Below are 57,671 nucleotides of genomic sequence, written 5' to 3' on the forward strand. Positions count from 1 at the left end.
TCTTTAGCTTTTTTTACTATGTCCCTATTCATTAAAAGGTCATAGGCTGAACAAGCTAAAACCTTTGATGCAACTAACATTGCACTGAAGCCTAAATTAGAACCTGAAGCTGAACATGATTGCCAAGTATGTGCTGCCGTACCAATTGGCCATGCTCCAACTGAAAGCTGAGCCGTTGGTATCATATGGCTAACATCTCCAACATCTGAAGAACAGGACAAGCAATGATGCTTTCCATTCTTTAAATCACTTACTTCCTCATGAACATATTCCTCTATAATATTGTCATTCTCGGAAAGTCCTTCTGCAACACTTAAACGTTCATCCTCTGTAAAAGTCTCGCCTAATTTCTTTGCAAATTTCTCATCTTCCTCAGAATGTTTCGGTGCTCCTACTAAGCTTAAATTTTCAAAAATAACATCTGTAAGTACATCATTAGGATAGAAATCATATATTGCACTTAAAATTTTATACTCCATATGAGTTCCTGTCATAAGTGCTGCACCTTTTGCCACGTTAACAACTCTATGAAAAACCTCTCTTACATCCTCGGCTCTTTTTCCTCTTACATAATACCAAACCTCTGAAAAATCAGGTACTATATTAGGACGGTCTCCGCCATTAGTTATAATGTAGTGAATTCTTATGGAATCTATTAAATGCTCTCTTAAATAATTAGTTCCTGTGTTCATTAACTCAACACCATCTAAGGCACTTCTTCCATTATAAGGAGCTTGTGCAGCATGGGATGCTTTTCCCTTAAATCTAAACCTAACTGAAAAATTAGATAACATACCACATCTTATTGGCGTATTTATATCAAAGGGATGCCAAGTTAAGGCACAATCAAGATCATTAAAGACTCCCCTTTTTCCCATGTTAACCTTTCCTGCTCCACCCTCTTCAGCAGGACATCCATAGTACCTTATAGTTCCCTTAATATTTTCCTTTTCCATAAGAGCTTTCAAAGCCGTAACAGCACCTAGCCCAGCTGTTCCTAGTAAGTTATGACCACACCCATGACCTAAGCCATCTTCAATTACAGCTTCTCTATGAGTACATACCCTTTGAGATAAGCCTGGTAAAGCATCATATTCCCCTAGTATACCTATAACAGGTTTTCCCGATCCATACTGTGCTATAAAAGTAGTTTCCATTCCCTCCACAGAGTTAACTTCAAAACCCTGCTCCTTTAAATAATCACTTTGTAGTTTTGATGCAAAATGCTCATCATAACCTACCTCAGGATTTTCCCATATACTTTTAGCTATCTTTATAAGGCTTTCCCTATTTTCTTCAACTTCATTAATTATTGATTCTTTACCAATACCCATCTTATCCCCTTTCAAAAACTCTATTGTTTTACTAAATTACTCTACATATAGCTTAAATATTACTTTAACTTATATTTTCTTTAGTATTCTCAGGATAATAGTAAATTATTAAGGCTTTTGCTTTATCCACCTTGGTATAACATCCTTATATACGTTTTAACTTTATATAAGTTTCATAATTACTTAAAGTTAGAAAGTTAAATTTTATGACTTAAGGATGAGTATTTTTAACATCATAATGAAACTCTAAATTATATATCAACTAGTGTTGGTGAATTCATTGTTAAAACTATGCTAAATTAAAAATATATATGGCTAATCTTAAGTTGATTTGTATAATTTAAGATTAGCCATTTTATTTTTAAAGCCATATAACTATAATATAATTCTAGATTTTCTCTATAGCTCTCTTGTTTTAATTTAGTTTGAAATGTTTACATTCAAGAAAATTTTCTAAGAATTTACAAAATCATATTTAAGAATTAACAGTTTAGATATATAATAGATAAATGTGTGAGTTTTTTTAATAATTATCTTGGAGGTAATCACATGGAATTTATAGAGATTTTAAAAACCATACTACTTGGTATTGTTCAAGGGATAACTGAATGGCTTCCTATAAGTAGTACTGGTCATATGATTTTAGTTGATGAATTTGTTAAACTTAACTTCTCAGAATTGTTTGTAAGTACTTTTCTAGTTGTTATTCAATTTGGTTCGATTTTAGCGGTATTAGTATTGTTCTTTAAGAAACTTAATCCTTTTGATTCTTCAAAGAACCCTGCTGAAAAAGCAGATACTATGTCTTTATGGTTTAAAGTTATCGTAGCTGTTGCACCATCTGCTGTAATAGGTTTATTATATGATGACCTTATTGAGGAGATGTTCTTCAATCCTACAACAGTTGCTATAACACTTATTGTTTATGGTATTTTATTCATTATACTTGAAAGTAGAAATAAAAAACCTCGTGTTAATAGTTTTGCACAACTATCTTACACAACAGCAATCGGTATTGGATTATTCCAAGTGCTAGCTTTAATCCCTGGTACATCAAGATCTGGTGCTACAATTTTAGGTGCTGTTTTCTTAGGATGTTCTAGATACATAGCAGCAGAGTTTTCATTCTTCTTAGCTATACCAACTATGCTTGGTGCTAGTGGACTTAAACTACTTAAAGCTGGATTTGCTTTCACTGGTTTTGAATGGATGATTTTATTAATAGGTTCTTTAGTAGCATTCTTAGTTTCAATCTTTGCTATTAAATTCCTTATGGATTACATTAAGAAACATGACTTTAAAGTCTTTGGTTACTATAGAATTGTTCTAGGTATCTTAGTCTTAGCATATTTCTTCTTACTTAAGTAAATTAATAAAAAAAAATCCTAGTAAAGCCTTGTAATGGCTTTACTAGGATTAATTTTTATTCTATTTTAAAACATAGCCTTTACTTTGAGCTTCATACATTTCCTTATATTTCCCCTCTTTATTTATAAGTTCGCTATGGGTTCCTATCTGAACAACTTGCCCCTTATCTAAAACAATTATATTATCAGCTATCTTTGTTGAGCCAAGTCTGTGTGTTACAATTACAGAGGTTTTTCCTTTACACATTTCCTTAAATTTATTATAAAGTTTAGTTTCTTCAATTGGATCTATTGCAGCTGTAGGTTCATCAAGAACTATCATATTATGCTTCTTATAAAATCCTCTTGCTATTGCTACTCTCTGCCACTGTCCACCTGACAAATCTATTCCGTCAAACTCACATGAAAGCATAGTCTTATATCCTGATTTAAATGCATCCTTAGATAGGACTATATCCGCTTTATTTACAGCCTCATCTAAACGCAAATTATCAATATCAGAGCAAGTATCGCTTATTGATATGTTTTCATCAAGTTTCATTTTATACCTTTGAAATTTTTGAAATACACCTGAAACATTCTTAACTATACTTTCTCTAGAAGTAGTCTTTGTATCATGTCCATTAAATTCAATTTTTCCTTCTGTAGGAAGATATATACCCGTAAGAAGCCTTATAAGAGTACTTTTACCAGAGCCATTCTCCCCAACTATTGCAACTGTTTCACCTTCTTTTAAATGAAATGAAACATCTGATAATGACTTCTTAGTACTTCCTGGATAACTAAATGAAACACCCTTCACATCTATATAAGGTATCTCATTTATTTCTACCTCTTCACCTTTACATTCCTCCATATCAAGAAACTTAATAAGATTTTTTACAGTACCAAGCTTAGGTATTGATTTACCTATATTCCAACATATCATTTCCTCCATCATACCTACAAGCCTGTCCAAAGATCCAAATACAGCTCCAAATGCACCTATTGATATTGATTTATCTAAAGTACAATTTACAAGCATTAAGAGAATCGAAATATATCCTATTAAGGTTAAACAGTTTAAGCTTAGTTCTATTATTATAGACCTTTTATTAGTCTTAAAAATTTCATGATTAACCTTTGATAAGGTTTCATTATATAGATTTTTAAAATATCCAAAGCACCCCAAGATTCTTGTTTCCTTAAAGTATTCTCTATCCATAATACATTTCTCATAATATTGATGCTCTCTTCGTAATGGTGCAACCTTATCTTCAAGATTTGAAAAAAGTTTAACTTTTACAATGTGTGATAATGTTATAGGAATAAATATTATGGCTATAGACAATACAAGTATTGGTTTTAAATTATAAAGATATATGCCCATAATAAGAAAGTATGGAATATAGGATAGAATTACACTATGCAAAACATCCATTGCCGACATTCCCTTTGTAACTCCTTCCACTGCCTTATTCATATTATTATGAAAATCACTATCTTCAAAATTAATAGCCTCTATTTTTGAACTCTTCATATTTAATTCTTTTGTTATTTTTCCGGATACCTTCTTTATTAAATCCTTATACAATACATTTGTAGTTCCATTTAAAACTTGAATTAATATAATACATCCCAAAAATAATAATAGCTGAACTAATAAACTCATAAAACCTATTTTATCTAAAACATAATTTGATACAGCGTCCAAGAGATTATTCATTACTACAGTATTTAGTGCCAAAAATATACCTAGTAAAACCTTCATTAAAGAATATATCTGTATATATATTGGACATGTTTTATATGTGAAATACATTAATCTTTTAGATACACTAAAAAGAGAAATATCGCAACTTTTTTTCATAATTATCAATCCTTCTTGTATTAACTATAATTAGAGTTTCTGTATGTTTTTCTAAATATATACTTTGTAATATTAAATCCACATCATCGTAATTTTTTACATATTAATTTTTTATCCTATAAAATTAATAATGAAGTTTATTTAATGCAATATATATAATTATAAATTTTTTATAATCATAATTTAGTTATTAATATACCAACTCTTTTGACTTTCGAACATCTCAGCATATATACCATTAATATTCATTAGTTCAGTATAAGAACCTCTTTCAACTATTCTTCCATTTGATATTACAAATATTTCATCAGCAAGCTTAGTTGAAGCAAGTCTATGGCTTATAAATATTGTAGTTTCACCCCTACTTATTTCCTCAAATCTTCTATAAACATCACTCTCACTTATAGGATCAAGTGCCGCTGTAGGTTCATCAAGAATTATACAGGATGCAGAACTCACTATAGCTCTAGACATAGCTATACGTTGCCATTGTCCTCCAGATAAATCCACTCCACCTTGTCTTACTTTCCCTAGATTACTCTCTATACCCTTAGGAAGAACTTCTACTTCATTTTTCAAATCCACTATATTAAGAGCCTTCTCTATATCTTCCATGCTACAGTTATTAATATTTCCAAAGGCAACATTGTCTTTAAATGATATATAATATCTAGCAAAATCTTGATATACCACTGAAAACATTGATTTAAGCTTACTTTGACTATATTCTTTTATGGATAATCCATTTATAATAATCTCCCCTTCAAAATCTTCATATAATCCTGTTATAAGCTTTGTAATTGTAGTTTTACCTGCACCATTAGCTCCAACAAAGGCATAATTCTTGCCTTGTTCAATCTTAAAGCTCATATTTTCTAATATGTACCTGTCCATTCCAGGATATTTAAATGAAACATTTTTAAACTCAAGAGTGCTAATTTTTATTGGTAATTCAGAAGGTTTGTCCAAAAATTCTTCCTTATGCTCAAGCTTAAGAAAATTTTCAAGGTCTATAAGGTAACCTTTATTTCTAGCAAGTTGATCTGCACATTCAGGAAGTTGCCATGATAAATTTGATATTAAAGATATTAGATTATTTATTATTGAAATAAATAATCCTATGGATAAAGCTCCTGATTTTACTGGAAATATAAGAATTAAAATAATAATTGAAGATAATAAAGCTATAATAATTCCACCTGATTTAACTTTTATAAACCACTTAATTCTTACTTTTAATTGTAATTTTCTAGCCTTTTCATACTTCTCATGCCACTTTTCATTTACTTTCCTACTAAAACTAAAAAGAGTTCTCTCCTCTACAGCATCACGACCTATTAATACATCAGACAAGTATTCAACCTTTCTATTATATTTCTCAACTTCCCTATCTGCTTGATAAGTTGCATTGCCACCCTTTATTGCAAGCATAAATAACGGAACTGATATAAGTAATATTATTACCGCTGACCACCATACTTGAGTAAATAGTACAGTAAAAACTCCTAATATACTTATTATAAGCGAAACCATATTGAAAAATTGTCCATAAGCTTCTGTGCATTGTATTTCTGGTTGTTTGCAAACCCTTGAAATCAAATCCCAACTCTCTTGATTCTCAATATAGTTATATTTTAGAGAAGCAACCTTCTCCACTAATGAAACTCTTAAACTCTCTCTTAATTTATTTTCAAGTTTTGTTTCTGCAAGTGCTACTATATGAGGTGAAAACCATAAGTACGCCGTACATACTGCCACAAGAAAAACAGAAAATATTATACTGCTATAACTTCCCTGACCATTGAATACAAGCACTGTCGCATTTATAAATTTAGCAATTGCTAACATACATAAAGTTGATGATAACCCCGAAAGAATCTTTAAACCTGCAATTACTATAGCATTCCTCTTGCTATAATAGAGCGGTATTTTTACAATATCCTTTACCCCATATTTTTTTACGTCCAATGACATTTTACCCCTGCCCCCTATTTGCCTCTAACATTTACTTAATTTATATAAATATTAAATCTTCCTAAACCCTTTTAACTTTCCCCCTCAGTAAATCTTTTTATAATTTTTTGAACCATGAATATCCTTACTAATATTGTTTCTTACTTTATATCACTTGAAATAAAACTTCTTTTGTAAAGTTATTACTCTTATTCCATCTTTATACTTACTATATCCAAATATAAAACTAAATGGAATTATAATTAATAAATATTACATTTCATACTAACTAATTGCCTAATAAAATGCTGGTAATTTATCAAGAACTTCCTCAACTGCATTTATAAATTTTTCATCTAATTTAAACTTTTTAGATCTAAAAATTAAACCTCTTAAGAATATCTTACGATTCTCTCGTAAATGCTCTTCATTAGGATATTTACCAACACTTTCAAAGTCTGCAAAGGTATATATCCAATTTATAAACTCTTCATTTTTAATAATCTTTCTGCTATATATACAGATAAATAAATTTATTAATCTCTACTCTTCCTCATTTATATATGTGTAAGTATCCACACATATTTTATCCTTTATAATATCCAACATTTCCATAAGTTCTTCATATTTAATAAACTTCGATTCTGCCAAACTACATAAAGCATCTGCAGTATGCGCACTAGAATGTGCCCACCCCTTATCTACTACATATCCCCTTTTACACCTCTTACAAAATAATAATTGTATGCTTACATGAATTAGAAATAATGACTTACTTAAAAACAATACTCTATAATGAAAATTAACTTACTCAAATCTACCTAAATGATATGTGCTCTATGAAATAAGGTTGTATTAATTGTATTAATTTACTTTTTTAAATTATAATAACATATTTTACTCCTTATATAAACATTGTAGAGCTCATAAAGAAAAATTAGTTACCCCTTAAAATCCCCATGTCTTTCATAAAACATTTTAGTCTAGAAAGCTTAACTTTAATTCCTCCATACAAATACTACCTACGAATAAAACATCTACGTTTATTTTTATAAATTTAAAATATTTACCTCTAAATCATGATTAAACTTTTCTTAAGACTCTAAACTCATATCATTCTCACACCCTTTGCAATCCTTAAGTAATGCCCCTTAGATTTGCAATAAAGCTAATAATCCTGTTTTTTAATTGAAAAATAATCCACTTATGATTAAAATAGGTTGTAGGGATTATTAATTATTATGTTAAGGGGGAAGCTGTATATGAGAACTTTGTATAATGAAATTGCTTTAATTTTAGATAAAATAGATTTTGATTGCCTATGGAAGGGTTTTAAGAGACTGGACTTCGCTTTGTATAATGATGAGGAGGTTTATCTTAAGGATTCCGTTATTCCTAAGGATAATAGATTCATGGGGAATACTAGCATAAAGTTTGATGATGAATATATTGCTATTTGGAATGTTGGCGATCCTACTGATGTGAATCCGCAAATACTTGCTAGTAAAATAGTTCATGAGATGTTTCATGGATTTCAATACATCAACGAGGAGTGTCGTTTCCCAAACCTATTTCAACTTTTAGATTACCCTAATAACTTAAGAAACTATCAATTAAGACATTATGAAAATCAGCTTTTAGTTAACGCCTTTAAGGAAACTGATTTCACTGAGAAAACTAATCTTTTAAAGGAGTTCTTCTCTATAAGAAAATCCAGAGAAAACTTAATAGGTAATATAATCAACTGCGAATACTTAACTGAAACTCAAGAAGGTTTAGCAGAATACATTGGTACAAAGGCATTAAAACAAATATCCTTGAGTCTTTATGAAGAAAGAACTAATGAATATTTAGACATGCTTTCAAATTTCAATGAGCATAGTTTTGATATAAGAAGAATGGGATACTTTATAGGTACTATCTTATTCTTAACCTTAGAAGATGCTAAGATTAACTTTTATCATGACATAAAGGGATGTACTGAAACAGCCTATGAATTGGTCACTAAAAACCTTGTGATAAATGAATTAGAAAATCCTATAAAAGCTGATAACATTGTGTTTCAAGCCTTTAATGATTACATGGTTAAGAAGGAAAAGTTATTTGATGACTTTCTTAAAAATTCTAGTGAGCCTGTAAAAGGAAACTTTTTATACTATGGCTCCGATCCTATGAATACCTATAAACTTAATAACTTTATTATAAGTAAGTATTTCGCTATCCTTAGAAACAGCGAAACCAATGAAGATACTTATTTCTATGAATCCGTTATGTTTGAATTAGAAAGTGACTCCTCCATGAAGGTTGTCTCTTATCGTAAGGAATTAAATAAATAATATTAAAATATTCAAAAGTTAAAGGATGTCCTATTGGGCATCCTTTAATTTCGTATTATGAACACTATGTTGTTATAGTTTTCGTTAATTTCAATTTTCAATATAGCCTATTTAGCCTTTTCTAAAAACTCTTCCAAAATAGAATTAAATTCATTTGGAGTATCCATATTAACAACATGTCCAGCATTATCAAATATAACAAACTGACTATTGGATTCTGATTCAAACCACATTTTAGCGGCTTTTATAGCCATGTCATTATCATGCTTTCCTACACCAATCATTAATGGATAATCTCTTGTGTGAGTCTTATATTTGTTTACCAATTGGTTTAAAGATGCAAAATGCCTAAATGAACTTTTCTTGAAATGTATATTCATATTGTAAAACTTATCTTGTGCAACTTTTGTGTACACAGATATCTTCATAGTAGCCTTTGCAAAAGCCTTAATTGAAAAAATCGCTTTAAGTACCATCTTCATTTGCTCTTTACTATTTTCTTTTTGGATAGAGGAATCAAAATTGTTAATATCGTAACCACCAATACAACATAGAGATACAACTCTATTAGGATACTTATTAGCAAAATCCTGTATCAAAATAGCACCGATTGATATACCAACTAAATTAATCTTTTTAATATTTTCTATATCTAATATTTTTTCTATTTGTTGCGCAGTATCTGCTAAAGAAGTTTTACCCTGTGACTTCCCATGTCCAATTAAATCTATAGCTATAACTTTATGTTTATCTTTAAAGTACTCAAGTTGTGATTCGAAACATGTGTGATTTGCAAAGGCAGGATGAATAAAAAGAATCGAACTACTTCCTTGATTTTCATTAGTCCAGTAATGGATATCTGTATTTTCAATTATCTTTTCAATCATTGTTTCTCCTTTTTTTATAACTGCACATTATTTAACTAATACGCAGTATTTTCTTAAACTATTCCCATAAACCACAGTCTACTAAGCCTATGTAATACTACTTCCATTTACACTTCATATTAAACAAATCTTATTTATCCTTTTTAGATAATAAATCTTTCACATTAAAAACAGAACTTATAAAAAACATTATTGAACAGAATAAACCTAAAATATTCCCTCTAATTATCCACTGGATAAAGAAAACTATACATGCAAAAAGAGCTCCCAATTTTAATATATTCTACCCTTCTTTTATTCATAACTGCTCCTTATATAGTTCTTTAAATCCATGATCTTATAGAGCAATATTTTAACTTCAAATTTGTATACCTAAAGTTCATTACTTTATCTTTAATTTCTTTCTAACAATTAAAGTAAGAGCAAAAAAGATTATAATAATAATCATCATATATAAAACACTTTCTAATATGGTTACATTATGACCGTTTAATATAAAATCAACTCCGTATTGCAATTTATACGAGATAACTACACTTGCTGGTGCATTAAGAAATACATCATTTAGTGGCTTCTCCATAAGAATTTTTTTCAGAACTAAGCCTGAATGACTTGGTGGAAATATCATAATTACATCTTGAACTAAGGATGGTAGTGACCCTATTGGAACATATACCCCTGTTAAAAATCCTATTAAAGTACCAACCACATTGCTTACAGAAGTGAAAGCACCCATATTTAATGGAGCTTACAATAAACATATTGATTGCTGTTGCCATTAACACAGATATAAAAACAACTGCCAATACCTTAAACATTGAAGTTATATCTAATAAACTTCCACCATTAAAATAAATAAATAGTTGTGAAAAAATAGTAGCTAAAGTACTCATTATTAAACCAATAATAGCAGCACTTATAACATATCCCAATACAATACTAAGGTTGCTTATTGGTGAAACCATAAAATCATAAGCATTTTCTCTTTCTCTATCATTGACCATAGTACCAAAAGCACCTAATGTACTAGTAAATTCTACTATGGAAACAAGAGCAGCCATTATCCAGCTATCAATTAAAAATTTAATTCCAGTAACCTTTCCTACTGCCATTTCTACATTCTGTATAACTTTTTAATGTACATAAAATATCTATGGTCGTAGATTTACCAGCACCATTAGTCCCTAAGAATGCGAATAACTCCCCCTTGTTCACATAAAAGTCTATGCCCTTTACCGCCGTCAAATTGTTGTATTTTTTTACGAGACCTTTTACTTCAATTATTTTATCCATGTATCCTCCTAACTGTGCTAAGCAACTGATACCCTCATTTGCTTATATGATAATACTGATTTTTAACCTTAAATTTATATGCTTAAATTTATTCATTAAACATATTTTTAATAAAACCTTTAGTTAATTAATTTTGACTATGATAAATTACTATCTGCATATAATTAACTATTAATTTCCTTTAAAAGATAATTAATTTTGATTATGATAATCTAATAGCTAAATAATATCTAAGCTTAAATTCATTCACTCCTAAAGCTACTACTTTAATTAAATTGTTATTCTATCTCATAAACTATTAGTGGAAATTCTAAATATGCTATTTCATTTTTGATTATGCTATAATTAGTAAGAACTGTGATGAATAAGACACATGATGCTAATATAAAAATACTCATAATATCAAAAAACAACTAAGAGTAGTTATAAAAATTAATGCAAAGTAACTCCCCTCCTATACTATTTCTTAATACTCTTTTTAATTCTAGTAACTAACACTGTAAGATAAAAAATAAGAAATGTGCTTAATGGTATAACATAATATTGTTTAATATATATACTGAAAATTAAGAAAATTATAGGATGTAGTTTATAATAAAAACTTATATCGGGACCTCTTATGCTAATAAGTTAAGCTCTTATAAATGAGGTCCCACATTAATAATATTATGCTTTAGCTTCCTTTATCACAAAAACACCAACCTGAGTAAACATATCTTATATTATTCTGCCTATCAATTAACTTACAAAATGTCTAACCAAACATTTATATTAGTTATATCTTTATTCAAACTTTTTATAATATATCGTTCGCGACCGTTTGCGACCGTTCGCTATTAATGCTCTATGGTTTATTTTCTTCATATATTATTTTAATATATATCTAATTTTAGATCCCGAGCCAACCCTTTGAATTCTTCCTAAATTAATCAATTCATTAAATATTTCCACACTTTTTGTCTTTTTAAATTCAAATGTTTCAACACATAATTTTGTAGTTATATATTCATTTTTAATTATATAATATAATACTCGTTTTTCATCAAATGTTAATTCTTTCTCACTAACTCCAAAAGTTGTAGTAGTTACATCATCATTATTCTTAATCATATCAGTTAAAAAATACTTTGTTCCTCTACCAGTCCCATCTGATTCTAAATAACCTCTATCAACCAAAGTTGATAATATCTTATTACTCTTTAGCGCATGTGTATCTAATAATTGTTGAAGTCTATTGTTAGTAATATATTCTTCTTGATGTGCTGCTACTAAAGCCATTACCTCTTCCCTATTTAACTCATTATACTTGACTTTTAATACACTCTTCAAAAGACTTATACTCTCCTCTGGTAACATAGATACTGTTCTTAATATTAAACATATTCTATCTGGATTATATAACTCTTCTAAATCTGGTGCTAACCATTCTTGTTCTTTCCATGCTAATTGAACATTTTCGAGACCTGAACCCGCTCGTTTTCCAACACCTAAAATATTAAACATTTTAAATATGTTTTCATTTCTTGGATCACTTACGCCACCTTTTAATGCCTCTTCTCTAGTGATTCTTAAACTCCTAGGATTACTTATTTTAAAGAAAGTTTTTCCCTTCTCTATAACAATACCTCTTGGTAGTCTATAATCTGCGTGTATCAAAGCGTTAGCAACAGCCTCCCTAACTGCCTCATGAACTCTAGTATCCTCCTGTCTTAATCCATTGACAATTCTAAAAGGTATATTTAAATTATCTGTTATTCTATTTATAATTTTAAAATAAAAATCAAATATATTTCCACTCCAAGTTCCATCAGAGGATATTACTCTATAATCCCATCTAACCTCTTGTGACATCTTCTCTCTATAATCTAAAAAATACTTTGGAAACTCATCTGTTATACTTCTATCTTCTCCAAACATTAAAAGACCCGCTGCTGTTATTCCTTCTCTACCTGTTTTTCTTTCTTTATCATAAGCACCTAACTTATATAAGAATGATTTGGTTTTACTGCTCTTAATCTATTTCTAAAACTATCAATAGTATCTTTATTTAAATCCTCCATTGAAAATCCATCTAAAATTATACTATCCTGAGACTCCTCTAATTGATCTGCAATCATTCTCTTTATTTCTTCATTTGAACATTTATAATCTCCAGAGTGATTTCTTCTATATGTTCCTGAATGTTTACTTTCATTAAATGGATTCTCACCAATGTAAACTGGCCTTTCTTTTCTTGATGCTTTAGGAACATTGATTACTATTATCTCTTTATCATCAATTTCTTCTATTTTTATTAGTGAATTATTTAATATGTTAGAACTTACTTTCTTAGGATTATTTAAGTTATCCCATAAATCCTTAAGTATATTATCTACATTTTCTATTCCAGTCACGCTAAATATACCCTTCTTCTCTTTTATGCCTAATAAAATAGTTCCTCCATTTGTATTACAAAATGCGGAATAAGTTTCCCACAAATCCTTTGGTAATCCTCCTGCTGCTTCTTTGCATTCTACTTCCTCATTCTCAACTATTGAATATATATCTATCTCCAATATAATTCACCTCTCTTCCTTAACCTTTATCTCATAGTTTTTATTATATCCTCTAATTTCTAAACTTCAAATAAAGATTTATATATTTTATTGCAACTCCGTCCATGGAAGTTTGAGTATATTTCCCATTAACTTGTATTTGCTATAACTCTTCTTGAGCTCAATAAGATGTGTCATATTATCAACCTTCACAATATATCAACTATATTTATTTCCACTAAAGCCTTTCCTAATAATATACCCTCTTAATTGAGTAGTTTAAGTTCAATTTTATATACTTCACTTTATAAAAATATAACTATAATTTCAAATAAAATTAATTTAGGTGAGTATTCTAATTACAAAATAATCATTAAAATACTCACCTAAATCATTTATAATACTACCAAAATTCTAATAGCCATTAAAGATATAGTATCAATTAAAACATCTGAGCTACTTTTATCAACATTATTTATTAATAAACTGCGGACATAAGAATATAAAATATAGAAAATGAAACATATACAATACAATATTTACAGGTGAAAAAGCACTTGAATAGCTTAAAGTCGATTTTACTTAGGCTTAATTTACTTCTATGATTCTTCAAAAATACTAAGCCATAAATTATACTCATAATTACAGTAATACAACTAAAAATGTGTAATATATTTAGCCCCATATTGTATTCCTTGTAAATTAATAAATTCTCAATAAATGAAAGTGTATTAATACACATATGAATTATACTTGAGGGTAAAATAGACTCATACTTTATTGTAATTATTGAAAATATACTTCCTAATGCAAAAGCAAATATAACTTGGCTTACTGATGAATGTATAAGGGCAAATAATAATGATGTTATTACTATTTTAGTCATAGGAGACATATTAACTAGTGCACCTTGTATATATCCTCTAAAAAGTACTTCTTCACAAAATGGTATTATTATACACAAAGTTAAAAATGAAAAAATCATTGGTAATTTAGTACTAAAAGACAATTGTAAAGTTGAACTTATAGAATTATTTTGCACATTTTTTATACCATGAAAAACAACTCCAACTAAATACACTATAGATATACATATAAATAAAATTTTAATAAAATCCTTTAATGGTACTTTAGGTTTTTTAAGAGCATCACTTAACTTTATACTCTTTGACAATTTTGAACTGTAGATAGCTATATATGTAATTGATATAGTTATTATAGCTTGAGAAATCCAAAATACTGTATAGTTAGATTTAGGTATCTTAAATAACCCTGAAATAAACCCTATACAAGAATTAAGTGCAAGAGCAGCCAAAATTCTCACCATCAAAGAATAAGACACAGTATTAAATATATCCTTGTACTCATTGCACCTTTTACTCTCTTTCAACATTTTAATTCTCCTTACAAGTTTGCAGTTATATGCTGATAAAAGTAATTATCAGCACATAACCTTAAAGTATTGCTAATTTAAAAACTCAAAGAACTATTTACCAAAATGAGCATCAGAATAACCATTAAAAACATTAGCTGCAGCACTTATAGCTAATATTATACATGTTACTCCTAAAAATCCTATTCCACCATTTATATCATTTAATTCAGATTGAGTAATTTCAGTAAACATAATCAACTTACCTCCTTATATTCAAATTAACATGATGGACAGAACCAACTGTGTATATTCTCTCCAACTTTATGCCACATATTATTCCATGAATCATACATATCACCTATAAATCCAAAGAAACCGTCACTACCAGCATTTATTAATTCTAAGTCTTCCTTTTCTATAGCTGAAAAGTTAGCATTTAAATTCATTTCCATACCTCTCCCCTCCCTTTATAATGTATTTTATAATAACCCCCTTAAATCTTGGCGCCTTCTATTAAGAAGAGTATTAACAAAAATTAAGTAATATTAGGACTTATAGATAAATAAAGTTCTGCTACGTAATTCTCTAATTCATCTGGAGTTTTTGCTTCATTAAGACTTACTGTATACAAACTGCTTATAGGCATTAATCCTTTGTCTTTTATATATTGTTGAATTAATATTATATTTTGTTGCATGCTTTGAGGATTACCCCTATGTTCGAGTTTCAAACAGTTTGTTAGTTTTAATTCTTTTTTTAGATTGTACATATGGTTTTCACTAAAGATTTTATCCACTGGTATTAGTATTTCAATATCCATAGTTGGCATCATAGATTGTGTTACTGAATATGTCGTTGAGATTTTAGGTCCGATTACTGTTAATCCATTTTCCTTGATAAATGAATCAATGTCGATGAGTTCTTTTTGTAATTCAGCTTGTGTTAAGTTTTTTCTAAATGATAATAGATTTTTTAAGTGCAATTCTTGATTAATTTCTATCATTTTATTCATTCCTTACCATTTAATTCTATAATATATAAAATATTGACATTTTTATGATATCAAATTTATAATATGAAGTAAATACTTTTATTTTATTTTTTTCAAATATTTTTAATATAAGGAGGTTTAAGTATTAAATGGTTTTATTTGATAAATATTATTGTATAAAACAACATGATATTAAAGATTGTGGTGCTGCTTGTCTTGCTACTATCAGCAAACAATATGGTTTAAATATACCTATATCAAAAATAAGAGAGGTTGCAGGAACAGATATGAACGGAACCTCCGCTTATGGAGTAGTTAAAGCTGCTGAATCTTTAGGTTTTACGGCAAAGGGGGTTAAAGCCTCTAAACCTGAAGATATATTTTCTGAATTTCCAAAGCCAGCTATAGCTCATGTCATTATGGATGGAAAACTTCTACATTACGTTGTTATACATAAGGTAACTAAAGAGGAAATTTTAATTGCAGACCCTGGAAAAGGAATCATTAAATATACTCCAGAAGATTTTCTTAAAATATGGTCAGGTGTGCTTATTATTATGGTACCTGCCCCTACCTTTGAAAAAGGCAATGAAACTAAAGGACTTTTCGAAAGGTTTTGGGGACTTATAAAAGTTCAAAAGGGATTGTTAGGAAACATATTTATATCCTCTATATTAATTACCCTCTTAGGTATAATAGGTTCCTTTTATTTTAAATTTTTAATGGATGATATACTACCCAACAACTTAGGTAAAAGTTTATGGATAATATCTATAGCTATGATTGGTTTATGTGTCTTTAGGGTAATATCAGAGTTTTTTAGAAGCTTATTACTTATCCATATGTCACAAAACATTGATATACCATTACTGCTTGGATATTATAATCATGTCATTGACTTGCCTATGAACTTCTTTGGAACAAGAAAGGTTGGAGAAATAATTTCTAGATTCAATGATGCCGGTAAAATAAGAGATGCTATTAGTTCAGCAACCCTAACATTAATGATAGATACCTTAATGGCTATTGTTGGTGGAGTTATACTTTATATGCAAAGTTCAATTTTATTTTTAGCTTGTTTTATTCCAATAGTTTTATACTTAGCCTTAGTATTTATATTTAAGAAATCACTAGAACAGGTAAATAGATCTGTTATGGAAGAGAATGCGAAGTTAACTTCTTACTTAGTAGAATCTATCGAAGGAATTGAAACTGTAAAAGCTTTTAATGGTGAGAGAAAAGTTAATTTAGAAACAGAAAAGAAATTTGTTAAGTTTATAAAATCTGTATTTAAATATGGTTATGTTAATAATCTTCAAGGTGCTCTTAAAAACGCAGTTAAAGGTATCTTTGGAATATGTATATTATGGCTTGGAGCTTATTCTGCTTTAAAAGGTGATGTAACCGTTGGTACATTACTTAGCTTTAACGCATTACTTGCATACTTCATAGAACCAATAGAAAGAGTAATAAATCTACAGCCTCAACTTCAAAGTGCTATGGTTGCAGCTGATAGATTAGGTGAAATTTTAGATTTAGAACTTGAAAAGTCTAAGGATGAAGATAAAAAAATTAATCCTAAAACATTACTTGGAGACATACAAATTAAGAATATAGATTTTAGATATGGTACTAGACAACTAGTTCTAAAAAATATAAATATGACTATAAAGCCTGGAGAAAAGATTGCCTTAGTAGGGGAAAGTGGTTCAGGTAAAACTACAATTGCTAAACTCCTAATGAGTTTTTATACTGTAGAAAAGGGTGAAGTTATACTAAATAACTACAATATAAGTGATATTAATAAAGAGACCTTAAGAGATAAAACTTCCTATATATCTCAAGACTCCTTCTTCTTTAGTGGAAGTATAAAAGAAAACTTACAATTTGCAAATGAAGATGCTACCTATGAAGAAATTATAGAGGTATGCAAACAAGCTCAAATACATGATTTTATTAATTCACTACCTCTTAGATATGAAACCCCTTTAGAAGAAAAGGGCACCAATCTTTCAGGTGGACAAAGACAAAGGTTAGCTATAGCTAGAGCCTTATTAAAAAGACCTGAAATACTAATTATGGATGAAGCAACTTCTAATCTTGATTCAATAACAGAAAAGGCTATTGAAAAGACTATTGAAGAATGCACTAAAAATGTTACAACAATTATCATAGCTCATAGATTAAGTACGATTATGAGATGTGACAGAATCTATGTTATGGATAAAGGGCAAGTAATTGAAGAGGGAAATCATGAAGAATTACTAAGAAAACAAGGTTATTACTATAGACTTTGGAGTGGACAAACCTTAGATGAATTAAACACACTAGATTCTTCTAACTTAAAAGAAAAACCAGCTATTATAGCTAATCCTTTCATAGGAGGTATACATTAATGAAATATAAAATAGAAGAACTTAAAGATATAACAGACTCAAGAGAAATACTTCAAAGTAAACCTCAAGGTTTTTCAAAATATATGATGTATATAATATGTGCTATATTAACTGCAGTAATCCTATGGTCCTTAGTTGCAACTAAGGAAATTAGCATTAAGGCTAATGGTTCAGTTCAAGCTAGTGAAGAAAGTACCAAGATATCCTCTGTTTTAAATGGTAAAGTTACAACTAACAACATTAGTGAAGGAATAAAAGTTAAAGCTGGTGATACATTATTAGTAATAGATGGTGAAGAGTATGAATTACAAAAAAATGCTTTAGAAAGTAGTTTAAGTTCTAAAGAAAAAGAATTGCAAGCCAATACTAAATTAAAAAGCTCAATTTTAGATGGAACTAATTATTTAAATAGCTCAGATGAATTTGAGGCAAACTATGCTAAAAAATATGAACTCTTTAAGGAAAATTTAAAATCAGGTAATGCTCAAGTAAATGCACTTGATAGTCAAAAGGATTCAATAAAAAAATCAATTTCAGATTTGAATCTCTTATTGAAGTCCTATAAAGAAGAAAAGAATTACCTTAATACTAGTAATTATTTATACTATCAATATTCCGATTATGAGTTAACTTTAAGAAATTATAGAAAGCAAGTTACTAATGCTGAAGAAAAAATAACTACCTTAGAGCAAAGTAAAGTTGAGATTACAGAAGAAAATAAAGCTCAAGCAGAAATAACCAATGGAACTATTGATAAACAAATTGAAGAGTTAAAGAAAAATATCGAAAGTATAAATAATGAAATTGAAAAATATAAAAATAGTAGCATAATGAATGTAACAAGTACTATAGCTCAAAATGAAGCCAAGCTTTCTGAAGGTGTAGCAAATTCAAATACCGGTAGCTACAAAGAGCAATATGTTTCTCAACTTGATAGTGTAATTACCTCTTTAGAAGCATCTATTTCAGAGTTAAAAATGAATTTAGATTTAGCTAAAAACAAACTTGATTCAACAACAATAAAAGCTCAATATGATGGAGTGGTTACCTTAATTAACACTATAAAGGTTGGGGACTTTATTCAAGCTGGAACTCAAATAGCATCTATAATACCTGAAAATGCAAAGCAATACAAAGCTCAAATTTATATTGAAAACCAAAACTTTGGTAACATTAAAGAAGGTGAAGAAGTTATTTTAGAGTTTATAGCCTTACCTCAAAGAGAATATGGTATTGTAAAATCCACCTTAGAAGAAATAAGTGTTGATGCAAAGGTTAGTGAAGAACAAAAAACAAGTTTTTATACTGGAACATGTACTATACCTGTAACCTCAATGAAAAATAAAAATGGTGATAGTATTGATATTAAAAACGGAATGTTACTCCAAGCTAGAATAATTAATAGAGAAGTGTCTTATTTTAGATATTTCCTTGAAAAAATAAATATATTAGATGAGTAACTTATATTTTAAACAAAGGCTTTAACTCATTCTATAGGAGGTATCTTTATTGATGACTTTCTATCTGGTGCTTTCCCTTGGGTTGCTTTTGCATTAATTTTAGCATTTATTATAGTCTTTTTAAGCAGTCGCAAGGAGTCTAAATAAAGCTAAACAAAAATGGTGAGCATATAATCTGCTCACTATTTTTATTTTATTAATAATTACATAATATGTTATTTTTCAAATATCTATTTTATTTTTAAATTTAATTATCATCTAAGATTTTTATATCTACCTTATATTTATTTCTAATTTTCTATGCGCAGATTGCTGCGTCGGATCTCTCGTCGACTTCCCTTATCAATAAGCTTTACTCTTTTACTTCAGCAATCGATAATTGCTCGACAATAGCATTGGCAACATATATACCACTTTGTTTCCTGTCCCAGTTTTTATAATTTTATTTTTTAATAATAAATTATTAATAGAGTCATTATTAAAAATATGCTATAAGTTACTTAGTCTGTAGACCTTATTATTATGGGCACTACTTATATGCTCTTATCTTTGCTGACATTATATATTCATTAACTGTAAGACTACTACCCCACTTTTCTTCATACTCCTTAGATACAGGCTTTGTTTCTATAGATATATCTCTGAACTTAGCTCCCTTAAGCATTTTTTCTAAATCTTCAACTGAAGATGCTCCCGATACTCAGCAAGAATACAAATCTTCATTGTTTTTCATATCCTCTGTAAGCTCTTTTACTATAACTATATCAGATATACCTATCTCTCCCCCTATTTTCAACACTCTGTAAATCTCATCATAAACTCTTCTCTTATTACAAGAAAGATTAATAACACAATTAGATATAACCTTATCAACAAAATTATCCGCAACAGGGAGGTTTTCTATCTCTCCAAGTCTAAATTCAACATTTCTAAATCTATTCTTCTTTGCAATGTCCCTTGACTTTGAAAGCATCTCTGGTGTCATATCAACACCAATTACTCTGCCCCTTTTACCAACTTTTTTAGCCGCAAGAAAACAGTCAAATCCTACACCACTACCCAGGTCTAAGATTATATCTCCTTCCTTTACATCAACTATATTAAAAGGATTTCCACAACCTAAACCTAAGTTAGCCTCCTTAGGTACAGACTCAATCTCCTCTTTACTGTATCCAATACTCTCACTGACCTCATCAGAAGTATTCTTAAGCGATACAATAAGTTCCTCATCCTTCTTATTCAAAGCTATATCCCTATAGTCTTCCCTTACCTTTTCAATAATCTTGTCATTCATATTCTTCACCACTACCTTATATTAGTTTAAATCATATATAAAACCAGCATTACCGCAACAGGATTATAGATTTCCCAGTAAATATCCTGTTGCTTAACACCCTATCTTTCTATTTTTATAAATACAATATTATTAAATATATAAGGAATTGTCTAGCCCTACACACCTCTCTATTTTACATGCTTTTCACCTTTCCCTTCCTTCACCCCCTGTATACATTCTCCTAGCTTATCTCTACTCCAATTTAAAAATAAAAAAGCCATCTTTAGATTTTCTCTAAAAATGACTTTCTTTTAGCTTTAATTTAGTTAAAGCCTTTATTTAAGATTAACTTAATCTCGTCTCCATCTTTTATTGCAACACTGTCCATACCAGTTTGAGCATCTTGCCCATTAACTTGTATTTGCCACCACTCTTCTTGTGCTTGATCAGCTGTGATATCATCAACTTTTACAAGGAATCTACCATAATCTGATGACTCTGTACCAACTATATTCATCTCAACTAAAGCATCTCCTAGTGTTTCTTTATCTGTGTTATGTTTATGAACCTTGTTATAACTTTTTGCATCATTAATAACTGTAACAGTTATATTCTTATTTCCTTCAACCTTTTGTGTACCTGTAAAGTATTTATAGCCACCAAAACCAAGTGCAACTATTACTACTAATACAAGTGCTAAAATAATACTATTTTTATTCTCTTTCATTTCTCTTCCTCCTGAGTTCTATGCATTCGTGAACTACTCTACCCTTATAAAAGTGAGAGCTTCTTGGTCAATACACCCAATGGTACAAGTTTATCCAAGCTAACAAGGTAGTTCCTACCTCAAGATAATACCAAAATTTTAAATATAATTAAGGCTCTTTTACTATTATAGTATAACTTTAGCAATAATATAATAATTAATTCATTCTAATTAACATTTTAAATACAAAACCTATAAATTTCATATAATTCTCCACAATTATAATCTCCTTAATAAATATCTAAATTTAAGTATATCCTAATTAATATTATTTATTTATGTATATACACGTACTTAGCAAACTTTTATATTTAACTTTCTTCAAAATAATAACTACATATATTAATGAAGAAATTTTATTAATCTTTATCTCTTACTTAATAACCGTAATTTCTATGTAAACCTTCAAATCTTCTACATATAAGCTCTTAAAGAAAGCATCTATACTTTAAACTAACTATGTATCTCTTGTAAAGCTTATAAGTATACCTTTATTAACCTTTATCTTATACTTAAACACTTGAACTATAAATCCTCATTGTATATTTATTAATTTTATTGATATTTATTTAATTTATGGTAATATATACTTGTATTTATTGAACTATATCTTCAATATAAAATACACTTAAATAAATACACATTTTAAACTAAAGGGGTTGGTTACAATGATTATGTCAAATATTTTTATGTACAAATAAAACTTTATATTAAGAGGTGACATATGAGAGAAAAGTTACAGTCATTTAATAGGTATTTAAAAATATTTTTCGAGTCATTGAAGTTATTTTGGAAGGCGTCTCCCTTATACACAACTATCCTTATGATAGTAATTCCTGTTCAAGGATTTTTACCTTCCATACTAATAAATTATTCTAGTAAACTAGTAAACGGTGCTAGTGTTGGATTTTCTGAAGCTTCAATGTTAGTAATCTTACTACTTTGGGCATCACTAAACTTTTTTAATAATATATGCAATCCTATAAACATGACAATTCAAGGCTTACTGACAGATAAACTAATAGGATATATAAATCTTTCACTTATGAATAAATCAAAGGACATTAAGGGCTTAGAACACTTTGAAAATCCAGACTTTTATGATGATCTTAAAATGATTGAAGAAGAAGCAGTGTGGAGACCTGTAAATTTAATGGTTTTCGGTACAAGCTTAATAAAGAATATAATATTGATATCTTCAATGCTTGTACTCTTAGCATCATTTCATCCAGTTATAGCCTTAGTTATGCTTATATCTGTTGTACCTCATAGTTTGATTTCATACAAGCTACAACAAGATGCCTTTGAAACTATGGTAACTAGAAACCCTGATGCAAGAAAGCTACAATATTACAGCTCTGTACTACTATCCAATGAAAATGCCAAGGAAACAAGGCTTTTCAACAACTTTAATTTTTTTATAAATAAATATAAGGAAACCTTCAATTTCATACATGGAGATATAAAAAAGCTTCGTTTTAAACAACTTTTTATTTCTATATTCTTCATATTAATTAGTTGTATTCTTAGCTTCCTTAGTTTTGCTTGGATTATAGTAGAAATATCAAAGGGACACTTAGGTGTTGGAAGTATACTAGTTTTTTCTTCTACTATACTTTATGCAACTCAAGGAATCTCTGCCATGATTGAAGAATCTAGCTTGTTATACGATACACTACTTTACATGGAGAAATTCTTTAAATTTATGGCTCTAAGAAACAATATTTATGTTGATGGTAAAAAGAAGTTACCTAAAGACTTTAATAATATTGAATTTAAAGACTTGAGCTTCTCATACCCAAACTCAGAAAGAGTAGCCTTAAACAATATTAATTTAGCTATTAACAAAGGTGAAAAAATAGCTATAGTAGGTGAAAACGGATCAGGTAAGAGTACCTTAGTTAAATTATTATGTAGATTCTATGAAGCTCAAAAGGGCGATATCTTCATAGATGATACTAATCTTAAAGACTACGATTTAGATGATTATAGAAGTTCCATAGGAGCAGTATTCCAAGACTTCTCTAAGTTCTCCTTAAGTATAAGAGAAAATATAGCCATCTCCAATATTAAGGAACTAGAGAATACTAAGCTTATAGAAGATGCTATTAAAAAAGGTGGTTTTTCTAAAACCTTTGAAAAGCTTAATTGCAATCTTAATCAAATTCTCGGAAAACAATTTAAGGATGGCACAGAGCTATCTGGTGGTGAATGGCAAAAGTTAGCTACTTCAAGAGCCTTCATGGTGGATTCTGAAATACTTATTTTAGATGAACCAACAGCTGCTTTAGATGCTCGTAGTGAATATGAAGTATACCAACAGTTCTTAGAACTAGTTGAAAACAAAACTGTACTCTTCATAACTCATAGACTCTCAGCCGTTAAAATGGCTGATAAAGTAGTTGCTCTCAAAGATGGTGAAATACTAGAGATAGGAAGTCACGAAGAACTAATAAACAAAAAAGGCTACTACTATGAACTATACACAATGCAAGCTGAAGCATATGTTTAGATATTAAACTTAAGGGACTGCTACACTAGTAAACTCATATTGTATTTGTAGGTTAACCAAAAATACAATGTAACATGAAGTTTATTCTTAGTGTAATAGTCCCTTCTTTTTCTCCTAAATTCAAATTAAAGTTATACCTTAAACTAGGAATTAAATTTATATGGTATAATGTTTTGTACTTAATGAAAAAACTATATAGTGACATAATACGAAAGGAGGATTTAGTGGGGGTTTTTTATTTAGGCACTCTACCACTAAAACTAATTAATGAAGAATTTGAAGATTTATTTTACTTCAGATTTGCATGGATATGTTTATCCAACAGACTATGTAAATACTGAAGCTAAAAGCATCGGACTATTAAATATAATTAACCAATTTAAGAAGGATGAAAATACAATTATTATAGATTGTGGTGATACTATTCAAGGTTCTCCTTTTACAAATTATCTTAGCAATTCACATTTTGATGTGCATCCTATTGCTGAGATTATGAATAAGGGTGGCTATGATTATGTTACCTTTGGAAATCACGACTTTAACTATGGATATGATTATCTTAAGAAGTATATTAACAATCTACAAGGTAAATGTCTATGTACAAATGTTATAGATAAAACTAATAAAATTAATATCTTACCTTATGATATTAAAACTCTAGGTAATGGCTTAAAAGTTGGGGTTATTGGTTTTACAACTGACTTTATTAACCTATGGGAAAGAGCAGAAAATATAAGTGATTTTGAAATAACTGATACCTTAAGTTCTATAAAAGAAAATTTTGATAAGATTAAAAAGGACTGTGACATAGTAATTGGTATGTATCATGGAGGCTTCGAATACGATTTAAGCTCTCACAAACAATTAAGCACAACTAAGGAAAACATAGCTTATAAAATCTCTAAGGATTTTGACTTTGATATTCTTCTTACTGGTCACCAACACATGGAAATTCCCGGGGAATATCTTCATGGAACTTACATAGCTCAGACTCCGCATAATGGCTCTAAGTTTTTAGAACTTAATTTAAGTTTTGAAGAAGGTAAGGTATGTGATATAAGTTCTACTTTAGTTCCTGTTGAACTTAATCCTAATAAAGAAATGTATGAAAAGTTTTTACCACTTGAAGAAGATGTTCAAAAATGGCTTGATACTCCAGTAGGCTTTTTAGATACTCCTCTTCATCCTAAGTCACATTTAGAAATGGCTATAAATGGTTCTCATTTAGCTAATTTCATAAATCAAATAGAGTTAGAAGAAAGTGGAGCAGATATAGCCTGTACATCTTTTGCTAATTCAATAAAAGGCTTTGATTCAAATGTTACAGTTAGAGATATTATGTCTACATACATGTATCCTAACACCTTAATAATCCTTGAAGTAACCTATGATATTTTAAAGTTAGCTTTAGAGCGTTGTGCTAGCTACTTTGACTTTAAGGATGGTAACATATGCATCTCTGACCTATTCTTAAAGCCTAAGGTTGAGCATTATAACTACGACTACTTCTCAAAGATTTATTATACCTTTGACTTAAATAAGGAAGTAGGCAATAGAGTTACTTCCATAATCTACAATGATAAGGAACTTAGCTCTAAGGATAGTCTTAAACTTGTTATGAATAACTACAGAGCTAGTGGAGCAGGTGGCTACGAATTTTATGGCGACTGCAAAATAGTAAAAGAAATAGTAGTTGAAATGCCTGAAGTAATAATAAACTACTTCAGAAACAATAGCAATGTGGTTGTAGATAAGGATAAATACCTTACTGTAATATATAAGTTGTAATTAATATTGTACATCTATTTTAATCTTCTATTTAATATATAGCGTGAATATTGATTATTAAAGTATATATTAATATTACTTATTAAAGTATATATGAATATACAATTTCAAGTCTTAAAATAGATATATAAAAGGAGCTAAGTATTAGAAATTACTAATATCTAGCTCCTTTTATTATACTTTAATCATCTACTTCATTATCGGAGTCATCAGAGTCTTTATCATTATCTGTATCATCCTCAGAGTGATCTTTTTTATCTTTCTCTTCCTCTTTACGCTCTGCTTCTTTTTCTTCCTTTTCCTTTAATTCCTCTTTTTCCTTCTCTTTTTTATCCTCTAACTCTTCTTGTTTATCCTTTAATTCATCTTGTATTTCTTCAAGTACCTCCGGGTCCCAATGAGTTCCTGATGAGTATTTCTTTAATAAAGCATTTAACTCTGGGATGCTCATTTTCTCTATTGCATCTTCTAAAGTATCATCATCTATTTCTACTTCCGCACCATATCTTCCTAAACTGATACCTTTAGCTTTAGCCTTTTCTGCATCTTCCTTATTTCTCTTTAAATATACAATATCAAAGGTATTAAAGTTATTTTTTATAGTATCCTGTATTTCCTTTTCAAAGTTGCTATCATCTTGTTCTAAGAATGCAAAACCTACTAATAAGGATTCCTTATTTGTTATTGTAGTGCTTTCATCTATATTATTTTTTATTTCATGCATAGCATCTTCTATATTCATTCCCTCTAGTCTTTGTAGATTTAAATCTTCCCCATCCTTATTTAAGCCTGATGCCTTAAGAACTTTTTTATTCTTATCTACTTCTATTTCTAAACTTGGATTTATATCTAAGGTCAACATAGCATATGCTTTATGACTTATTCCCAAATTACTAACTATTGGCGTTAAGAAAAATATTGTTATCATAGCAGCTGCAACTAAAGGTATTAGCAGTTTCCCTCTTTTTTTAGTATCTATAACTTGATTATCATAGATATCCTCTTGAAGAAACACTATAGCATCACCTATTGTAAGCCCTGGTTTAATATTTACTCTAACCATAGTTCCATCACTTTTCATGATTATGGCATAGTCCTTTTTTAATTCCATTACTATACCCTTAAACAAATCCACCACCTCTACTTTCTTCTATCTTATTCCCAACCTCTCATATTCTATTGAAAGCTTTATTTGTTATCTTTGTTTAAATATATAAGTTCTAATTAGTATTCTACCTTCATATTAATCATTTAATTTATTCTATAATGAATCTTATATATAAAAAATACAGATTCTTTATTAGAATATCTATTATTCAAATAGCTACTACTTATATAGTTAACTATGGATGCCCCTTAAATACAAGTAATCTTAAGCTAGTACTTATATTCTTATGACTTTATCCATAATCTAATATTTCTATAGTTTCTAAAAAATATTATAACAAGAGATAATATAAATTTCTTACTTCGCTTTAAAATCTTTTCTGTAACTGTATATTTTAGTGAAATTTGCTTTATAGGAAGTCTCTTTTTTCCGAATATGAATGTAGTCAGTGGTTCATCTTTACTTACCTTTTCAGATATATTTATAGCATTTCTTCTCGTGTCTTCATGCTTTGGAGCTTCCTGCACTAAGTCTTCAAGGCTTAACCCAAATTCACTCAATTCAACCTTAAATTTGCTTATTTCAGTCTTTAGCTCTTCCTTATCCTCTATTGGATTACTATACTCACTACTTAATTCAATTCCTGAATTCATTAGTTCTTCCATAGATGTTTCTCTGCTTCTTTTGTTTTCTTTAATTAAATAAGTTTTTATTCTACTTGATATGACCAGTTTTGCAAAGGATGGAAATGCACCCTTGCTCTCCTCATACTTTTCCATAGCTTCTACAAAAGCCATTAATCCTACAGAAAACTCCTCATCATTTTCTATAGACACATATTTCCCGGTAATGGAACTAATTGTCTTTATAATTAAAGGCATATAATCCTCTATGATGCTATTTAGTTTTTTTTCACTTATAGGATTATTGCTGTAATTAGAAAACATACCTTTACCATCCTCGACTTTCCTCGTATAATTCTTTTAACTAAATTTAACTCTCAGCATAATGCAAGAACTTAATTTTCTCATCAATATATACTTCCCTATATATTAAATCCTATCATGTTAAATAATCTATGCGCAAGGTCATCATTGTCCTCGTCGTCACTATCATTTACATCATCCATATCATCTGCATCATGATCTACATCATTCTTATCATCATGGTCATCTATATCATTTTCGTCATCCGAATCTTCTACATCATCTTTATCATCCACTTCATCAATGTCATCATTATCATCTACATCCTCTTTGTCATCAAAGTCCTCTCCGTAGATTTTTTCTAACTCATCCTCTAACATATCATCAAAGTCATCACCGTATTTTGCTTCTAGTGCATCATCCCAGTCATCTCCATATTGAGCTTCTAATTTATCTTCCCAATCCTTGCCATACTTAGCTTCTAATTGATCTTCTATTTTATCCTCTATCTTATCAAGCTTTTGTTCTAAAGCTATCTTTTCTTGCACACTTGGACTTGCTGCTACTGTAACTGCCCCTGTTGCCCCTACTACCGCAATTATTAAAGCTATTAATGTTGATTTCATATTTCATTCCTCCATAACTAAATTTATAATTTATTTAATTAGTTTTTCCTTAGTTTCAAACACAAATTTATTTTAAACTTAATTAAGTTTTTTACTTAGCACTAACCTTCTTTATTCTTAATCACCATATAATAAAAATGTTTACCATATGAATTTCATGCTTCATAAGCCTTTATAAACTAATTTCTTTGCATAAAGTATGATTATCTTTTGTTCTTTCACTATATAAACATAGTTTTATCTTGCTTTCACAGTATAACCTACTTAGTTTAATTAAGATTTCTTAACTATATAACTATATTTTTTTTCTAAGGTACCCTTTGTCTTATTTGATTCATTGTTAATTTCTTGCAATTTTATTGTGCTTGTAATTTTTTATTTGTGCTTTTTCTATAATCATTATTAAATACAAAGTAACTGTTCTTTTTGGGTACCTTTTTTGTTTTATATTCAACCTTATTTTAAAATCATCCTTTGTTCTTTCCTTATTAGGTACACAATATTTGGTACCCTTTTTAATTCTTAATCCTTAGTTTCATCATTAATGCAATGTAGTTTTTTAGTGTTTTTCTAATCACTATTAAATACAAAACACATTTTTCTTTTAGGTACCTTTTTGTTTATTCATTTTAACTTTCTTTTTAAATTTGCAAAAAATAGTAAACCACCTCTAAATAAGAGGTGGAAATCTTACAAGACTATTTAATTTTTAAGTTTAACTAATAAAATATACTTTTCTCATTTATAAAACCATTAATAAAGGATTAGATAATTAAAAGTTATGTATATTGAATAAAGCTAAATATATATTAATAACTCTTATAACTAACTTAACCTCTAATAATGAGAGATACTTCCCTTCTTTAATGCTGTAGCTATACTAGTTTTAAAACTCATTATACCTACTAACATCCAAAAAACTGATATACCAAATAGCCATGCAAATTCACTAGTTCCTAATCCCAATATACTAAGTGAATTATAAGTTGAATTTTTAATAGACTCCATTGACCAATAAAAAGGAAATAACTTAGCAAAAATATGGAACATATTTGGTATAGCGCTAAGCGGTATTATTAATCCTGAGAAAAAAAGAATTAAATTAGATGTAGCTCTAGCAATTGCATCTACTTTTTTATAAATTATCGCTAAACCTGCAACAAAATATCCCATTCCGCTTAACCCTATTAAACATACCAATATATTGATAATTATATTTATAAAGCTTATACCCCACTGAAATGAACTAGTTAAACCAAAAGATATTATGCATAATGACACAACAAAAATCATTTGTAATGTTTCAAATAAATAATTTGCAATCAATCTACATAAAATTAATACACTCATATCTGTTTTTGTCATAAATATTTGTTCTAATGTACCTTGTCTAGCCTCTGATTGAACAATTATAGAAACTGACTGTATAGAAATGGTCGCATACCACCACACTATTAAGCCAACTATAAAAAATACAATCTCATCAGGACTACTCATATCCTTATTCATGCCATAAAACAACCCTAAAAACAACATAAATATATTAAAATTGTGAAAAATATAATCTATATAATAAGCTTTTAATTCACCAAGTAAATTTAAAAATTCTGCTTTAATTGTATTTGTGAATTTTATCATTTAATCACCTCATAGTTATATATAATTTATAGAATGTCGGAAAACGAATTCATACTCTCCTAATCTTGATAAACATGAAGATTGGCTAATTGCACCACTAGATAGTATATCAAAAATATTTCCTTTTATATAAAAGTTAATAATTTGGGGCCTTGTATTTCCATCAAAGTAAAATACATTTCTACAAATAAGAATACACTCTCCAGTAGAAGTATTTATATTTTTTATATTTTCTATGTTATTTAAATATATATATTTTTTATATTCTTTAGCAATGTACTCACAACTTATATGTTCAAAATTTATAAATTGCTTCATATCAATTTGAGAAATACATTTACATTTTTCTCTCTCTAAATTCCTACACTTTTTCTTAATCAATTCAATAATTTCATTCAAGAACCTATAGGGAATTACTATGACGCTTTCATTCTCTAAATTATATCCTTTTTCATTAAAATTATTATAACTATATAAAACGTTTAAAAACTCCATAATATTTATAGTGCTATTTTTTTTAATAGCCAAATTTATATTGCTTTTATTTACAACATCTATATTTTCTTCTATTGAGAATTTCTCTGTAATCTTATTTCTTTCATTTAAAGTAATAGTATTTATTGCTTGTAACTTTATATTAAATTCACTTAATGAACTATCTCTTCTTAAAATATCATAATATTCAAAAATCTTTTCACAAATTTTATTCTTATAATCTATAAATTCAAGATAATTATATTCATTTATTTCATAGTATCCTAAGCTTATAAAATTAAATCTATTTTCGTTATCATCTAATTTATTGAGTAATATATTTTCTAGATCCTCAATATCGCTCCTACTAATGTTAATATTATAAAACTCTTCTCTTCTTACATACCTTATTTCTATACCATATTCTTCACCTATTTCACAGGGATAATTTATTAAATTATTATGACTATTATACCTAACATATACCCTACTTGAAAATTCTACAGACCATTTTATAATATCATATTTTTTTTTAAGTTTTTCAAATACTATATCTATATGTTTTTTTATTAATAAACATTCCATCATATACCTCATTTAACCGCCATTCTTACTTATCAGTTCTAGCTTATTAAACAGTGAATAATTATGATTTATAGCTCCCACCTTCAAAGATTGGTTTTTCTTTTTACATACATAGTGCGATTTATTATTTGACATTCCAATAGATACTAAACAGCTACTAAGTAAATTTTTAGAATTTAAATATATTTTCTTTTGTGGGAAAATCGTTATTTCATTATCTCTTAATACACATATTAATTCAGGAATTATCTCGCAAATCTTTGTTTTTCTATTGAACTTTCCACTTTTAGCACCAAACAAGAATAATAATTCTTCATTTTTACTTATATAATTGTTATCATATAAGATATCTCTTAAATTAATAATTTCATTCTTAGAATCTTCCTTAAAATATTCTACTTGATTTTTATTATTACATGAAATATTCGTAATCCTAGGTAATGGCAAATCCTTATATGTTTCTATCCTATCAGTAAAAAAGCCATTATCTTGAATTCCATTAGTATATAGACCATTTAAGAAATTTTCGCAATTCCCATTTTTAATCAAGTCTACTTTTTTTCTCAAATTACCATGTGTATCAAATGGTTGATAACCCCAATCATCAATATTTCCAGTATCACTTATTGTCAAGTTCTTAGATATCTCACTGTTTAATTCTTTTTCAAATAAGAAATCTCCCTCACTCCCATGTCCAATTAACTCATGTATAATTATATCAAATGATTCATTGTCAAGTATAACTTTTGTATTAGTAGGAATATTCATTACGTTATTATCCAGTTTACTTTGTCTAATCATTTTTAATCTTTTACTCTTTAATATAAATTTATCTATCAATTGACTTTGAGTAATAATTTCCTTGTTTTTCCCCGAAATACTTACTTGAAATACAAATGTAGTATCTTTTATATTAGTCGTAACATAACTAGTAAATGAACTATAGTGGTGATCATATTGCGTATATCCCTTTCGATTATTACAAAGAAACCATGTATCATATCCGAGTAGAAAACAATTTTTCACGCTTGAGGATTCAAATATTTCTTGTAAGTATTCATTAATGTCCTTAAGCTCTGACCTATATTTATTTACATTTAACTCATCGTTATTCTTACTAAAATGTTCAACTTGTCTTATTTTTGAATTAATACGAAAATTAAATAACCCTTCAATTTTCATACAACTAATATCTTTAGAAAGTAAAAAGTCAAGTGACTTACATAAACCTATTATTTTTTTGCTTTCTAAAGAAGATGTATGTGCAAATACTATTTGATTTTTATTAGAAATAGCTTCAATTCCTATACCGCATATATTTCTATTAAAACAAATAAATTTCTTTCCATCATACTCAATACCTCTGGTAGTTCTTTTTTGGTGTCTCGCTGATAAGTAGTTCTTTGTATCAATATCTTGTATTATATTATATATTTCTTTATAATTCTTCATAAAATCACCTAATATTGATTTATAGTGCCTTGATTTAATGCTTTTTTCTTCATAGCAGTAAATATACTCAACCCTATAATAATCCAAATAGTTACATTTGCTATTAAAATCGGGAAATTATAATCTTTAATAACTATACTCATATTAAAATTATTATTAACTAACACTTGAAGTACATTCATACCCCAATGTAGTGGTAATAATTTTGATAAATATTGAAATATTATAGGTAAACGTTCTACTTCTATTATTATACCTGTAAAAAACAATAATATATTTGAAAATGCACCAGCTACTGATGATACCCTTTTATAAAGCAAAGCAAACCCAGCCACCATATAACCAATACCATATAATCCAATCAAAGTAGTAAAGAAGATTAGTAGCGTCCACCACCAATTTACAGCAACTATAAAATCAATTGGTATTTTAAATGTAATTACACATAATGAAAATACAAGTATACCCTTTATTGTATCAAATATTATTTGAGCTATAATTCTATTCATTAAAACAATTGTGAAGTTAGTTTGTGTCATAAATATCTGTTCTAATGTACCTTCTTCTTTTTCTTCCTCAATAATTAAAGCAATCAGATCTATAGCATGTACACCATAATACCATATCATCAAACTTAAAAGCATTGTAAAAAGATCTTTGCTACTAAATGATGAGTCATGAAACCCATAAAAAATACCTAAAAACAAGAAAAATATGTTCAAGTTTCCAAAAATCAAATTAAACCAATATGCTTTAGCATCACCTATTATTTTTAATACTTCTGCACTTAAAAGCCTAAACTTATTTATCATTATTCACATCTCCAACTATTTCATTGTAAATAAAATCGAATTCTGTTTTGACTTTATTTATACTTATAACTTCGTTCTTATTTAAACTCTCTGATAACCAACTCAAATCTTTAGTTTTTACAGTAGCTATATTATCCTCAATATTTATAACTTCACACTTATTGTTATTAGTTATTTTTTTAATATCATCACTTTTCAATACTATCTCATAGGAATTATCCTCTTGTATAAAATTCTTTAGATTCTCTAACTTATCATCCTTGATTATTTTTCCCTTCTTCATAAATACAACTCTAGAATTAAGACCTTCTATTAGACTTATATCATGTGTCGTAATTATTATAGTTTTTTTGCTGTTTATCGCAAGTTCCTCTATTATATTTTTCACAACATTTGAAGAAGGTATATCTAAACCTAGTGTAGGCTCATCTAATAATAAAATATCAGGATCTTTCATTAGTGCTACCATTATAGCAACTTTCTGCTGCATACCTCTAGAGAACTCTTTAACAGCATCATTTTGTCTATCAGTTAAGTCAAAAAGTTTCAAATACTTATCTGTTCTACTTTTTATAACCTCATTTGATAAATTATTTAATAATCCAAAATATTTTAAATTATCCTTAGCACTTAAATAATAATAAATATTCCTAGAGCCCTCTAAAACTGCACCTACACTCTTTTTAGGAATACTCTTGTCTTTGATTATATCTTTAGAATTAAGCATTATACTTCCTGACGTTGGAGTAATCAATCCACCTATACACTTCATTAATGTTGTTTTTCCAGCTCCATTATGACCTAAAATACATATAATCTCACCATTATTAATTTTCAAATTAACATTATCAATAGCTGTTACTACTGAATTTTTCTTTTTAAATTGTTTTACTATATTTTCTATAAGTAGCATAATTAAATTATCCTTTCATATTTAACATAAAGTTGAGTTTATTTATATTATCTACTAATTTTGAATTAAAATTTGATTAGAGCACATCTTTGAGATAAACACTCTAATTTTATCACTTATATCCCTCTTATATTTTTCATTCATAGTGCATATTATTTCTTCAACTGATCTTGCTTCATTTTCAATTAATCTTAAAATATCAAAAGCTAGAATATCTGATAAAAGGATTTTTTGGTCATTTATATTAAATATAAATGTCTTTCCACCAAATAGCTTGGACTCATACCTGTAAACAATATTCTTATTTAATTTTATTTCCATATTTATCACCTCAATTTTTTTTATTAATCCCTTAGTTTCCCAAATTACATCTTGGATCATTATTATTTATATCTCCATAATAATCATGAGCCGCTGCCATACATCCACCCTTACATTTATCTATAAATTCACAATCTCCACACACTGTATTATTGTAATTTCTGCTTAAAATTGTCGTCCATCTACTATCGTCTTTCCAAATTTCTTCAATATCCGTTTCTCTTATATTTCCTGCAAAAAAATCATCATTATGCATAAATGTACATGGATAAACATTGCCTATTGGATCCATTTCAAATGAATATATTCCTGCTCTACAATTCATTATAGGTAGCTTATCTATATCACGTCTCATACTCTCTTCAAATTCACTTACTTTATATGGTATACAGATAGGATCTTGTTGTATAAATACAGGTTTGCTTAAAGATTCATGAAATTCTAACACCTCCTCAAATGCTTTTATATATTCTTTATCTGATGGAACACTTAACTTATATTCATCTCCCTTAAATGGATATAAAGGATTATAATTCAATCTTTTCACACCCAATTTATAACAAAGATTATATATATCTTTAAGTTCATTTAGATTTACTTTAGTAACAACAGTGTTTACTCTAACACTAATATTATTCTCAGTAAGCATTTTTATTTTATTTATTACTGTGTTAAATACTTGCTTATTTCGTATATAATCATGTGTCTCAGGCTTTGCACCATCTAAACTTACCTGAATCCAATCACATTCAGGATCTAATATACTTGAAAGTTCTTTACAATCTTCTTCACTAATTAACAGTGCATTTGTATTAATAGATATAGTCATTCCTAGTTTTTTTATATATTTTATTATTTCTACCATGTCTTTTCTACAAAATGGTTCACCGCCCATTATATAAACTTGATACGTACCCATTTGTTTTATTTTCTTTAAGAATCTCATAATCTCATCAGTATTTAACTCATTTTCTAAAGATCTATTCCCGATAAAGCAATGCTTACATTTTAAATTACACTTTGATGTTATATCTAATCCTACTATCGTTGGAGAATCTAAACGTATTTTACTTCTTATACTTAATACATATAGTAAATTTTCTAATTTCATTTTTTTATTAAGTTTATTTGACTCTGCTTCTATACCATTGTTTATAATATAATTTAAATATTTACCCACAATACCTTCCTCCTAGAATACTACAGTTTGGATTTGGAAAATTCATACTTTTATGTTTTTGATACGCAAATTCATAACTATGATTTAAACATATAGATAAAAACTTACATTCGCCACATTTTGTATTATCCAAAGTTCTGAAATTAACAACTGGCTTCAATCTAATTATGTTATCTTTTATCACATTCCACGAATCCTTATATATATTCCCATAACATAGTTCTTCATAGTCCAACTGGAATTCTGGATATACACATCCATTAGCATCAATATATACAGATAAAAATCCTGAAGAAATTATATATGGCGATTTTATCGGAATATTTATTTTCTTAACCATAGAGTAAATTTTTTCAAAAAAATCTATTTGTAAAAAATAAGTTAATTCAGTGTCTCTATTTGCAGTTAAACATTTATATATTTCATCATAATATAAATCCATATCTAGCATATGAAATATATCCTTTCCTTTGTTTTTTGGATATACTGGACTTACACTAAATCCATCTGCTCCCATATCACAAATAATCTTATATGTATTATATAAATCATGTACGTTTTCATGAGTAGCAACATAACTTATTCTCACTTGTAATCCATTACTTTTTAATCTTAAAATATTTTCTTTAATAATGTCAAAATAATCCATTTTTCTTTGTGCCTTATATATACTTGAATTAGATCCATCTAAACTCACTTGAATAATATCATTTTTTTCATCAAGTATTTGAGTCAATTTTTTAATTTTACACTCATCTAATAAAGTTAAGTTAGTAAAAATCTCAATGAACATTCCTTTTTCCTTTATATATTTCAGTATTTCAAAGATATCTTTTCGTAGAAACACCTCTCCACCAGATAATCCTATAAATGAAATACCCTCCTCTTTAAATTTATCAATAGCTATCATTACATCTTCTGTGGAAGGTTCATAATTTCTATTATTCGCCCAACAATGTATGCAGTTTAAGTTACATCTATTCGTTAATTTATATCCTACCCATATTGGAGTATCAACATCATCATAATTATAATTACATGATTTACTTATAGTACTAATAACAAATTCTCTAGCCTCCCTATCCTTCCTTATTTTTTTAGGAAAACTTTTTTCAAAAATTAACTTTAATTTTTCACTTTCCTCCGTTTTAACGTCTTCATTCCAAGTTATAATACTATTCATTTTATATATCCATCCTATCAACATATAATTTTAACTTTTCTTCAATATTATATCTAATTGAACTACAAGAATTATGTGTGCTCTCATAAAAGTGTTGTATATTTCCACCCATACATAGAGGCAATACATTGCATTTTTCACATTTTGAGTTATCTATAGGATTATTGTTCAAACACTCCATAGCAATTCTGTTATTAGTCATATGATTAACTGATATATCCTTCAACTTGCCTATACGGTATTCTTTATTTCCTAAATAGTATTCATCTTTATATACATTACCCTCTGGATCTATACTGAAACTCCAAAATACCTCCTTAGAGCTTCCTACGATCATAGGTAACAAATCAAATTTCTTTGCTATTCCGCTGACTAAAATTTCTTTAATTAAATTAATTTCCATTTTAGCAAATTCATAATTATTCAGGCACTTCTCCCTTGTCTCTTCATTCATATAGTCAGTACTGTAAATAGGACTTATATGAGTATCCAAAATTTTCCCTTTTATATTTGTGTTAGATATATACTTAATTAACTCATTAACATCTTCTAAATTTTCCTTTGATATGTTTATTCTCAAATTAAATTTCAAGTCTTCTATGCTCAAGAGATTTTTCATTATCTTTTTGTAACTATTTTCTTTTTTCATTGGTCTTAGCAAGTTATGAGATACTTCTGAACCATCTATAGTAATTTGAATTCCATTTATATTTAAAGTTTTAAATATCTTAATATACTCCGTTGTTAAAAGAGACCCATTTGTAATAATAAAAGCTGAATAATCACACTCATACTTATCACACAAGGTTATAAATTTTATTGATAACCTCTTTATACTTTCCATATTTAATAATGGTTCTCCCCCTAACCAAGTAATTCTTAAAATTTTCAACCCTTCTTTTAATCTTTTTTCAACAAAATCAACTATTTCTTTTTCAACATCTTCATTCATTAGCATATTACTCTTTTTAACAAAACAATATTCACATAAAAAGTTACATGAAAATGTAGGGGCTATGCTTAAAAAAAGCTGTTTTTCATTCAATCTAGATATATCTCTAATAAGTTTCACTCTTCCATATTCACTTATTTTAGAATCAACTATTAACTTTTTATCAAGTAAGATCTTTTTTTCTTTATCACTAGCATTTTCCAAGTTATTATATGCATAATATAATTCATCTTTCAATTTAAATATTCCCTTATATGGATTATAGATATATTTTTTATCATCCACTTTGAATTCTATATTATAATGTGAATGCTTATATTTCAAATTGATCACCCCCTATATAAAAAACGCTATAACTAAAATTGTTATAGCATTCTTTATTAAGTAATTAGCTCCTAATGCCCAGATGCTCTACAGCTTCCTGATGCTCCAGGTAATCCTTCTGCTATTAACTCATCAGTACTTAAAAGTTCCTCTATTTCTACAACTTCCAAAACTTCATTGTTTTCCATATTTATCACCTCCGCTCTTAAATCTTCAATAAAAAATTTTACTAAATATTTAACTCCTAATGCCCAGATGATCTACAGCTTCCTGATGCTCCAGGTAATCCTTCTGCTATTAACTCATCAGTACTTAAAAGTTCTTCTATTTCCACAACTTCTAAAACTTCATTGTTCTCCATATTTTTCACCCCCTTCATAGTATAAATTATACATATTTAGTTTTTTTTGTCAATATATTTTTTGTAATTATGTAATTTAAGTAAATAACTGTATTTGTATAAGTTGTTATTCTTATTAAGTTTATAGCAACTACTAACAAACCCTTAAATAAATGTGTAAAGTTTAACATCAAACTTATTTTTCATTATATTTTTATATCTACGAAATTTGTATTCTTAATAAAATAATTTAATTACAAGAATTACAGATTTAATATTTCTAATTTTATATCCCTTAATCCTGCGTTTTTACACCTAGTTAATTATTTATTCTATATTTATGAAAATTCTTTTTTTAAGTTTTAAATTGGAAATTTAATTTTTATATTTTAGCAAAATATAAAATTGACACTATATATAACTGTATTTGGAGAATAATTGTTCTTTTATACATCTTTATTATAAAATATGCTTTATAGCTTAAGGATATAGACTCATATTATTACTACATTTAAAGGTGCTTACTATTTAATATCAACAAACCATATATAATAAATATAATTTAATATATCGATTTTATTCAATCATATTATAAGATTGTTTTTTTTATAGTATAATTTTTATAATCAATAAATTAAATCTTATAATTGATATATAAAAATACAATCTAATTTTACTTAAATAGCTTTAAATAATTGATATACACATCTATTTAATTTTATTATTCATTTAAAATACTTTCTGATGTCATTTTCACATGAGAATTCACAGTAAAATTATATGATATGATAAAAATCTATACTAATTTTATTTATTAGTAACTATCGAATTGTCATTTATAGATATTTTGCTATTAAAGCTATAATACATATTTTTATCCATACCTTAAAATATTTTTGATAAGTTATATTTTATTATAGTTTTAATCCTTTTTACTACCGTGATTTTTATACCAATATATTAATCATTATACATATTAATGTTTATTTGTCAATATTTTAATGAACAGCTGTTAACCTTATGATTTCTACAAAATTATAAATTCAGTATATAGTTATCCCTATTCTGTACCTTAGCACACTGCTTCTTAAGAATAAGATTGCTTATAAAAATTCAGATAACGATTTTCTTAAATTTTAAACTAGTCATGTATAATCAATATTACCTCTATTATATTTAATTCTTTATATACTTTTTATAGTTTTTTTATTTCTATCTTCTGTATTTGCGTATTTTCCTTAATTCAATACTAATATTCTTTATTAAATAGATAACACTTATTCTATTAATCCTTAATATAAAAAAAGAACATGTTCACAATAAGTTGTCCTTATTATGAAACATGTTCTCTATTTATGGTTAGCCTCTTGCTAATTTGTTTCTTACTTTAGTAGAAAGAACTTCTACTATTAGTACAAGTAAAACTAACCCACATAATATCGCTCCTACCTCATCCCAGTTAAAAGAGTTCATAGCGAATATTAATGGAGCACCTATTCCCCCAGCTCCTACTAAACCAAGTGTTGATGCATCCTTTATATTTATTTCAAATCTGTATATCGCCGTTGATATAAAGTTTGTAAATAACTGTGGTAAAATACCGTATCTTATCTTTTGGAATGTGGTACATCCCGCCGCATCTAAGGATTCTAGAATCTTTTTATCTAAATCCTCAATTGCTTCAATGTATAATTTTGAAACCATACCTATAGAAGTTAGTGCTAATGTCAGTACCCCTGCAAAAGGTCCTGGTCCAGTTACACGTATGAACATTAATCCATATACAAAGGAAGGGAATGTTCTTATAGCTGCTATTATAAACAGTGATATTGTACTTACCCATTTTGGTACTATATTGCTTGATGCCATAAATGATAATGGTATTGCTAATATTGTACCTATAATAGTTCCAAGTAAAGCTATACAAACTGTTTCTAATAATAAGTATGGAACACCTTGCTTAAAGTCAAATAACATTGCTTTATCTGGATGTAATATACCTGATATTACATTCTTAGCTATATCTAATCCATTTTCCTTAACTCCATTAAAGACTATTGTATTTGAGGCCCATACTACTATTGCACCTATAAATAATACTGTTAAGGCCTTATTTATCCACAGATTCGGTTCTTTTTGTAATTGTTCTTTCACTGTTAAATTCATATTACCCTAACCTTTCCCTTAAGTATTTACTTATATTTTCAATGATTACTACAGTTATGAATAGCATAACAAGTATCATTCCAACCTTGTCATACTCTCTCCAACCGATCTTCTCATTTAATATAAGTCCAATACCTCCAGCACCTACATATCCTAATATAGCAGCATAACGCACATTTATTTCTAAGCTGTATAAACATATTGAAAAATATGATGGTAAAATCTGAGGCATTATTGCACCTATAAAGGCTTTAAGCTTCGTTGCTCCAACTGCCTCCATTGCTTCAAAAGGTCCCATATCTACAGTTTCGATTTTCTCATATAACATTTTCACTACTAATCCAAAGGTAAAGATACTTATTGCAACTGTTCCCGCAAAAGTTCCTAAACCAAATACATAAGTTGCAACTAAGGCTATTATTAGAGTTGGTAATGTTCTTAATATACTTTGTGCTATTCTAACTATTACTAAAACTACCTTAGACTTCATTATGTTTACAGATGATAATATAGCAAAAGGTATTGCTAAAGCACTTCCTATCATTGAACCTAGTAAAGACATCTTTATAGTCTCAATTAATGCTGGCAATACATTCTTTGCAAAGCTAAAATCTGGTGGAAACATATTCTTTAATATTACAAAGAACTGATTTCCTCTATTTATTATGGTACTCATATTAAATCCTGTTACATTAACAGCTATTGCAATTGCAACAACTAATCCTATTATCACATAAGGAACTACAGACCTTGGCGCTTGTACACTCTTTCCGTTACTTAACTCAATTTTTTCTGGTATGAAGATATTCTTTATAGACTTCATCATAATTAAGCCCCCATTACTTCATCAGCAGCTAATTCTCTACCATATATTTGTGTTAGTACGTCATCATTTACTTCGCTAGATGGACCGTCATAAACTATTTCTCCTGCTTTAATTCCTATTACTCTATCAGCATATTTTAATGCTAAATCTACATGGTGTATATTGATAAGAACTGATATATTAAGCTCTTCATTAATCTTCTTAAAATCATCCATAACTTGAGATGCTGTTACAGGGTCTAATGCTGCAACTGGCTCGTCAGCAAGTATTATTTCAGGATTTTGTGCTATAGTTCTAGCTAAAGCAACACGTTGTTGTTGTCCTCCTGAAAGTTGATCTGCTCTTATATAAGCCTTGTCCAAAATTCCAACCTTATCTAAAGCTTCTAATGCTTTAATCTTATCTTCTTTAGAATATAAGCCTATTATAGCTTTCCATAACGGCATATCTGGCACCCTTGATGTTAATACATTCTTTATAACTGAAGTTCTTGTAACTAAGTTAAATGATTGGAAAACCATTCCTATCTTACGTCTGAATTTACGTAAATCTTTTCCATTTAAACGATTAACTTCTTGTCCATTTACTGTTAAACTACCTTCTGTTATATCGTGCATTCTATTTATAGTTCTAAGCAATGTAGATTTTCCTGCTCCAGATAATCCTATTATTGCAACAAATTCACCTTGTTCTATTTCTAAAGATATATTCTTAAGCGCATGTAAGCCGTTTGGATAAACCTTATTTACTTTATCAAATTTTATCAAAGGTATTCCCCCTCATTCGTTTTTGTCTACAATATCATTTTATCGATTATAAAAAGTAAATCAAGCTGATAATTATTCCAATTTGCTTAGACTTATGTAACTAATATAGTTTAAGCTTATTCTATGATATAACTTACTTTTCATAGCAATTTCCTTTTTTGAATCTAAATTCACTTAACCTTAGTGAATTCAACAAAACTCTTTAAAAACCTTTAAGAAAAATATTTCATTATAACCTTAATGTACAATTTCTTTATTTCTATTGGATTAAAGTGAAATTTATAGAAAACAACTTTTATATCCCCTATAAACTGCTCCTCTATGAATTTCACTTCTTTCTCTTTTAACATTTCTCTTTTTAAAGAAATTGTTCATTATTATCTATAAAATTCTAATTAATACTCTACCTTCCTAATAATAATTGTATTTATTCTACAATTAATGTCCCCTCTAAATACAATGAAGGCTCTTTATTAGACTATATATAATTAATGTACCAAGTATAGTTTCATTTAATTTTATTCCTTAATAATAACTCTATATTAATTAATTCATGTAGCTTGTCCCCATTGACGCACCATATTCAATATTGATATTTAAGCTTACCCCATTGTAGCCATCCTAATTAATTCCACTCACTAAAGAAAACTCTATGTTTAACTTAACCTTGCTATTCTAGCTCACCCCATTGTGATTTATCCTTATTAAACCACTTATGTACTAAAGCTCTATTAATTTATTTAATATTATTATTTCAAGCGTATCCCACTACAGCCTGTCTTAATTAATTGCATACATTTAATCAAGCTTTACACTCTTACTTAAAGTTTCTATTTATACCTTACCCCATCTTAACTTATATCAATCAACTTAGTATATTTAATAAAACTCTATGATTTTACTCAATATAACTTGTCCCCGTTGACTTTAAAAATGAAGCTACTGCACAGTTACACCTAACTATACAGTAGCTATCTTTATACCCTTAAAATCTATTTTTGCATAGATTTAATTAACTCTTGAGCTTTTCTTTCAGCATCGTAGTTTTTGTCTTCACCTAATTGGTATCCATTATGGCTATATATTGAAATTATTTTCTTTCCTTCTTCAGTTCCAGCTATATTCATGAATGATTTTTGTATAGCATCTTTTAATTCAGGAGTCATTAATTTCTTATCTTTAGTAACTGATATTGTATCATTGTAAACTTTATCAGTTACACCTATAACGTTAGTTTCATCCCATACAGATTCTTTTCTACCAAAAGTTGAAGTCCAATCTTTTTCATAGTCACGACGTGCATCAGCATAAGTTACCATTACATCGATTTGACCACTTGCTAATTGAGATAAAGCAGTTGCATAGTTGTCTAATGCTACTTTATTTGGTAAGTCAGTTATAGACATACCGAAGTTTTCTTGTAACCATAAACTTGGATAAATGTATCCAGCAGGTGAAGTTGTGTTACTTGAAATTCCCCAAGTTGCACTTTCTACATCTTCTTTAGTTAATTTTTCACCTTTATTTATTTTATCGCCTAATTCTTTACCTTTTGCAGATGGACCAGCAATTACTAATGAACGATAGTAAGTTACTTGATCTTCTGTAGCCTTAGTTGGCTCACTGTTCCAATCCTTTGCATTGTCAGAATCATGATTTAAACCATCACGAGTAGCAGTTAATGCAACGTCTACACCGTCATCATATAATACATAAGTTCCACCAGGAATAAACCCTACATGTGCTGTACCAGCAGATAATGCTTCTCCAACAGCTTCGAAACTAGTACCAACCTCAACCTTTACGTTTTTGAATTCATATCCTTGTTTCTTTAATTCCTCTTTTAGCATTTCAGCTAGTGGAGCTGTTGCAGTCTTAATCTCCTCTGGGTTTCTTGATGGTACAAAGTATACAACTAGTTCTTCGTTCTGAGCAGCTTTTTTATCTCCACCACAACCAACTAGCATTGACATACTTAATACTAATACTGTCAATAAAGCTAATAATTTTTTCATAGTATCTCCTTCCTTACTCCTTAGTTTTATTTGAATAAAGTCTTAAATATTTTGCAAAACATATAAACTATTATTCCTATAAATAACTTAACATGAATTTTATAAATATCTCTTATATAACTTTCAACTAAGAATCCACAACTTAATATAAAACTAACTTTCTTTAATAATAATTAATCCTAACTATGATGAAGAAACATTATTGAAAAAAATATATATAAATATAAATTTCCCTGAAAATATTTATTTATGTATATAAACTTATTTTTATGTTTTTAAATATCCCCTTTAATCCAATCTAACCTATGATACACAAGATAAAGTTGCTAAGTCAACATTATCATCAATCTTTTTTTGAAAATACTAAACATTTTTTTATTTTTCGTTAAATTAAATATATATTAAATTTATATAATAAATAAATGCTTATATTATGAATTTAAATCATATTTTATCATTTTCCTTTATAATCTATATATTGCAATATGTATATATTATAGATATTTATAAAATTTTCTACATCATTTTTACATATTGACTTATAGTGTCTTGTTAACATTTAAATTTATCATAGAAAACACTCCTCCCATGACAAACAGATTCATTTTTACTGCCTGTCATAAGAGAAGTATTTCTTTTTAAAACTTAGAATTTAATCCTTACTAATCAGGTGCCAAGAACTCTTTTTTACTTTATATCAACTAAATCCTATTTATTAAAACACTGAATTACATTAACTAATCCCCTAAATACTTACCCCTTTTTAGACTCCTTCACTTTTAACTCTTAATTCCTATCTATCTTTTCATTAACTAATTACTTTAACATTGTATACAACCACTACAATTTCTCCAGGTTTCATTGTATTTAATGCAAAACCTGCAGCTGGATTGTAGGTTGGCTGACTTGTTCCATTCACCTTAACTGTACCTATTACATAAACAGAGTTTGCAGGCGTAGGGTCAAGGAATACTACATTAGTTGCATCTATATTGCCTGTATTTACTATTGTTATTGTATAGGTTAGAGTTTCTCCTATTGTTGCAAATTTCTTATCTACAATCTTAGTTACGCTCAAACTTCCTAATGCTATATTAGTTGTTGTTGTATTAGAATAGCTTGTTGTGCTAACTGGTGGTTGTTTTGGATCTACTAAATAGTTAAAGTTCATAACAGCTTGGTTTGTTACCTTATTGCTAGCTGGAACTGAAACTACATTAGCTTGGAAGCTAACTGTTACTTGGTTTCCTACTCCAATATCTCCAAGACTGAATCCTGATGTTGGATCATAACCTGAGTGATTAGTTCCGTTTACATATACAGTACCTGTTTTAAAGGTTGCTCCTGTCGATGGTATATCTTGGAATATAACACTGTTAGCAATTGCATTACCTGTATTTATTATAGTAATAGTATAGGTTAATACATCTCCTACTGTTGCTATAGACTTGTCTACTACCTTAGTTGCTGTTAATTGTCCTTTTATTACTTGAGTTGTTACAGTACTACTTTGAACACTCTTATCTAAATATGATGCATTCGGATCAATTTTATAACTAAAGTCTATTTGAGATTTATTACTTACTTGTGGTGGTACTGGTAAAGTGTTAACTACTGTATCGAAGGCAACTGTCACAGTTTGTCCTGGAGCTAGGTTTACTAACGGCATCCCTACTGTTGGGTTTAAATTAGGATTTATTACTCCATTTACCCTTACTGAACCTGATACATAACTTAACTCTGCTTGTAATACATCATGGAATTCTAAAGTCACTGCATTAACATTACCTACATTAGTAATTTGAGAGGTGTAGGTTATTGTATCCCCTACCTTCGCATACATCTTGTCTACACTCTTGGTATTAGTTAAACTTCCAAGGTTTATTTGAGTTGATACAGTATTAGAAGTTGTGCTTACTGTATGATCTGCACCTGCTGGATTTATCTTGTATACACCACTTACAAAGGCGTAGTTTGTAATCTGTGATGGATTTGGAACTGAAGTTACCTGTACTTGGAATGCAACTTCTGTTGTAGCTCCAACTAAAAGGTTAGATAAAGCAAATCCATTTATAGGGTTTAATAATGGTTTTGAAGCTCCATCTACTACTACACTGCCCTCTACAAAGGTTGCTCCATTAGATAGTGTATCAATAAAATTCAATGCTGTTATTATAGCTGTTCCTGTATTTTTAACTATAATTTTATAATTTAAGATATTAGATATAGTTGCATATGCTAAATCTACAGTCTTATTGGCAGTCATACTTGATACAACTATAATTGTTGAAACAGTATTAGATGATGCTGTACTGTTATATAGTTGTCCATTAGGATCTACCTTGTAAGAGAAAGTTCCATTTGCATAGTTTATAATAGAATTTCTAGTAGGGTTGTTATTCACTGTTACAGTAAAGGATACTGTTATTGAAGCTAATGTGGTTAAAGTTCCCAAACTAAATCCTACTGTTGGATCATAGGTTGGTTGACTATTTCCACCTACTATAACTGTTCCTTCATTAAAGCTTACATCAGACTGTAATCCATCAGTAAATATTACATTATTTAATTCTACATTTCCTGTATTAGTTACAGTCATTGTATAGGTTAATACATCTCCAACTGTTGCATAGCCTTTATCCACCTGCTTAATAATTGTTAACTCACCCTTGTTGATTTGAGTTGTTGCTGGATTACTGTTTACTTGATATATAATATCAGGTCCTGCTGGATTTATACGATAGCTATATATTACATTAGCTACGTTGCTTACTAAGGATGGTGAAGGTAAGCTTGTTACTATTGCATTAAATTTAACAACCGTTGTTGTACCAACTGATATTGTTGAAAGTGTAAAGCTTTCATAAGGATTGTAATCTGGTTGTGGTATATTATCTATACTTACTGAACCTTTTACAAAGCTTAATCCCTCTGGAACTACATCTCTAAAGTTTACATTGGTAGCATCTACATTACCTGCATTTGCTATATTGATTGTATAGGTTAGAGTATCCCCTATTGTTGCATATGCCTTACTTACTGATTTAGTAACATTAACCTTTCCTAAATTAATCCTAGTTGGTACTGTATTACTTAAGTCTTGAGTTGATACATTGGGATTGCTTGGATTTATATTATATTGATAATTTACCTCTGCAGTATTATAAATCATATAGTCACTTGGTAGTGATTTTACTGTTGCAATGAAGGCAACTGTTATAGTCTTACTATTAAGACTGTATGGTTCAAGGTTATCTAATGCAAAACCATTATTAGGATTAAAAGTACTATCCTTATTTACACCATTAATATAAAGTGAACCAGCCTTAAATATTGCATCTGAAGCTACAAGGTCTTGGAAGAACATATGAGAACATGTTACATCTCCTATATTCTTAATTGTTATACTATAACTTAAATCATCCCCAATTGTTGCATAGGATTTATCCACAATCTTAGTAATACTTAATTTTCCTAAATTAATATAAGTGGTAACTGGATTAGAAGTTGCTGTATGCTCCTCTTCTAAACTTGTAGGTGTTAACTTATATTTGAATTTAGTTGTTGCTGTATTTATTACTGTGCCTGTAAGAGGTAGTGAATCTACATGAATAGTAAAACTTACAATATTGCTTTGGTTTGGAACTAAATCCGGAATACTAAAACCATTTGTAGGATCATAGTCTGATTTAGATACTCCATTTACAACTACTGTACCTGTAACAAAGGAAGTTGCATTTGGCATTAAATCCTTGAAGTTTAAATTAGTTGCATTTACTGAACCAGTGTTAAGAATATTAATTGTATAATTTAATGAATCTCCTACAGTTGCATAGATCTTATCTACTAGTTTTGTAAGAGTCAACTCTCCAGCTGCAATATAGGTTGTAGTTGTATTACTCTTTAAGTCTGTTACATATACTACCTCTGTTCCCTTTAGATAGTTATAATCAACAGTTGCAGAGTTTTCAACTATATTATCACTTGGTCTACTAATTACAGTTGCAGAGAATTTAACAACTGTAGTTCCTAAATTACTACTAATATCACTTAATGGGAATCCTGTATTTGGATTTAAATTAGTCTTTGGTTCATCATTTATAATAACTGAACCATTATCAAAGCTAATATTACTATCAAGTTCATCTAAGAATGTGATGCCCTTTGCATCTACATTTCCGTGATTGGTTAATAGAACTGTAAAGTTTAATACATCTCCTATTTTAGCTATATCTTTATCTACAGTCTTGGTTGATGATAATATAGCTTCACTTATAGTAACTGTTGTACTAGTAGAATCTACAGTTTTAGTTTTTAATGAACCATTTGGATCTATATAGTATGCGTAACTTACAGAACCTTGGTTTGTTATTATATTATTGTTTGGAATTGCATTTACGGTTACTATAAAGCTAAGATTAATATTATTACCAATATCAAGATTACCTAATGGTATAGGTGCACTAAGATCTAAACCTGGATAGTTAGTTTCGCCAATTACTATAGAACCCGCTTTAAAGGTTGACTCACTTTGAATTATATCTTGGAACCTAAGATTACTTAACAGTGTATTTCCTGTATTTGATATTACAAAGCTATATTTTACTTCATCCCCTCTTATTGCATATCCTCTATTAGCTTGTTTTGTAACACTTAAAGTTCCCACCTTAATAGCTGTAGTTACAGTATTACTATCCTTACTTCCTAAAATAACAGGTTCATTTGGATTTATTTTATATTCATAAGATACATTTGATTTATTACTTACTGTTCCATTGCTTGGTACAGTCTTAACTGTAACTTTGAATGTTATTGTAACAGGAGTATTAGGTGCTATATCACTTAAGCTAAATCCTGTGTTAGGGTCATAACCTAGTTTACTTTGGTTATTAATCTTAACTGAATCTGCAACCAATTGTATATTCGAATCCAATATATCCTTGAATATAACATTAGTTATATTGGTGTTCCCTGTATTTGTTATAACAGAAGTATAATTTAATGTGTCTCCTATTGTTGCATAAGCTAAATCTACACTCTTAGAATTAGTCACTGTAACTGCATTTACTGTTGTAGTAACGTTATTACTAGTAGCTGTTCCTGATATGCTAGATGCATTTGGATTTATATTATACTTATAACTCATACTTGCGCTATTAATTATTGTGTTAGGTGTTGGAACACTAGTTACCGTAGCAGTAAATGTTATAGTATTATTTCCACCTGCAACAATATCATCTATAGTAAATCCATTATTAGGATTTGCACTTGCCTTAACTACATCATTTACCTTAACACTTCCTGTATTAAAGGTTGCCCCACTCGGTATTAAATCTGTAAGGCTTATATTCTTTAGGGTTGTTGTACCTGTATTAGTTGCAACTAAAGTGTAGGTCAAAATATCTCCTACTGTTGCATAATACTTATCAACACCTTTAGTTAATGTTGCTGATCCTGTATTAATAGTAGTTGTAACTGTATTACTATGAACAGTTTTACTTACTGGTGGAATATTAGGATCTGGTAAATAACTAAAGGTGGCATTTGCTGTATTATTAATGACATTAGGATTAGGAAGGCTGTTTACAGTTACATCAAAGGTGATATTAACCACTTGTCCTACGACTATTGATCCTAAACTAAATCCTGTATTTGGATTTAACCCTGGCTTATTCTTAGAGTTTATATTTACAGAATCTGTAACAAAACTTCCAGCTGACTCTATAATATCAGTAAAGAACACATTATTAACTGTAGCATTTCCATTATTGGATAAGTCAATTGAATATCTTACAGTGTCGCCTATTGTTGCATAGTTCTTACTTACACTCTTGCTTATTTGAAGATTTCCTAATAAGACATCTGTTTCAACCTCATTAGAATACTGTGTTTTTTCAATTGTTGGTGAGTCAGGTGTTACTTTATAAGAACAGCTAAAATTAGAAGCGTTCATTATAACTCCTGTTGGTGGAAGTTTAGAAATTATTGTCCCGAATACTATTACTGCACTTTGTGTTGGTTGTAAATCTCCTAATTCAAATCCAACTCTTGGATCATAACTTGCATAATTTACTCCATTCACATATACAGTTCCTGGATAGAAGTCTAAATAATAAGATATATTATCGGTAAATTTTGTTGTACTTAATGGCATTGTACCTGTATTAGTTATAACTGTTTGATATACTAATGGCTCTCCTACCTGTGCATAAGCCTTATCTACGCTCTTAACCACTGTAAAGGATGCAACATCAATTTGAGTTTGAACTGTATTACTAGTATTTGTAGCAATAATATGAGCTCCATTAGGATCTGGCAAATAATTGTAATTTAATTGAGATTTGTTATAAACTATATTAGGACTTGGTACACTTTTAACCTTTGTTTGGAAAGTTACATTTACAGTATTATTAGGATATATACTTCCAACGCTGAATCCTACTGTTGGATCATATCCTGGTTTGCTTACTCCATTAATCTTTACGCTATTTGGAACTAATTCTGTTCCAGCTTCTACATAAGAAGAGAAAACTGTATTATAAGCTTCTATATTTCCTGTATTAGTAAAATCTACAGAGTAATATAAAATATTGTCTATAGTAGCGTTAGATTTATCCACAGTTTCATGTGAGTTTATATTAACATAGTTAGTTTTTGTTGTTACTTTATTAGAATCTATTTCTGTTTCTACTACTGGATTATCTGTGCTGATTTGATATTTAAAAGGTACCTTAGCTATATTTTCTATTAATTCCCTAGGATCTAAAGATTCCACTAAAAGCTTATAACTTATAGTTGTTGATTGACTAGCACCTATGGCATCTATAGTAAAGCCATCAAATGGATCTAGGCTTGGTTTGCTTACTCCATCTATTTTTACACTGTGCTCTACAAAGCTTGTTCCTGTCATTAAGGTTTCTTGGACTGGTATATTAGTATCCGTAACATTCCCTATATTAGTTAATTTTAATGAGCAAGTGATTTGATCTCCTATATTAGGATACTCATTATCTACAGACCTTTCCCCTATAATATCTGTATATTGAATTTCTATTGCTGTAGTATTACTTGTAACTGTTCTTCTTAAATGATCTTCATATTGATTAAAAGTGTATGAAAAGTTAACACAAGAAGAGTTATTTATAAAATCTGAAGGTGGAATAGAGTTAATTGTTGCCTTAAACTTTATTTGTACACTATCACTTACCTTTAAGTCATCTAAAGGAAATCCGCTATTAGGATCTAAGCTTGTATTAATAACCCCATTTATGGAAACGCTTCCAGTTTTAAATGAACAATACTTAGTAACGGGATCACTAAAAAATACATCTAATGCTTTTTCTGTTCCTATATTAGTTATATCAATAGTGTACTCTATAATGTCCCCTACAATTGCCGCTGACTTAGATGCACTCTTAGCAATAGTTAATTTACCTTGCTGCACTATAATAGACATTTTCTTTGTGCTATCATAATTTCTAACTGTAGTCCCTGAGGATGCAAATTCATAGTTATAATCAACAGTTACCGGAAGAATTTTATTACTTGGTAATGAATTTACCCTAATAGTAAATATAACATTCACTACTCCTGCTGCTTCAAGACTTCCAATATTAAAGCCTGTAGTTATATTGGCACCATTTTGAACTATTCCATTTACCTTTAGTGAGTTAGGAATAAATGAGCAACTTGAATCTAAAATACTTGATAAAATAACATTATTAGCTGTTACAGTTCCCGTATTTTTAATTTGTGCTATAAGGCTTAACTCATTTCCAACTTCAATATTGTATTCTCCATCACCATCATTATCATAAGCCGTTAAGGTTGAAATCATATTAGGTGCATCAGCTTGCACTTGTGTTCCTAATGCTACAACTTGTACTCCATCAGTAGTTCCTGTTGCATTCAATTGCATTGCTAACTGACTTTGATTTGGAACTAAAGTATTGCTTATATTCACCTCTGTTATATCCCATTTATTCCTAGCTCCTAGTACTTGAGTTGGTACAAATGCATCATGATTTTTACTTCCATTTGTTCCGCTTCCATCTATTAATCCTACATTGCTATTTAGAGGATCACATATATTTACTTGTCCAGTAAAGAAAGAATTATATGGGTTATTTGGCGCTGTTCCCGGATTTGGATTTGGTGACCCCACCGGATTTCCTATGGTGCTTAAATTTGCAAAGGATGGTCCCACCTTAACGGTTTGAACTCCTGTCAATGGCTCTCCATTGGCAACAGCCATGAATATATCCCCTCTTAATTTATCTTCTTGAGATGAAGTTAAAAATCCAACTACATTATTTTGCAATATACTTCCTTCTGATGCTGGTGCTATTCCTGTTGATAAAGTTATCTTTTGAGGAACTATTGAAGCATTTCTATATACTACAACTAGTGTCCATCCTGCTCTTGTATTGCTTAATCCTGATATCGGAATACTTGTAGGAATTCCTGAAACTCCATACCATCCTCCTAAGGAACTTTGCACTATACTTGTTACATTTACGGATCTAAATCTATCTATACTACCTGAAGCACCGTTGAATGTTTCTCCAATAGTTGGTGTTACCGTTACATTTCCACTTGGGGTTATAAACATAACAGGGTCATCTTGCATAGATCTAACATCCTGTGCTGATGCTGAAAAACTTTTTACTGTAGAATACCAAACTAGTTCTGCGTAAAGTATAGTACTATTCGGTAATATACTTATTTGAGCCTTACTTCCTGATGCTGCCCAGTCTCTAGTTGTTGTTCCTGATACTGTAATCATATCCGAAGTATTAACTCCTACGGCAGTAGTATCACCACATACAACTAAACTATTTCCTGTTGACACAAGAATAGCTTTATCCACTGCTGAAAACCTGCTTGTAAGCGACATATTCTCCTCCTCGATTAGCCATAAATTTATAGAGTTACCTGTAATACTAATAACTTCACATATATCATGTTAGGATTATACTTGGAATTTACATTGATATATTTCAGTAATTATTCCCATTAGAAAACTCTTATTTTTTATTAAAAGTATAAAATGCTAATCTAATTTCATCTTATTATTCTATGAATCCTAAAAATGTTGTGTTACACGTTACACCTATTAAATTCACTTCATATTATAAATATCAATGATTGTATTCTTAAACAAAGGAGAAGAAAAAAATGGCATCTAATATGCTTTCACTTAGTATAAATAAATCGGGTAATGTACCCATTCTTTTAGGAGGAACTTCTTCCTTCACTGCTAGTATAAGAAATTTAAGTCCTACAGAGAGATATTATAACCTTAGTTTATCCCTTGCTCTTCCTGATGGACTTACTCTTTCCTCTTCTACTATAACGCAGACTTCTAAAACAACTAACACTGATGGTAGTAGTGTGTATTATTGGACAAACTTAAAGGACTTAGCTGCACTTGAAGTCCCTTATACCTTTGATATAACCCTAAAATCCTCTACTACTTTCAAAAATGGTTCCTCAATTCCCTTTGGCTACGTCTTTAGCAATATAGTTTTCTCTTGTTCAGTAGACACTATGCCTAGAGGTATCTATGACTTAGGAAATGAAAAATTTTCTCAAAGTTCTACCATAAGCTTTAAAGCTATAAGATTCATGTGTACCTCCTCAACATCTGGAAAGGTTTTAAAAGGTGCCGGCAGCAGCTTATCATTAAATGATTATTCTCAAGTAACTACCTGCACTTGTAAATTCACAAATAACACTACCACTACTTCTACTGTGAATATATCTATATTGCTGGATGATGGTATTCGTTATATAGGTAATATAAGTACCTCTGGAACTGATGCAAGTAGTTTTTTATATCCAAATATAAGTACTGTTTCAATTAATGGCAAACAATATATCCAACTATATTATAGTGCTATAACTCTCTCTAAAAACAGTAACACTACCTTAGTTTTCAGTTATGCTATTTGGAATAGATATAATAATAACTTAGGTGATTTATTAATTCATGGCACTAAGCTTAATATATCTGCTAATATGGTGTCTACTTCAGATAGTGATTCATATTCTAGCACTTCAAGTTTTTCTGCTATGGATTTAATTATCTCTACCTCTGTTACTAAGTCTTTAGTGGATATTCAAACTTCATTACAATTTAAATATATATATTCTGTTGGACAATATTATGATCTTAAGGATATAGCTATAAATTACTTTATAGCTGATGGTGTTTACTATAACTCAAGTACACCTAGCCCAGTTTCGGCAGTAGATGATCCTACACTTAAAGGCTTTAATCTTAATTATAACTTCCCAACAGCCTCTAAGAATTCTCAAAGCACTGTAACCATAAATGCTGTCATTAGTTCCTTCTATAGATATAAGTTAGATTCAAATAATAATTTTCTTCCTGTAGTTGCCTTTGATTCCTTTATTGAAAGCACAAATATCTCAGCTACAACAATACAATTAAATTCTATTGTTACAGATTCAGCTTCTACTTCCTGTAGCATAAATATTGCTGCATTAAAAAAGGAATTCTTAAACGGTTATTATAGTGACGGCTCCTTGAAATCTATTTCAACTTTAGCACCTGGAGATTTTGCACAGTATAGATTGACCTATGATGCTCTTACTTTAAAAGCAACTCAAAAGGCTATCTTTGTTGATGATTTCTTTCCATTATCAACAGATCCTATAAATAATCTAAACTATAGTTATGGTGGTTATACTCCATCTACGCTTACTCCGCAGTTAATTGACCCTCACGGGGTAGATTTCAACTATGGCAATTTCCCTGGTAATTCTTATTCAACTATAACCTTCAAAGTTCCCATTGCCTTATTAGGTAGTTCTGCTCAAAATATAAATCTACTAAAATTGAAAGGGCTTAACACCAATAATATCGCTTATAGCAATAGAACTCAGGTAACAGTTAATATTGGAACTCCAAACCTTCAATTAACTAAAACCGTAACAGGACCTAATATTAACTCAATTAAAGCTGGAGAAGTCTATAGCTATACAGTTAAAATAAGCAATACTAATACACTTGGTACTGAAACAGATGCTTTTAACTTTACTCTTAGCGATGCCTTTTCCACTTGGTTTACCTTAATCCCTAGTTCAATTAGTGTAAGTGGAACTGGAGCATCATCAGCACCTACTGTAACTTCATCAGGAATTCAGCTTCCTATTAATAAATTAGCTCCTGGTCAATCTCTAACTTTATTCTATAGTGTAACTATAATAGATACCTTAGCACCAGGAGTTAAAATCCAGACCACAGCAACAAATACTAATCCTTACTCCCAAATATATCTTGATGGTGGCACTAACTTCCAATACTCTAGCCTCATAAAGACAGCAAGCACAACTATATCAGCACCAATTATAGTTTTATCTAAAAGCTATATTCAGGACACCATTAAAATTGGCTCTAATATAACCTATGTTTTAACCCTTACTATTCCTCAAGGAACCATAGCCTATGGAGTAACTGTAAGTGATACTCTACCTAGTGGACTGCAATCTTATTTAAATTCTGCTAGTAGAAATGGTTTTAGTGTAACCCCTACTGTATCTGGCAGCACTATAACCTTCCCTTCTGAAGGAACTATAGATGCTCGTTTAAATAGTCAAGTTATAACTTACACCTTATTATATAAAGTTACTTCTGGCTCTAAATCCTTAAATGCTCTAACTTCAACTCAAACTAATACTGGAAAGGTAATTTATAAACAAACTTCTAGTGGTTCAACTTTAACTATCAATACTCCTCTAGTTGTAACTATAAATCATCCTAATATAGGAATGCTTCTAAGTGTTACAGATAGAACTTCTTCTATAACATCAACTACTACTGCAAATATAAATACCTCTTCTATATTAGACTTTAAACTCACCTTTCAAAACAATAGTAATGTGGATCTTATAAATGGAGTTATTAAAATACCTCTTAATACAAACTTTATATTTGTATCAATTAATAATTCTGTTCAATGCTCCCCTTACTATGACACTGCAGCTAAGAGCATAATATTAAGCATTTCTAGTTTAGTGGCTTCTGCCTTAGGCTTTGTTACCTTCACATTAATACCAGTTTCATCTCTTAGAGCAGGTAGCACCTTAACAATGCAAGCAACAGCAACCCAATATTATAATACTCTTTCAAGTTATCTTTATAGCGGAGAGCAAAGTAATATTTTATCTATAGTTACTACACCTGGGGTTTCTCTTCTTCCAAATCCATCTGATAGAATAGATGATTCAACCTCCTATATAGTAACTAAACCTGGTGGAACTGCTACGATTATTAATAACTTCAAAAATACTGGTGGAGGTTATGATGACTACAGCTTAGCTATAAATGCTGTATCAATTCCATACAGTCTGTATATTGATGATATAAAAATAGCAGATGTTGCTGCTAATACAAAATATCAAGCTAATTTGCCTGTGCTAAGTAATCTTGCTCCTAATAGTACAAAGATATTTAAAATACTAACTACGATACCTTCTGACTCTAACTTGGGAGCACGATATGATTTTGTAGTTACAGTAGCATCAAAGACTTCACCTTATCCAAGTAAAACAGTTTTAAATATTGACCCTAGCTAAGAATAAAAATTTAAGGACTACAGGCTATTAATTCCATAGCCTGTAGTCCTTAAATCTCTATTAACAAAGAAGTATTTACAAATATTCTTCTACAATCTACCTTCTTATAAGTAGATTGCTCAATAGTTGCTTTAACACTCTTATCTTCACAATACTCTAATCCACTTGGTACTAAAAGAAAGCTTGAAAATCCTTCTTGTTCTCTAAAACTTTGAACCCCAGATTTATAATTGTATATTACTTCATAGTCAATTGCTCCAATAATAATAAGATTGCTTAAATCATTACTGTCATAACTAGATGTCGTTGTAATAGGAGTTTCTACTAACTTCGTATCAATTAT

40 protein-coding genes and 1 pseudogene (2 of these 41 cut by a window edge) are annotated in these 57,671 nt (G+C 29.1%); 7 read left to right on the forward strand and 34 right to left on the reverse strand.

The window, feature by feature from the left end; translation table 11 throughout:
• A protein-coding gene (locus BUA48_RS09810; RefSeq protein ID WP_072831885.1) for a M20 family metallopeptidase crosses the window boundary here: on the reverse strand, positions 1-1,334 show its 5' portion. Its footprint begins 67 nt before the window's first position; 1,334 of the gene's 1,401 nt are visible here — the first part of the coding sequence; the start codon lies at positions 1,332-1,334; its stop codon lies beyond the left edge, outside the window.
• Between the two features lie 549 nt (positions 1,335-1,883).
• On the opposite strand from BUA48_RS09810, the gene BUA48_RS09815 reads away from it, so the two are divergent.
• The gene (locus BUA48_RS09815; protein WP_072831886.1) at positions 1,884-2,702 is read left to right on the forward strand and encodes an undecaprenyl-diphosphate phosphatase; all 819 of its coding nucleotides are present in this window, start codon (positions 1,884-1,886) and stop codon (positions 2,700-2,702) included.
• A gap of 60 nt (positions 2,703-2,762) precedes the next feature.
• On the opposite strand, the gene BUA48_RS09820 is transcribed toward BUA48_RS09815, so the two are convergent.
• The 3 genes from BUA48_RS09820 to BUA48_RS16025 form a co-directional block, all read right to left on the reverse strand.
• Positions 2,763-4,550 (reverse strand): ABC transporter ATP-binding protein, encoded by a 1,788-nt coding sequence (locus tag BUA48_RS09820; RefSeq protein ID WP_072831887.1) that lies wholly within the window; start codon positions 4,548-4,550, stop codon positions 2,763-2,765.
• A gap of 183 nt (positions 4,551-4,733) precedes the next feature.
• On the reverse strand, positions 4,734-6,524 hold the full coding sequence (locus BUA48_RS09825) for an ABC transporter ATP-binding protein (RefSeq protein WP_072831888.1): 1,791 nt from the start codon (positions 6,522-6,524) through the stop codon (positions 4,734-4,736).
• 522 nt (positions 6,525-7,046) lie between these two features.
• Positions 7,047-7,289 (reverse strand): DUF2785 domain-containing protein, encoded by a 243-nt coding sequence (locus tag BUA48_RS16025; protein WP_072831889.1) that lies wholly within the window; start codon positions 7,287-7,289, stop codon positions 7,047-7,049.
• Between the two features lie 476 nt (positions 7,290-7,765).
• Between BUA48_RS16025 and BUA48_RS09835 the strand changes: the two genes are divergently transcribed.
• On the forward strand, positions 7,766-8,839 hold the full coding sequence (locus BUA48_RS09835) for a hypothetical protein (protein WP_072831890.1): 1,074 nt from the start codon (positions 7,766-7,768) through the stop codon (positions 8,837-8,839).
• Positions 8,840-8,946: 107 nt separating this feature from the next.
• Here the strand turns inward: BUA48_RS09835 and BUA48_RS09840 are convergent, their stop codons facing one another.
• From BUA48_RS09840 to BUA48_RS09865, 9 genes and pseudogenes are all read right to left on the reverse strand, one after another.
• Positions 8,947-9,726 (reverse strand): alpha/beta fold hydrolase, encoded by a 780-nt coding sequence (locus BUA48_RS09840; protein ID WP_072831891.1) that lies wholly within the window; start codon positions 9,724-9,726, stop codon positions 8,947-8,949.
• Positions 9,727-10,286: 560 nt separating this feature from the next.
• The gene (locus BUA48_RS09845; protein ID WP_072831892.1) at positions 10,287-10,838 is read right to left on the reverse strand and encodes an ABC transporter permease; all 552 of its coding nucleotides are present in this window, start codon (positions 10,836-10,838) and stop codon (positions 10,287-10,289) included.
• Between the two features lie 22 nt (positions 10,839-10,860).
• Positions 10,861-11,019, reverse strand: a pseudogene (locus BUA48_RS09850) (ATP-binding cassette domain-containing protein); the annotation flags it as partial.
• A gap of 867 nt (positions 11,020-11,886) precedes the next feature.
• Entirely contained in the window at positions 11,887-12,936 is a 1,050-nt protein-coding gene (locus BUA48_RS15815; RefSeq protein WP_242944332.1) for a putative DNA binding domain-containing protein, read from the reverse strand.
• Positions 12,937-12,995: 59 nt separating this feature from the next.
• The gene (locus BUA48_RS15820) at positions 12,996-13,574 is read right to left on the reverse strand and encodes an AlbA family DNA-binding domain-containing protein (protein WP_242944333.1); all 579 of its coding nucleotides are present in this window, start codon (positions 13,572-13,574) and stop codon (positions 12,996-12,998) included.
• Positions 13,575-14,031: 457 nt separating this feature from the next.
• Positions 14,032-14,946: a CPBP family intramembrane glutamic endopeptidase gene (locus BUA48_RS09860; RefSeq protein ID WP_072831893.1), complete on the reverse strand. Its 915-nt coding sequence runs from the start codon at positions 14,944-14,946 to the stop codon at positions 14,032-14,034.
• Positions 14,947-15,039: 93 nt separating this feature from the next.
• Positions 15,040-15,180 carry a class IIb bacteriocin, lactobin A/cerein 7B family gene (locus BUA48_RS15380; RefSeq protein ID WP_143147703.1) on the reverse strand — a complete coding sequence of 47 codons (141 nt, stop codon included), beginning with the start codon at positions 15,178-15,180 and terminating at the stop codon, positions 15,040-15,042.
• A 26-nt stretch (positions 15,181-15,206) separates the two neighbouring features.
• Positions 15,207-15,380 carry a hypothetical protein gene (locus BUA48_RS15605; protein WP_178138973.1) on the reverse strand — a complete coding sequence of 58 codons (174 nt, stop codon included), beginning with the start codon at positions 15,378-15,380 and terminating at the stop codon, positions 15,207-15,209.
• Positions 15,381-15,463: 83 nt separating this feature from the next.
• Positions 15,464-15,931, reverse strand: coding sequence for a GyrI-like domain-containing protein (locus tag BUA48_RS09865; protein ID WP_072831894.1), 468 nt, complete (start codon positions 15,929-15,931; stop codon positions 15,464-15,466).
• Positions 15,932-16,068: 137 nt separating this feature from the next.
• Between BUA48_RS09865 and BUA48_RS09870 the strand changes: the two genes are divergently transcribed.
• A complete protein-coding gene (locus tag BUA48_RS09870) occupies positions 16,069-18,315 on the forward strand; it encodes a peptidase domain-containing ABC transporter (RefSeq protein ID WP_072831895.1) in 2,247 nt (748 codons plus the stop codon).
• The gene (locus BUA48_RS09875) at positions 18,315-19,775 is read left to right on the forward strand and encodes a beta-barrel domain-containing protein (RefSeq protein ID WP_072831896.1); all 1,461 of its coding nucleotides are present in this window, start codon (positions 18,315-18,317) and stop codon (positions 19,773-19,775) included. Before BUA48_RS09870 ends, BUA48_RS09875 begins: the two co-directional genes overlap by 1 nt.
• A 529-nt stretch (positions 19,776-20,304) precedes the next feature.
• On the opposite strand, the gene BUA48_RS16055 is transcribed toward BUA48_RS09875, so the two are convergent.
• The 3 genes from BUA48_RS16055 to BUA48_RS09885 form a co-directional block, all read right to left on the reverse strand.
• Positions 20,305-20,439 carry a hypothetical protein gene (locus BUA48_RS16055; protein ID WP_479723199.1) on the reverse strand — a complete coding sequence of 45 codons (135 nt, stop codon included), beginning with the start codon at positions 20,437-20,439 and terminating at the stop codon, positions 20,305-20,307.
• Between the two features lie 36 nt (positions 20,440-20,475).
• Complete coding sequence (locus BUA48_RS09880) at positions 20,476-21,069, reverse strand: methyltransferase domain-containing protein (protein WP_072831897.1); 594 nt, start codon at positions 21,067-21,069, stop codon at positions 20,476-20,478.
• 304 nt (positions 21,070-21,373) lie between these two features.
• Complete coding sequence (locus BUA48_RS09885) at positions 21,374-21,778, reverse strand: DUF4430 domain-containing protein (protein ID WP_072831898.1); 405 nt, start codon at positions 21,776-21,778, stop codon at positions 21,374-21,376.
• Positions 21,779-22,541: 763 nt separating this feature from the next.
• Here BUA48_RS09885 and BUA48_RS09890 point away from each other — a divergent pair.
• The gene (locus BUA48_RS09890) at positions 22,542-24,329 is read left to right on the forward strand and encodes an ABC transporter ATP-binding protein (protein ID WP_072831899.1); all 1,788 of its coding nucleotides are present in this window, start codon (positions 22,542-22,544) and stop codon (positions 24,327-24,329) included.
• A gap of 267 nt (positions 24,330-24,596) precedes the next feature.
• On the forward strand, positions 24,597-26,117 hold the full coding sequence (locus BUA48_RS09895) for a bifunctional metallophosphatase/5'-nucleotidase (RefSeq protein WP_072831900.1): 1,521 nt from the start codon (positions 24,597-24,599) through the stop codon (positions 26,115-26,117).
• 181 nt (positions 26,118-26,298) lie between these two features.
• Here the strand turns inward: BUA48_RS09895 and BUA48_RS09900 are convergent, their stop codons facing one another.
• The 17 genes from BUA48_RS09900 to BUA48_RS09980 form a co-directional block, all read right to left on the reverse strand.
• Positions 26,299-27,246 carry an anti-sigma factor domain-containing protein gene (locus BUA48_RS09900; RefSeq protein WP_072831901.1) on the reverse strand — a complete coding sequence of 316 codons (948 nt, stop codon included), beginning with the start codon at positions 27,244-27,246 and terminating at the stop codon, positions 26,299-26,301.
• A 263-nt stretch (positions 27,247-27,509) separates the two neighbouring features.
• Positions 27,510-28,172: a sigma factor gene (locus tag BUA48_RS09905; protein ID WP_072831902.1), complete on the reverse strand. Its 663-nt coding sequence runs from the start codon at positions 28,170-28,172 to the stop codon at positions 27,510-27,512.
• A 98-nt stretch (positions 28,173-28,270) separates the two neighbouring features.
• A complete protein-coding gene (locus tag BUA48_RS09910; RefSeq protein ID WP_072831903.1) occupies positions 28,271-28,777 on the reverse strand; it encodes a hypothetical protein in 507 nt (168 codons plus the stop codon).
• An 837-nt stretch (positions 28,778-29,614) separates the two neighbouring features.
• Positions 29,615-30,415: an ABC transporter permease gene (locus tag BUA48_RS09915; RefSeq protein ID WP_072831904.1), complete on the reverse strand. Its 801-nt coding sequence runs from the start codon at positions 30,413-30,415 to the stop codon at positions 29,615-29,617.
• 15 nt (positions 30,416-30,430) lie between these two features.
• Entirely contained in the window at positions 30,431-31,486 is a 1,056-nt protein-coding gene (locus BUA48_RS09920; protein WP_143147704.1) for a hypothetical protein, read from the reverse strand.
• Positions 31,487-32,926, reverse strand: coding sequence for a metallopeptidase TldD-related protein (locus BUA48_RS09925; RefSeq protein ID WP_072831906.1), 1,440 nt, complete (start codon positions 32,924-32,926; stop codon positions 31,487-31,489).
• 8 nt (positions 32,927-32,934) lie between these two features.
• Positions 32,935-33,738, reverse strand: a complete 804-nt coding sequence (locus BUA48_RS09930; RefSeq protein WP_072831907.1) for an ABC transporter permease — start codon at positions 33,736-33,738, stop codon at positions 32,935-32,937.
• On the reverse strand, positions 33,728-34,651 hold the full coding sequence (locus BUA48_RS09935) for an ABC transporter ATP-binding protein (RefSeq protein ID WP_072831908.1): 924 nt from the start codon (positions 34,649-34,651) through the stop codon (positions 33,728-33,730). Before BUA48_RS09935 ends, BUA48_RS09930 begins: the two co-directional genes overlap by 11 nt.
• A gap of 54 nt (positions 34,652-34,705) precedes the next feature.
• Positions 34,706-34,972 (reverse strand): hypothetical protein, encoded by a 267-nt coding sequence (locus BUA48_RS09940; protein ID WP_143147705.1) that lies wholly within the window; start codon positions 34,970-34,972, stop codon positions 34,706-34,708.
• Between the two features lie 31 nt (positions 34,973-35,003).
• Positions 35,004-36,152: a radical SAM/SPASM domain-containing protein gene (locus BUA48_RS09945; RefSeq protein ID WP_072831910.1), complete on the reverse strand. Its 1,149-nt coding sequence runs from the start codon at positions 36,150-36,152 to the stop codon at positions 35,004-35,006.
• On the reverse strand, positions 36,145-37,335 hold the full coding sequence (locus tag BUA48_RS09950) for a radical SAM/SPASM domain-containing protein (protein WP_072831911.1): 1,191 nt from the start codon (positions 37,333-37,335) through the stop codon (positions 36,145-36,147). Before BUA48_RS09950 ends, BUA48_RS09945 begins: the two co-directional genes overlap by 8 nt.
• Before the next feature lies 1 nt (position 37,336).
• On the reverse strand, positions 37,337-38,611 hold the full coding sequence (locus tag BUA48_RS09955) for a radical SAM/SPASM domain-containing protein (RefSeq protein WP_072831912.1): 1,275 nt from the start codon (positions 38,609-38,611) through the stop codon (positions 37,337-37,339).
• Positions 38,612-40,310: 1,699 nt separating this feature from the next.
• Positions 40,311-41,117: a phosphonate ABC transporter, permease protein PhnE gene (gene phnE, locus BUA48_RS09960; protein ID WP_072831913.1), complete on the reverse strand. Its 807-nt coding sequence runs from the start codon at positions 41,115-41,117 to the stop codon at positions 40,311-40,313.
• A 1-nt stretch (position 41,118) separates the two neighbouring features.
• Positions 41,119-41,943: a phosphonate ABC transporter, permease protein PhnE gene (gene phnE, locus BUA48_RS09965; protein WP_423231111.1), complete on the reverse strand. Its 825-nt coding sequence runs from the start codon at positions 41,941-41,943 to the stop codon at positions 41,119-41,121.
• 2 nt (positions 41,944-41,945) lie between these two features.
• Entirely contained in the window at positions 41,946-42,710 is a 765-nt protein-coding gene (phnC, locus tag BUA48_RS09970) for a phosphonate ABC transporter ATP-binding protein (RefSeq protein ID WP_072831914.1), read from the reverse strand.
• 992 nt (positions 42,711-43,702) lie between these two features.
• Positions 43,703-44,725, reverse strand: coding sequence for a phosphate/phosphite/phosphonate ABC transporter substrate-binding protein (locus BUA48_RS09975; RefSeq protein WP_072831915.1), 1,023 nt, complete (start codon positions 44,723-44,725; stop codon positions 43,703-43,705).
• A gap of 808 nt (positions 44,726-45,533) precedes the next feature.
• Entirely contained in the window at positions 45,534-53,621 is an 8,088-nt protein-coding gene (locus BUA48_RS09980; RefSeq protein ID WP_072831916.1) for a DUF7507 domain-containing protein, read from the reverse strand.
• Between the two features lie 281 nt (positions 53,622-53,902).
• Here BUA48_RS09980 and BUA48_RS09985 point away from each other — a divergent pair, with 281 nt between their 5' ends.
• Positions 53,903-57,328, forward strand: a complete 3,426-nt coding sequence (locus BUA48_RS09985; RefSeq protein ID WP_072831917.1) for a COG1361 family protein — start codon at positions 53,903-53,905, stop codon at positions 57,326-57,328.
• Between the two features lie 49 nt (positions 57,329-57,377).
• Here the strand turns inward: BUA48_RS09985 and BUA48_RS09990 are convergent, their stop codons facing one another.
• Positions 57,378-57,671, reverse strand: the 3' portion of a protein-coding gene (locus BUA48_RS09990) for a DUF11 domain-containing protein (RefSeq protein ID WP_072831918.1). 603 nt of this gene lie beyond the right edge of the window; the window shows 294 of its 897 coding nt (coding positions 604-897); the start codon falls outside the window, past its right edge; its stop codon occupies positions 57,378-57,380.

This window comes from Clostridium collagenovorans DSM 3089, from assembly GCF_900130005.1.
Taxonomy (GTDB): domain Bacteria; phylum Bacillota; class Clostridia; order Clostridiales; family Clostridiaceae; genus Clostridium_D; species Clostridium_D collagenovorans.

What these genes read in the sequence shown, in the direction of transcription:
- BUA48_RS09815 (WP_072831886.1), top strand. Translation starts at nt 1,884, where the DNA reads ATGGAATTTATAGAGATTTTAAAAACCATACTACTTGGTATTGTTCAA.
- BUA48_RS09820 (WP_072831887.1), bottom strand. Translation starts at nt 4,550, where the DNA reads ATGAAAAAAAGTTGCGATATTTCTCTTTTTAGTGTATCTAAAAGATTA.
- BUA48_RS09825 (WP_072831888.1), bottom strand. Translation starts at nt 6,524, where the DNA reads ATGTCATTGGACGTAAAAAAATATGGGGTAAAGGATATTGTAAAAATA.
- BUA48_RS09835 (WP_072831890.1), top strand. Translation starts at nt 7,766, where the DNA reads ATGAGAACTTTGTATAATGAAATTGCTTTAATTTTAGATAAAATAGAT.
- BUA48_RS09840 (WP_072831891.1), bottom strand. Translation starts at nt 9,726, where the DNA reads ATGATTGAAAAGATAATTGAAAATACAGATATCCATTACTGGACTAAT.
- BUA48_RS09845 (WP_072831892.1), bottom strand. Translation starts at nt 10,838, where the DNA reads ATGGCAGTAGGAAAGGTTACTGGAATTAAATTTTTAATTGATAGCTGG.
- BUA48_RS15815 (WP_242944332.1), bottom strand. Translation starts at nt 12,936, where the DNA reads ATGTTTGGAGAAGATAGAAGTATAACAGATGAGTTTCCAAAGTATTTT.
- BUA48_RS09860 (WP_072831893.1), bottom strand. Translation starts at nt 14,946, where the DNA reads ATGTTGAAAGAGAGTAAAAGGTGCAATGAGTACAAGGATATATTTAAT.
- BUA48_RS15380 (WP_143147703.1), bottom strand. Translation starts at nt 15,180, where the DNA reads ATGTTTACTGAAATTACTCAATCTGAATTAAATGATATAAATGGTGGA.
- BUA48_RS15605 (WP_178138973.1), bottom strand. Translation starts at nt 15,380, where the DNA reads ATGGAAATGAATTTAAATGCTAACTTTTCAGCTATAGAAAAGGAAGAC.
- BUA48_RS09865 (WP_072831894.1), bottom strand. Translation starts at nt 15,931, where the DNA reads ATGATAGAAATTAATCAAGAATTGCACTTAAAAAATCTATTATCATTT.
- BUA48_RS09870 (WP_072831895.1), top strand. Translation starts at nt 16,069, where the DNA reads ATGGTTTTATTTGATAAATATTATTGTATAAAACAACATGATATTAAA.
- BUA48_RS09875 (WP_072831896.1), top strand. Translation starts at nt 18,315, where the DNA reads ATGAAATATAAAATAGAAGAACTTAAAGATATAACAGACTCAAGAGAA.
- BUA48_RS16055 (WP_479723199.1), bottom strand. Translation starts at nt 20,439, where the DNA reads ATGCTTAAGGGAGCTAAGTTCAGAGATATATCTATAGAAACAAAGCCT.
- BUA48_RS09880 (WP_072831897.1), bottom strand. Translation starts at nt 21,069, where the DNA reads ATGAATGACAAGATTATTGAAAAGGTAAGGGAAGACTATAGGGATATA.
- BUA48_RS09885 (WP_072831898.1), bottom strand. Translation starts at nt 21,778, where the DNA reads ATGAAAGAGAATAAAAATAGTATTATTTTAGCACTTGTATTAGTAGTA.
- BUA48_RS09890 (WP_072831899.1), top strand. Translation starts at nt 22,542, where the DNA reads ATGAGAGAAAAGTTACAGTCATTTAATAGGTATTTAAAAATATTTTTC.
- BUA48_RS09895 (WP_072831900.1), top strand. Translation starts at nt 24,597, where the DNA reads ATGAAGAATTTGAAGATTTATTTTACTTCAGATTTGCATGGATATGTT.
- BUA48_RS09905 (WP_072831902.1), bottom strand. Translation starts at nt 28,172, where the DNA reads ATGTTTTCTAATTACAGCAATAATCCTATAAGTGAAAAAAAACTAAAT.
- BUA48_RS09910 (WP_072831903.1), bottom strand. Translation starts at nt 28,777, where the DNA reads ATGAAATCAACATTAATAGCTTTAATAATTGCGGTAGTAGGGGCAACA.
- BUA48_RS09915 (WP_072831904.1), bottom strand. Translation starts at nt 30,415, where the DNA reads ATGATAAAATTCACAAATACAATTAAAGCAGAATTTTTAAATTTACTT.
- BUA48_RS09920 (WP_143147704.1), bottom strand. Translation starts at nt 31,486, where the DNA reads ATGAGGTATATGATGGAATGTTTATTAATAAAAAAACATATAGATATA.
- BUA48_RS09925 (WP_072831906.1), bottom strand. Translation starts at nt 32,926, where the DNA reads ATGAAGAATTATAAAGAAATATATAATATAATACAAGATATTGATACA.
- BUA48_RS09930 (WP_072831907.1), bottom strand. Translation starts at nt 33,738, where the DNA reads ATGATAAATAAGTTTAGGCTTTTAAGTGCAGAAGTATTAAAAATAATA.
- BUA48_RS09935 (WP_072831908.1), bottom strand. Translation starts at nt 34,651, where the DNA reads ATGCTACTTATAGAAAATATAGTAAAACAATTTAAAAAGAAAAATTCA.
- BUA48_RS09940 (WP_143147705.1), bottom strand. Translation starts at nt 34,972, where the DNA reads ATGGAAATAAAATTAAATAAGAATATTGTTTACAGGTATGAGTCCAAG.
- BUA48_RS09950 (WP_072831911.1), bottom strand. Translation starts at nt 37,335, where the DNA reads ATGAATAGTATTATAACTTGGAATGAAGACGTTAAAACGGAGGAAAGT.
- phnE (WP_072831913.1), bottom strand. Translation starts at nt 41,117, where the DNA reads ATGAATTTAACAGTGAAAGAACAATTACAAAAAGAACCGAATCTGTGG.
- phnE (WP_423231111.1), bottom strand. Translation starts at nt 41,943, where the DNA reads ATGATGAAGTCTATAAAGAATATCTTCATACCAGAAAAAATTGAGTTA.
- BUA48_RS09975 (WP_072831915.1), bottom strand. Translation starts at nt 44,725, where the DNA reads ATGAAAAAATTATTAGCTTTATTGACAGTATTAGTATTAAGTATGTCA.
- BUA48_RS09980 (WP_072831916.1), bottom strand. Translation starts at nt 53,621, where the DNA reads ATGTCGCTTACAAGCAGGTTTTCAGCAGTGGATAAAGCTATTCTTGTG.
- BUA48_RS09985 (WP_072831917.1), top strand. Translation starts at nt 53,903, where the DNA reads ATGGCATCTAATATGCTTTCACTTAGTATAAATAAATCGGGTAATGTA.